Origin of the sequence: Vibrio sp. 03-59-1 (assembly GCF_013114135.1) — a bacterium.
Classification (GTDB): domain Bacteria; phylum Pseudomonadota; class Gammaproteobacteria; order Enterobacterales; family Vibrionaceae; genus Vibrio; species Vibrio cortegadensis.
The window spans coordinates 115,343-173,013 of sequence record NZ_VTYA01000005.1 but is presented as its reverse complement, the minus strand read 5'-3'; the positions used below and the strand labels follow the sequence as shown (position 1 = coordinate 173,013).

53 protein-coding genes and 1 other RNA gene (2 of these 54 running past the window's edge) are annotated in these 57,671 nt (G+C 43.8%); 37 read left to right on the top strand and 17 right to left on the bottom strand.

Annotated elements, in window-relative coordinates; all coding sequences use genetic code 11:
* From dnaG to rpsU, 3 genes are all read right to left on the bottom strand, one after another.
* Nucleotides 1-1,275: the 5' portion of a DNA primase gene (gene dnaG / locus F0249_RS07090; protein WP_171756226.1), read on the bottom strand. 471 nt of this gene lie to the left of the window's left edge; the window shows 1,275 of its 1,746 coding nt (coding positions 1-1,275); its start codon is at nucleotides 1,273-1,275; its stop codon lies off the left edge, out of view.
* Between the two features lie 154 nt (nucleotides 1,276-1,429).
* The gene (locus tag F0249_RS07085; RefSeq protein ID WP_017051121.1) at nucleotides 1,430-1,873 is read right to left on the bottom strand and encodes a GatB/YqeY domain-containing protein; all 444 of its coding nucleotides are present in this window, start codon (nucleotides 1,871-1,873) and stop codon (nucleotides 1,430-1,432) included.
* A 25-nt stretch (nucleotides 1,874-1,898) separates the two neighbouring features.
* A complete protein-coding gene (rpsU, locus tag F0249_RS07080; RefSeq protein WP_004396009.1) occupies nucleotides 1,899-2,114 on the bottom strand; it encodes a 30S ribosomal protein S21 in 216 nt (71 codons plus the stop codon).
* A 256-nt stretch (nucleotides 2,115-2,370) separates the two neighbouring features.
* Here rpsU and tsaD point away from each other — a divergent pair, with 256 nt between their 5' ends.
* Together tsaD and F0249_RS07070 are read left to right on the top strand one after the other, a co-directional pair.
* Nucleotides 2,371-3,387: a tRNA (adenosine(37)-N6)-threonylcarbamoyltransferase complex transferase subunit TsaD gene (gene tsaD, locus F0249_RS07075; protein ID WP_136994185.1), complete on the top strand. Its 1,017-nt coding sequence runs from the start codon at nucleotides 2,371-2,373 to the stop codon at nucleotides 3,385-3,387.
* Nucleotides 3,388-3,578: 191 nt separating this feature from the next.
* Entirely contained in the window at nucleotides 3,579-4,394 is an 816-nt protein-coding gene (locus F0249_RS07070; protein ID WP_171756261.1) for an alpha/beta fold hydrolase, read from the top strand.
* A gap of 130 nt (nucleotides 4,395-4,524) precedes the next feature.
* Here F0249_RS07070 and plsY read toward each other — a convergent pair whose 3' ends face one another.
* Entirely contained in the window at nucleotides 4,525-5,130 is a 606-nt protein-coding gene (gene plsY, locus F0249_RS07065) for a glycerol-3-phosphate 1-O-acyltransferase PlsY (protein ID WP_113799506.1), read from the bottom strand.
* 122 nt (nucleotides 5,131-5,252) lie between these two features.
* On the opposite strand from plsY, the gene folB reads away from it, so the two are divergent.
* From folB to F0249_RS07050, 3 genes are read left to right on the top strand one after another with little or no spacing between them, the layout of a single operon-like run.
* On the top strand, nucleotides 5,253-5,612 hold the full coding sequence (gene folB / locus F0249_RS07060) for a bifunctional dihydroneopterin aldolase/7,8-dihydroneopterin epimerase (protein ID WP_017051117.1): 360 nt from the start codon (nucleotides 5,253-5,255) through the stop codon (nucleotides 5,610-5,612).
* Nucleotides 5,609-6,106, top strand: coding sequence for a 2-amino-4-hydroxy-6-hydroxymethyldihydropteridine diphosphokinase (gene folK, locus F0249_RS07055; RefSeq protein ID WP_171756225.1), 498 nt, complete (start codon nucleotides 5,609-5,611; stop codon nucleotides 6,104-6,106). Before folB ends, folK begins: the two co-directional genes overlap by 4 nt.
* A gap of 36 nt (nucleotides 6,107-6,142) precedes the next feature.
* Nucleotides 6,143-6,946, top strand: coding sequence for an undecaprenyl-diphosphate phosphatase (locus tag F0249_RS07050; RefSeq protein ID WP_017051115.1), 804 nt, complete (start codon nucleotides 6,143-6,145; stop codon nucleotides 6,944-6,946).
* Between the two features lie 56 nt (nucleotides 6,947-7,002).
* Here the strand turns inward: F0249_RS07050 and F0249_RS07045 are convergent, their stop codons facing one another.
* Entirely contained in the window at nucleotides 7,003-8,217 is a 1,215-nt protein-coding gene (locus F0249_RS07045; protein WP_171756224.1) for a multifunctional CCA addition/repair protein, read from the bottom strand.
* Between the two features lie 86 nt (nucleotides 8,218-8,303).
* Between F0249_RS07045 and F0249_RS07040 the strand changes: the two genes are divergently transcribed.
* Together F0249_RS07040 and F0249_RS07035 are read left to right on the top strand one after the other, a co-directional pair.
* Entirely contained in the window at nucleotides 8,304-10,004 is a 1,701-nt protein-coding gene (locus F0249_RS07040) for an AAA family ATPase (protein WP_171756223.1), read from the top strand.
* The gene (locus F0249_RS07035) at nucleotides 10,005-10,955 is read left to right on the top strand and encodes a general secretion pathway protein GspB (RefSeq protein WP_171756222.1); all 951 of its coding nucleotides are present in this window, start codon (nucleotides 10,005-10,007) and stop codon (nucleotides 10,953-10,955) included.
* A gap of 130 nt (nucleotides 10,956-11,085) precedes the next feature.
* On the opposite strand, the gene F0249_RS07030 is transcribed toward F0249_RS07035, so the two are convergent.
* The 3 genes from F0249_RS07030 to F0249_RS07020 all read right to left on the bottom strand — a co-directional run bounded on the left by F0249_RS07030 (nucleotide 11,086) and on the right by F0249_RS07020 (nucleotide 13,967).
* Complete coding sequence (locus F0249_RS07030; RefSeq protein WP_017051111.1) at nucleotides 11,086-11,697, bottom strand: TIGR04211 family SH3 domain-containing protein; 612 nt, start codon at nucleotides 11,695-11,697, stop codon at nucleotides 11,086-11,088.
* A gap of 196 nt (nucleotides 11,698-11,893) precedes the next feature.
* Nucleotides 11,894-13,156, bottom strand: a complete 1,263-nt coding sequence (locus tag F0249_RS07025; protein ID WP_113799494.1) for an inorganic phosphate transporter — start codon at nucleotides 13,154-13,156, stop codon at nucleotides 11,894-11,896.
* A gap of 130 nt (nucleotides 13,157-13,286) precedes the next feature.
* Nucleotides 13,287-13,967, bottom strand: coding sequence for a TIGR00153 family protein (locus F0249_RS07020; protein WP_017051109.1), 681 nt, complete (start codon nucleotides 13,965-13,967; stop codon nucleotides 13,287-13,289).
* A gap of 206 nt (nucleotides 13,968-14,173) precedes the next feature.
* Here F0249_RS07020 and F0249_RS07015 point away from each other — a divergent pair, with 206 nt between their 5' ends.
* Entirely contained in the window at nucleotides 14,174-15,691 is a 1,518-nt protein-coding gene (locus F0249_RS07015) for an inorganic triphosphatase (protein WP_171756221.1), read from the top strand.
* A 58-nt stretch (nucleotides 15,692-15,749) separates the two neighbouring features.
* On the opposite strand, the gene F0249_RS07010 is transcribed toward F0249_RS07015, so the two are convergent.
* The gene (locus F0249_RS07010; protein WP_171756220.1) at nucleotides 15,750-16,511 is read right to left on the bottom strand and encodes a potassium channel family protein; all 762 of its coding nucleotides are present in this window, start codon (nucleotides 16,509-16,511) and stop codon (nucleotides 15,750-15,752) included.
* A gap of 96 nt (nucleotides 16,512-16,607) precedes the next feature.
* On the opposite strand from F0249_RS07010, the gene F0249_RS07005 reads away from it, so the two are divergent.
* The 3 genes from F0249_RS07005 (at nucleotide 16,608) to hldE (ending at nucleotide 22,477) form a co-directional block, all read left to right on the top strand.
* Nucleotides 16,608-17,864, top strand: coding sequence for a methyl-accepting chemotaxis protein (locus tag F0249_RS07005; protein ID WP_171756219.1), 1,257 nt, complete (start codon nucleotides 16,608-16,610; stop codon nucleotides 17,862-17,864).
* A 222-nt stretch (nucleotides 17,865-18,086) separates the two neighbouring features.
* A complete protein-coding gene (gene glnE / locus F0249_RS07000; protein WP_171756218.1) occupies nucleotides 18,087-20,933 on the top strand; it encodes a bifunctional [glutamate--ammonia ligase]-adenylyl-L-tyrosine phosphorylase/[glutamate--ammonia-ligase] adenylyltransferase in 2,847 nt (948 codons plus the stop codon).
* Between the two features lie 113 nt (nucleotides 20,934-21,046).
* The gene (gene hldE, locus F0249_RS06995) at nucleotides 21,047-22,477 is read left to right on the top strand and encodes a bifunctional D-glycero-beta-D-manno-heptose-7-phosphate kinase/D-glycero-beta-D-manno-heptose 1-phosphate adenylyltransferase HldE (RefSeq protein ID WP_017051104.1); all 1,431 of its coding nucleotides are present in this window, start codon (nucleotides 21,047-21,049) and stop codon (nucleotides 22,475-22,477) included.
* Between the two features lie 169 nt (nucleotides 22,478-22,646).
* Here hldE and tolC read toward each other — a convergent pair whose 3' ends face one another.
* A complete protein-coding gene (gene tolC / locus F0249_RS06990; RefSeq protein WP_171756217.1) occupies nucleotides 22,647-23,957 on the bottom strand; it encodes an outer membrane channel protein TolC in 1,311 nt (436 codons plus the stop codon).
* A gap of 227 nt (nucleotides 23,958-24,184) precedes the next feature.
* Here tolC and nudF point away from each other — a divergent pair, with 227 nt between their 5' ends.
* From nudF to parC, 6 genes are all read left to right on the top strand, one after another.
* Nucleotides 24,185-24,817, top strand: a complete 633-nt coding sequence (gene nudF, locus F0249_RS06985) for an ADP-ribose diphosphatase (RefSeq protein WP_136994174.1) — start codon at nucleotides 24,185-24,187, stop codon at nucleotides 24,815-24,817.
* Nucleotides 24,818-25,261 carry a DUF1249 family protein gene (locus tag F0249_RS06980; protein WP_113799476.1) on the top strand — a complete coding sequence of 148 codons (444 nt, stop codon included), beginning with the start codon at nucleotides 24,818-24,820 and terminating at the stop codon, nucleotides 25,259-25,261. It begins immediately after the preceding gene.
* A gap of 42 nt (nucleotides 25,262-25,303) precedes the next feature.
* A complete protein-coding gene (cpdA, locus tag F0249_RS06975; protein ID WP_171756216.1) occupies nucleotides 25,304-26,128 on the top strand; it encodes a 3',5'-cyclic-AMP phosphodiesterase in 825 nt (274 codons plus the stop codon).
* A 2-nt stretch (nucleotides 26,129-26,130) separates the two neighbouring features.
* Entirely contained in the window at nucleotides 26,131-26,718 is a 588-nt protein-coding gene (yqiA, locus tag F0249_RS06970; protein ID WP_113799474.1) for an esterase YqiA, read from the top strand.
* A 206-nt stretch (nucleotides 26,719-26,924) separates the two neighbouring features.
* On the top strand, nucleotides 26,925-28,805 hold the full coding sequence (parE, locus tag F0249_RS06965) for a DNA topoisomerase IV subunit B (protein ID WP_017051098.1): 1,881 nt from the start codon (nucleotides 26,925-26,927) through the stop codon (nucleotides 28,803-28,805).
* Nucleotides 28,806-28,808: 3 nt separating this feature from the next.
* The gene (parC, locus tag F0249_RS06960) at nucleotides 28,809-31,088 is read left to right on the top strand and encodes a DNA topoisomerase IV subunit A (RefSeq protein ID WP_171756215.1); all 2,280 of its coding nucleotides are present in this window, start codon (nucleotides 28,809-28,811) and stop codon (nucleotides 31,086-31,088) included.
* A gap of 104 nt (nucleotides 31,089-31,192) precedes the next feature.
* On the opposite strand, the gene degS is transcribed toward parC, so the two are convergent.
* From degS to zapG, 3 genes are all read right to left on the bottom strand, one after another.
* Nucleotides 31,193-32,257: an outer membrane-stress sensor serine endopeptidase DegS gene (degS, locus tag F0249_RS06955; protein ID WP_017051096.1), complete on the bottom strand. Its 1,065-nt coding sequence runs from the start codon at nucleotides 32,255-32,257 to the stop codon at nucleotides 31,193-31,195.
* Nucleotides 32,258-32,493: 236 nt separating this feature from the next.
* Nucleotides 32,494-33,861 carry a DegQ family serine endoprotease gene (locus F0249_RS06950; protein ID WP_171756260.1) on the bottom strand — a complete coding sequence of 456 codons (1,368 nt, stop codon included), beginning with the start codon at nucleotides 33,859-33,861 and terminating at the stop codon, nucleotides 32,494-32,496.
* A gap of 89 nt (nucleotides 33,862-33,950) precedes the next feature.
* Nucleotides 33,951-34,385, bottom strand: a complete 435-nt coding sequence (gene zapG, locus F0249_RS06945) for a Z-ring associated protein ZapG (protein ID WP_113799470.1) — start codon at nucleotides 34,383-34,385, stop codon at nucleotides 33,951-33,953.
* Between the two features lie 153 nt (nucleotides 34,386-34,538).
* On the opposite strand from zapG, the gene zapE reads away from it, so the two are divergent.
* From zapE to sspB, 8 genes are all read left to right on the top strand, one after another.
* On the top strand, nucleotides 34,539-35,642 hold the full coding sequence (zapE, locus tag F0249_RS06940) for a cell division protein ZapE (RefSeq protein WP_171756214.1): 1,104 nt from the start codon (nucleotides 34,539-34,541) through the stop codon (nucleotides 35,640-35,642).
* 261 nt (nucleotides 35,643-35,903) lie between these two features.
* Complete coding sequence (gene rplM / locus F0249_RS06935) at nucleotides 35,904-36,332, top strand: 50S ribosomal protein L13 (RefSeq protein ID WP_017051092.1); 429 nt, start codon at nucleotides 35,904-35,906, stop codon at nucleotides 36,330-36,332.
* A 15-nt stretch (nucleotides 36,333-36,347) separates the two neighbouring features.
* Nucleotides 36,348-36,740: a 30S ribosomal protein S9 gene (gene rpsI, locus F0249_RS06930; protein ID WP_004740758.1), complete on the top strand. Its 393-nt coding sequence runs from the start codon at nucleotides 36,348-36,350 to the stop codon at nucleotides 36,738-36,740.
* Between the two features lie 332 nt (nucleotides 36,741-37,072).
* On the top strand, nucleotides 37,073-37,663 hold the full coding sequence (gene petA / locus F0249_RS06925; protein WP_113799466.1) for a ubiquinol-cytochrome c reductase iron-sulfur subunit: 591 nt from the start codon (nucleotides 37,073-37,075) through the stop codon (nucleotides 37,661-37,663).
* Nucleotides 37,663-38,928 carry a cytochrome bc complex cytochrome b subunit gene (locus F0249_RS06920; protein WP_017051090.1) on the top strand — a complete coding sequence of 422 codons (1,266 nt, stop codon included), beginning with the start codon at nucleotides 37,663-37,665 and terminating at the stop codon, nucleotides 38,926-38,928. The genes petA and F0249_RS06920 overlap by 1 nt, the downstream gene beginning before the upstream one ends.
* Nucleotides 38,925-39,662, top strand: coding sequence for a cytochrome c1 (locus F0249_RS06915; RefSeq protein WP_017051089.1), 738 nt, complete (start codon nucleotides 38,925-38,927; stop codon nucleotides 39,660-39,662). The genes F0249_RS06920 and F0249_RS06915 overlap by 4 nt, the downstream gene beginning before the upstream one ends.
* An 86-nt stretch (nucleotides 39,663-39,748) precedes the next feature.
* The gene (gene sspA, locus F0249_RS06910; protein ID WP_017051088.1) at nucleotides 39,749-40,384 is read left to right on the top strand and encodes a stringent starvation protein SspA; all 636 of its coding nucleotides are present in this window, start codon (nucleotides 39,749-39,751) and stop codon (nucleotides 40,382-40,384) included.
* 11 nt (nucleotides 40,385-40,395) lie between these two features.
* Nucleotides 40,396-40,887 carry a ClpXP protease specificity-enhancing factor gene (gene sspB / locus F0249_RS06905; RefSeq protein ID WP_136994169.1) on the top strand — a complete coding sequence of 164 codons (492 nt, stop codon included), beginning with the start codon at nucleotides 40,396-40,398 and terminating at the stop codon, nucleotides 40,885-40,887.
* A 109-nt stretch (nucleotides 40,888-40,996) separates the two neighbouring features.
* Here the strand turns inward: sspB and F0249_RS06900 are convergent, their stop codons facing one another.
* The 4 genes from F0249_RS06900 to F0249_RS06885 are packed head-to-tail and all read right to left on the bottom strand — an operon-like array spanning nucleotide 40,997 to nucleotide 44,359.
* The gene (locus F0249_RS06900) at nucleotides 40,997-41,587 is read right to left on the bottom strand and encodes a BON domain-containing protein (RefSeq protein ID WP_171756213.1); all 591 of its coding nucleotides are present in this window, start codon (nucleotides 41,585-41,587) and stop codon (nucleotides 40,997-40,999) included.
* Nucleotides 41,588-41,598: 11 nt separating this feature from the next.
* On the bottom strand, nucleotides 41,599-42,189 hold the full coding sequence (locus F0249_RS06895; protein ID WP_017051085.1) for a phosphoheptose isomerase: 591 nt from the start codon (nucleotides 42,187-42,189) through the stop codon (nucleotides 41,599-41,601).
* Nucleotides 42,190-42,192: 3 nt separating this feature from the next.
* A complete protein-coding gene (locus tag F0249_RS06890; RefSeq protein WP_017051084.1) occupies nucleotides 42,193-42,561 on the bottom strand; it encodes a YraN family protein in 369 nt (122 codons plus the stop codon).
* Nucleotides 42,548-44,359, bottom strand: coding sequence for a penicillin-binding protein activator (locus F0249_RS06885; protein ID WP_171756212.1), 1,812 nt, complete (start codon nucleotides 44,357-44,359; stop codon nucleotides 42,548-42,550). The genes F0249_RS06890 and F0249_RS06885 overlap by 14 nt, the downstream gene beginning before the upstream one ends.
* Nucleotides 44,360-44,421: 62 nt before the next feature.
* Here F0249_RS06885 and rsmI point away from each other — a divergent pair, with 62 nt between their 5' ends.
* From rsmI to murC, 12 genes are all read left to right on the top strand, one after another.
* Entirely contained in the window at nucleotides 44,422-45,288 is an 867-nt protein-coding gene (gene rsmI, locus F0249_RS06880; protein ID WP_171756211.1) for a 16S rRNA (cytidine(1402)-2'-O)-methyltransferase, read from the top strand.
* Nucleotides 45,289-45,402: 114 nt separating this feature from the next.
* Nucleotides 45,403-45,812: RNase P RNA component class A (gene rnpB / locus F0249_RS06875), an RNA gene on the top strand.
* 207 nt (nucleotides 45,813-46,019) lie between these two features.
* Nucleotides 46,020-46,970 carry a 16S rRNA (cytosine(1402)-N(4))-methyltransferase RsmH gene (gene rsmH, locus F0249_RS06870; RefSeq protein ID WP_171756210.1) on the top strand — a complete coding sequence of 317 codons (951 nt, stop codon included), beginning with the start codon at nucleotides 46,020-46,022 and terminating at the stop codon, nucleotides 46,968-46,970.
* 23 nt (nucleotides 46,971-46,993) lie between these two features.
* Nucleotides 46,994-47,311 (top strand): cell division protein FtsL, encoded by a 318-nt coding sequence (gene ftsL, locus F0249_RS06865; RefSeq protein ID WP_113799454.1) that lies wholly within the window; start codon nucleotides 46,994-46,996, stop codon nucleotides 47,309-47,311.
* On the top strand, nucleotides 47,308-49,053 hold the full coding sequence (locus F0249_RS06860; RefSeq protein ID WP_017051079.1) for a peptidoglycan glycosyltransferase FtsI: 1,746 nt from the start codon (nucleotides 47,308-47,310) through the stop codon (nucleotides 49,051-49,053). The genes ftsL and F0249_RS06860 overlap by 4 nt, the downstream gene beginning before the upstream one ends.
* A gap of 46 nt (nucleotides 49,054-49,099) precedes the next feature.
* Nucleotides 49,100-50,587, top strand: coding sequence for a UDP-N-acetylmuramoyl-L-alanyl-D-glutamate--2,6-diaminopimelate ligase (murE, locus tag F0249_RS06855; RefSeq protein WP_171756209.1), 1,488 nt, complete (start codon nucleotides 49,100-49,102; stop codon nucleotides 50,585-50,587).
* Nucleotides 50,584-51,978 carry a UDP-N-acetylmuramoyl-tripeptide--D-alanyl-D-alanine ligase gene (murF, locus tag F0249_RS06850; RefSeq protein WP_171756208.1) on the top strand — a complete coding sequence of 465 codons (1,395 nt, stop codon included), beginning with the start codon at nucleotides 50,584-50,586 and terminating at the stop codon, nucleotides 51,976-51,978. The genes murE and murF overlap by 4 nt, the downstream gene beginning before the upstream one ends.
* Entirely contained in the window at nucleotides 51,975-53,057 is a 1,083-nt protein-coding gene (mraY, locus tag F0249_RS06845) for a phospho-N-acetylmuramoyl-pentapeptide-transferase (protein WP_017051076.1), read from the top strand. The genes murF and mraY overlap by 4 nt, the downstream gene beginning before the upstream one ends.
* Nucleotides 53,058-53,119: 62 nt before the next feature.
* On the top strand, nucleotides 53,120-54,436 hold the full coding sequence (gene murD, locus F0249_RS06840) for a UDP-N-acetylmuramoyl-L-alanine--D-glutamate ligase (protein WP_171756207.1): 1,317 nt from the start codon (nucleotides 53,120-53,122) through the stop codon (nucleotides 54,434-54,436).
* Between the two features lie 65 nt (nucleotides 54,437-54,501).
* Nucleotides 54,502-55,683, top strand: coding sequence for a cell division protein FtsW (gene ftsW / locus F0249_RS06835; protein WP_253825285.1), 1,182 nt, complete (start codon nucleotides 54,502-54,504; stop codon nucleotides 55,681-55,683).
* Nucleotides 55,670-56,731, top strand: a complete 1,062-nt coding sequence (gene murG / locus F0249_RS06830) for an undecaprenyldiphospho-muramoylpentapeptide beta-N-acetylglucosaminyltransferase (RefSeq protein ID WP_171756205.1) — start codon at nucleotides 55,670-55,672, stop codon at nucleotides 56,729-56,731. Before ftsW ends, murG begins: the two co-directional genes overlap by 14 nt.
* A 12-nt stretch (nucleotides 56,732-56,743) precedes the next feature.
* A protein-coding gene (gene murC / locus F0249_RS06825) for a UDP-N-acetylmuramate--L-alanine ligase (protein ID WP_171756204.1) crosses the window boundary here: on the top strand, nucleotides 56,744-57,671 show its 5' portion. 536 nt of this gene lie beyond the right edge of the window; the window shows 928 of its 1,464 coding nt (coding positions 1-928); its start codon is at nucleotides 56,744-56,746; the stop codon falls past the right edge of the window.

The following is a 57,671-nucleotide window of genomic DNA, read 5'->3' as shown; positions in this document are numbered from 1 at the left end:
AACGCCGGTGCGTTCGCCTAGAATTTTAAACAACTGAGCTTGAAGAAAATTATCAGGAACTTTTTCTATCAATGGGGTTGCTAGTGCCGCTAATGCCGCTTTTCCTTCATTATTCCCAACTTTTACCTGGCTGGTTAAGTTAGTAAATAGATATTCAGAAAGCGGCGTCGCATTTTGTACTTCTTTTTCAAATGCTTCTTTACCAAATTGACGAATATAGCTATCTGGGTCTTCACCATCTGGTAAAAACAGGAACTTTAAAACATTGCCACTTTTAAGATAGCTTAGCGCATTCTCTAGTGCTCGCCATGCGGCTTCTCGGCCTGCTCTGTCACCATCGTAGCAACATACCACAGTGCTCGTTTGTCTAAACAGCATTTGGAGATGATCACCTGTGGTCGATGTGCCAAGCGATGCGACGGAATAATCAACCCCGTATTGCGCTAAGGCGACCACATCCATGTAACCTTCCACAACAAGAACTTGTGGTGGTTCTCGGTAGGCTTGAAGCACTTCATAAAGGCCATAGAGCTCTTTACCTTTATGGAATATAGGTGTTTCTGGTGAGTTAAGGTATTTCGGTGTTCCATCTCCAATGACTCTGCCACCAAATCCAATTACGCGCCCACGGCGATCTCTAATTGGAAACATCACGCGGCCTCGGAAGCGGTCGTAGCGATTACCGTTGTCATTTTCGATTAACATGCCACCAGTCACGAGCATCTCTTGTGCGTCTTTCTGCTGGCCGAAGTTTTTCCTTACTGCATCCCATTCATCAGCGACAAATCCGATACCAAACTTTTGTACAATCTCACCGGATAGACCGCGATCTTTAAGATACTCAATCGCATGTTTGTTTGCTGATTGTTTTAATTGAGAGCGATAAAATTGGCTAATACTGCCCATTAAATCGTATAAATTGCGCTTTTGCTCTGTGTTGGCTCTTGGCCCCGATGAAACACTGCCATTACGCTCTTCCCTTGGAACATCAAGGCTCAAGTAAGAGGCTAGCTCTTCAATCGCTTCAACAAACTCTAAGCGTTCGAACTCCATAATGAAATCAATGGCGTTGCCATGAACACCGCAACCAAAGCAGTGATAGAACTGTTTTTCTTGGCTAACACTAAAAGAGGGGGTCTTTTCATTATGGAAAGGGCAACATGCCCCGTAGTTCTTGCCTTTTTTCTTAAGTTTTACGCGTGCATCGACGATATCGACAATATCGAGGCGAGCGAGGAGGTCATCAATGAAACTACGCGGGATGTGTCCTGACATAAAACCTAAAATAAATAAGTGATGAAAGAAGAATTAAATCATTATTTGTAAACGAAAGATGAGAGCTTGCTCGGTTTAAAAATAAAGACTTCAGATACAAACAAGCCGTGCCTTCCAATGGATAGCACGGCTTGTTGCAATATAGCGCTGGATATTAAGCGAGTTTAGAACGAACTAAACCACTTACTTTACCCATGTCTGCACGCCCTTGAATTTGTGGTTTCAAGATAGCCATCACTTTACCCATGTCTTGCATGCCCGCAGGTGTAGATTCTGCAATTGCGCTTTCAACAAGAGCAACAACTTCATCTTCAGTTAGCGGTTGAGGCATAAAGCCTTCAAGTACAGTAATTTCTACTTGTTCCACGTCAGCAAGATCTTGACGACCCGCTGATTCATATTGAGCAACAGAATCGCGACGTTGTTTAACCATTTTTACCAGCACAGCAAGAATGTCTTCGTCGGTCAGAGTGATCTGCTCGTCGACTTCACGTTGCTTAATTGCTGAAAGGGCTAAACGAATAGTGCCAAGGCGCGGTTTGTCCTTGGCTTTCATCGCTAAAATTTGCTCTTTTTTGAGTTGTTCAATCAGAGCCATAACTCAGTCCTTATGGATTAAGTTATTAGTACAGGCGAACGCGACGTGCGTTTTCGCGAGCTAGCTTCTTAGCGTGACGCTTTTGAGCTGCTGCTTTAGCGCGTTTGCGAACTGTAGTTGGTTTTTCGTAATGCTCACGACGACGCACTTCAGAAAGGATACCTGCTTTTTCACAAGAGCGCTTGAAACGACGTAGTGCAACGTCGAACGGTTCGTTTTCACGTACTTTAACTATTGGCATATGCCTTTCACCTCAGGGGTTATTCATTATCGCTGGTTACTCATTTCCAAATCAGAGAAGTTGCCCATTAAGCTAACTCTCTATGTTGTTTGGTCTCTAACCAGCTTGATCAAAAATGGTGCGGAATTTTAATCCGATCACAGTGGCTTTGTAAAGCACTTTGTCGATTATAGTCTGTGCAAAATTTGTTTGAGAAGCCTCAACAAGGTAATATTGCGCTAATTTCCGATTTAAGACAAAGCGTGCTGAGAAAAATATGCGAATTATTGGTATCGAAACCTCTTGTGATGAAACAGGTATCGCTATTTATGACGATGAGAAAGGGCTGCTTTCTCACCAATTATATAGCCAAGTAAAGCTGCATGCTGATTATGGCGGTGTCGTACCTGAGCTAGCTTCTAGAGACCATGTAAAGAAGACCATCCCACTGATTAAAGCGGCGCTTGCTGAAGCTAATTTGACTAAAGATGATATCGATGGCGTTGCGTATACCGCAGGGCCTGGTTTAGTTGGTGCTTTATTGGTTGGTGCGACAATCGGTCGTAGCATGGCGTATGCGTGGGATGTTCCGGCTATTCCTGTTCATCATATGGAAGGGCACCTGCTTGCACCAATGCTAGAAGATACTCCACCACCGTTTCCTTTTGTTGCGTTGCTCGTTTCAGGCGGTCACACAATGATTGTTGAAGTTAAAGGGATTGGTGAATATAAAATTCTTGGTGAATCGATTGATGATGCGGCGGGTGAAGCGTTTGATAAAACCGCGAAACTCATGGGATTAGATTACCCAGGCGGTCCTCTGCTTTCTCGATTAGCTGAGAAAGGGACGCCGGGTCGTTTTAAATTCCCACGTCCAATGACAGATCGCCCTGGTTTAGACATGAGCTTTTCTGGTCTTAAAACATTTGCGGCAAACACGATTCGAGCAAATGACGACGATGACCAAACCCGCGCTGATATTGCATACGCCTTTCAGGAAGCGGTATGTGCGACCTTAGCAATAAAATGCAAGCGAGCTTTGATTGAAACGGGTATGAAGCGCATTGTCATTGCCGGTGGCGTGAGTGCGAATAAACAGCTAAGAGCAGAGTTAGAAGCACTGGCGAAAAAAATGGGCGGGGCGGTGTACTATCCTCGTACGGAATTTTGTACCGATAATGGTGCCATGATTGCTTACGCAGGTATGCAGCGTTTGAAAAATGGCGAAGTGGCGGATTTAGCTGTTCAGGCAACTCCTCGCTGGCCAATTGATCAACTTGAACCTGTAAAATAAGAGTCACTCTACTCATGAGTCATTACACGGTCGCTTTATCGCGGCCGTTTTATTTAGTGCTCAGGACTGTTTTATTTGGTGCTCAGAGAGGTTTCCGTAAAATATGAACGGGTTCCTTTAATACATGAGCTGATTCTCGTCAAACAGATGATAGTATTAACGTTTATAAAATAATAACAATGGATGAAATGATGAAAACATTTGCTGTAGATGGCCGCACCATGACCTATCAAGACGAAGGGCAAGGACCAGTGCTTCTTATGGGACATAGTTACCTATGGGATAGCAAAATGTGGGCACCTCAAGTTGAGGCATTGAGCCAATATTATCGTTGTATTGTGCCGGATCTTTGGGCGCATGGTGGGTCTGAATTTGCCCCTCAATCTACACGTAACTTAACGGATTACGCGAAGCAAATGTTAGCGCTAATGGATCACCTCGAAATAGATGAGTTCTCTGTTGTTGGGTTATCCGTAGGCGGAATGTGGGGCGCTGAATTAACGGCTCTGGCCCCATCGCGAGTAAAATCGCTAGTGATGATGGATACCTTTGTCGGGTTAGAGCCTGAGGTGACGCATAAAAAATATTTCACAATGTTAGATGCGATTACTCAGTTGAAACTGGTTCCTCAGCCAGTATTAGACTTAGTGGTACCGATGTTCTTCTCTAAGAACGTAAAACAGACCTCTCCAGCTTTAGTTGAAAATTTTTCGACTTATCTGCAATCTTTAAAAGGTGAGCAGGCAGAAGAAGTATCACGAATGGGGCGAATGATTTTTGGTCGCAGGGATTTGATTGAAGAGGTGGAAACTTTTGCTCTACCAACACTGATTGCGGTTGGTGCGGAAGATTCCCCAAGAACGCCTTTGGAATCTTACTTGATGAATGATGTGATTACTGGCAGTGAATTGGTCGTGATCCCCGCCGCTGGGCATATCAGTAATTTGGAACAACCTGGCTTTGTGACCGATATGCTGAAAACATTTTTGGCGAAAGTTCACCAATAGTAAGGTTTACCTACAGTAAATTTATTGCCGATTGAATTGATATTGCCGATTGAGTCAATATCAATTCAAGGTGCTTAAAGGTCTCAGTGAACTTAATGGTGATTGCACTATTGAGCGACAGAGGCCTTTTCTATTGATTAGACGATATTTTTTTCTCGCCAAATTTAGGTTCATTACCTTCAAGTAAACGACGAATGTTTTGATGGTGTCGTAACACAATCAAGCAGCAGAGCATGGCAACGGGTAGGGTGTAGTGAGGCTTTACGAGCCAAGTATAAAAAGGCGCTAACAGAACGGTAATGATGGCAGCTAAAGAAGAGTAGCGAAATAGAAAAGCGATCACTAACCATGTCAGCATGATCATGCCAGTAAGATCCAGTCCTATTGGCGCAATGGCACCTAATGCGGTCGCGACCCCTTTACCACCTTGAAAGTGAAAAAAGATGGGATACATGTGACCTAAACAGGCGGCAATCGCGACGACCCCTAATAATATAGGGTCAATGTTTAAGAAATACCCACCCCATACCGGGATCGTTCCTTTAAGCATATCGCAAATTAATACGGCAAATGCCGCGCCTTTGCCTCCAATTCTTAAAACATTGGTCGCCCCAGGGTTATTTGAGCCGACTCCCCTTGGATCCGGTAATCGTAAAAGACGGCAGATCAGCACGGCACTCGATATCGAGCCTAACAGATAGGCGGCAATAATCATGATGAGAGCCAAAGAAGTCATAGTGGTCCTTAAGGAGGGGAAATTAATGCTCAATCAAAGAGTAATTGATATCATATCCTGAATGGCAATAATAATACGATTTTTTACCCGCTTAGGGTATCCGACCTCTAAAGGGACAGTAAATGACATTGGATAAAGTTTTTATCGAGCAATTAGAAGTAATCACAACCATCGGTGTTTATGATTGGGAACAAGAAATAAAACAGAAGCTAGTTCTTGATATTGAAATGGCTCACGACAACCGCCCTGCGGGTAAAAGTGATGATGTAGTTGATGCTCTGGATTATTCAAAAGTGAGTACCGCAGTGTTGGAGCATATAGAAGGTGGGCGTTTTCTACTGGTTGAACGCGTTGCAGAAGAGATTGCGGAATTAATTATGTCTCGCTTTTCAGTGCCTTGGGTTAAAATCCGTTTAGCGAAACCTGGAGCTGTACCACAAGCAAAATCTGTTGGTGTTGTGATAGAGCGAGGCGCGGCATGAACACCGTGTATGTTGGTGTCGGAACCAACATAGAACGAGATAAGCATGCCCAAGCGGCATGGGATGAGCTTGCTCTTCTAGGGGAACAACTACGCTCATCGCCAGTATATGAGTGCGAACCTGTTGGTTTTGATAGCCACGCTTTTTACAACTTTGTCATTGAGCTAAAAACGGATCGCTCTTTAACTGAATTCTCACTTTTGCTTCGTCAAATCGAGCTAAAATGGGGGCGTTTAGAGAATGCTCATAAATATCAAGATCGTAATTTAGATCTTGATATCGTGTTGTTTGGTGATGTGATTTCTCAATCTTCACCAGAGTTGCCGCGCAGTGATATTTTTAAATATCCATTCGTTACTCAGCCGCTTTATGATTTATGCCCAGAGAAGATCATCCCTTCTGACGGGCGAAGCGTGGCACAAATCTATCAACAGATGGATAACCTCGATTCATTGCAAGCTGTAAGTCTATGTTTTAACCAAGACTTCAAATAAAACCAAAGGTCTAAGGCCTAATAATAAGAGTAAAAAATGAGTTATATAGAAGCGTTTATTTTGGCACTCATTCAGGGCTTAACTGAATTCTTACCGATCTCTAGTTCAGCCCACTTGATTTTACCATCGGCCATTTTGGGTTGGGAAGATCAAGGTTTAGCGTTCGATGTTGCTGTTCATGTGGGAACTCTAGCGGCCGTAGTGATCTACTTTAGAAAAGAGGTCGTGACACTGTTTGGTGCACTATTTGGATCCATCTTCAAAGGCGATCGCAGTAAAGAGGCGAAACTGGCTTGGATGATCGTACTTGCGACGATCCCTGCTTGTGTCTTTGGTTTATTGATGAAAGACATTGTTGAACTTTACTTACGCAGTGCGTGGGTAATTGCGACTACCACGATTATTTTTGGCTTATTATTGTGGTGGGTTGATAAGAACTCATCGCTGGCTGATGATGAATACCAAGCTGGTTGGAAAAAAGCCTTGTTTATTGGTATTGCTCAAGCAATGGCGATTATTCCTGGAACGTCTCGCTCAGGTGCGACCATCACCGCCGCGCTGTATTTAGGTTTTACTCGTGAGGCTGCCGCGCGTTTCTCATTCTTAATGTCGATTCCAATCATCGCTCTTGCTGGTGGCTATCTAGGGCTTAAGCTTGTCATTAGTGGCGATCCGGTTCATGTCGGTTTCTTGTTGACGGGGATTGTCACGTCATTCATTAGTGCCTATATCTGTATTCATTTCTTCCTAAAGCTCATTTCACGCATGGGTATGATGCCGTTCGTTATCTACCGCTTACTACTTGGTGGTGGTTTGATAGCATTTTTGCTGATGAACTAGAGAGATACTCAAGCATCTAGAAAAGGCTCACGATTAATCGTGAGCCTTTTTTATAGTCAGACGATTGAGGCGATGGTTTCTACTCTTCTTTTTTCCATCTCATCTCTGATCTGTTTACCTTGAAAGCCGTCAGCGATGATTGATTGCACTTGAACGGTGAGGGCTTGGCGATAAGCCTTTTCAAAACGATCTCGTTGAGGGTATGGATTCTCTTCACACCCTTTCCGACCTGCGTGATCCGCTTGGCAACAGATGAGAATATCATTGAATCTTTCAGGTTTGCGCCAGACATCAAACTTATTAAGGATCTTCAATATCGTTGCTGGCTTAAGCTCCATCGCGCGGTGAATATTGGTATGTTGTTCGCATACTAAAAGGGCAAGATCTTTAAATTCATTAGGAATTCGAACCCGATCTGACAGCGATTGGATGAGCTTGATACCCGTATGACAATGCATTTTGTGGCTCGGCCATTCGCTTTTAGGCGTCACGCCTTTGCCTAAATCGTGCAGTTGAGCGGCGAGGCGTACGGGTAACGACGGGCTGAGTATAGCGGCCTGTTGTGCGACCATTAAAGTATGAATGCCAGTGTCTATTTCTGGGTGCCACTTCTCAGGCTGGGGAACGCCAAATAAAGCGTCAATTTCAGGCAATACCGCTGCCAATGCACCGCATTCTCTTAGAGTCGAAAGAAAGACTTCAGGGTTCTGAGTGCTGAGTGATTTATGCCACTCTTGCCAAACTCTTTCTGGTGTCAAGTGTGCAAGCTCACCAGAACGGACAATATCTCTCATTAAGTTGAGAGTCTCATCGGCAACTCGAAAACCAAGGTGAGCCAGTTTTGCCGCAAAGCGTGCGACTCTTAATACTCTGAGAGGATCTTCAACGAAAGCGTGAGAAACATGGCGAAGAATGCGGTTGTTGAGATCATCCTTACCGCCGTAAGGATCGATAAGATCACCATTTTGGGCTTGAGCTATCGCATTGATTGTCAGATCGCGGCGTTGTAGATCGTCCTCTAAAGAGACATCTGGTGAAAAGTGGCATTCGAATCCAGTATATCCAGCTGATGTTTTTCTTTCCGTTCGAGCAAGAGCATGTTCCTGCTTAGTTTTGGGATGCAAAAAGACAGGGAAATCTTTACCTACGGGTGTATAACCTTGTTTGATCATCTCTTCTGGGCTCGAACCAACAACCACCCAATCTTGATCATAAACGTCAATATTCAACAATCGATCGCGAACTGCGCCGCCAACTAAGTAAACTTGCACGTATTACCTCTAATTTTTTCAGATGCTGTTGGACATTGTAGCAAGCAATGGTACTTTCCTTTAACCATGATTGTAGAGACGAGAGTATGTATAAGGATTTTTTTGGATTTAATGAGGCACCATTTTCGATTGTGCCAAACTCTCGTTATCTTTTCTTAAGCCAACGTCACCAAGAAGCGATGCAGCATTTACAAGCCGGACTGGGTGATGGCGGTGGTTTTGCCATGCTTACTGGTGAAGTGGGGACGGGGAAAACAACGGTTGCTCGTGCAATGCTGGCTAATTTAGATAGCAGTACGAAAGCGGGTTTGATTTTAAATCCCACCTTCTCAAGCTCTGACTTGCTTGAAGCCATTTGTGATGAATTTTCACTAAAGTATCCAGAGCAAGCGAGCCTTAAACAACTTAGTCAAACGATCAGTCATTACTTGATTGAAAACCATGGTAAAAATATCCAAACCCTGCTGGTGATTGATGAAGCCCAACACCTAGCAGCTGAAGTGCTAGAACAACTACGTTTATTAACCAACCTTGAGACAGACCAACGTAAGCTGTTAAAAGTACTGTTGGTTGGCCAACCTGAGTTACAACAACAACTGCAAACGACTCAGCTTCGTCAACTTGCCCAGCGCATCACAGGGCGTTATCACTTGCTTCCTTTAAACGTAAGTGAGACCGGGCAATATATCGATTTTAGAATCAAAATGGCGGGTGGTTCTCGTGACATCTTCCAAGCGAGTTCAATAAAGGTTATCGCGCAAGCAACGCAGGGCATTCCAAGGTTAATTAACTTAGTGTGTGATAAATCTTTGCAATACGCCCATCATCATGGGGAGCCTAACTTGAGTGTGCAGACGGTGAAGCGAGCATGTCATGATGTCATGCAGTATCAAGTTTCTCCGCATGGCAGTGATATCAATCATTCGAAAAAGTCATCTCGCCAAGCACTCAGCACTCAGCCTGTATGGAAATATTTAAGTGCACTCTCGCTTGGGTCTGTATTAGCGGTTGCAAGCTATAACGTGGTTTTGCCATACATTGATGTCATAGGGAAAGAAGCTCAACAAGGTACAATTTCAACCGTTCAGATGACGGCTCAACAACAAAATATTGACTCAAAAGACGATGGCGATGCTGGTTTAAATGCTACGACTGCTGATGATAATGAGATTGCCATCCCCGCTGAACTTGTGAATGTCTTGCAAAAAGGCGCAAGCCAAGTAGAAGCAATACAAGAGCTGTATAAGTTATGGGGCTATCAGGCATCCGTACGAGACGGATTATGTACTGAAAACCTACAAAGCCTGTTTATCTGTGATACGAAGAAAGGGCGCTTAGTGGACTTAATCAAACAACAAACCCCAGTTGTTTTACTGTTGAGTTATAACCATGAAGAGTTGTATGCCGTGCTTTATGCCGCATCAAAGGATCAGGTTGAAATTTTGATTGGGCAGCAACGAGTACAGATGTCATCATCTATGCTTCAAAGCTTATGGAGTGGTGGATATTACGCCATTTGGAAGAGTGAATTGCGCGAAACGTTAAAAAAATCTCAACGCAGTGAGAAGGTTCGAATTCTCGAACGCAAGCTTTCTATCGTACTTGGAGAGCCATCACTCGATAGTCCATACTTTGATAGTAATGTTGAACAGAAAGTGAAAACGTTCCAACGTTGGCAAAATATGTCGGTCGATGGCATTGCGGGCAAGCAGACGTTGCAACGTTTAGAGCTGTTAGCTCAACCCGATGCGCCTAAACTACGCACGATTGAACCGGAGGTGGCGTAAATGTCACAAGTCATGAGTGCATTACAGGATTCAGAGCAAAGCAGACAGGCAATGTTGACTCCTTATCAAAATCTTTCTAACGAGCGAAATGAAGAGCATGGGCCTCAGCTCAAATTGTCTTATATGCTGATGCTTGGGGTACTTCCTATCGTTGCGGTGGCTAGTTATTTAGGGCTCGAAGCTTATCGTGCTAACGGGGTGCGCCTGATTAGCGAGCAGCACCCGATAGTCAATGCCGCTGCTATTCAAGCGGATACTCCAATTCGGATTCAGGCTCAAAGCCAAGCTCAAGAGCAAGGCCAAAATGCAGTCAAAACGGTGAACGCCTCAGTAAAGGAAAAATCGGAGTTCAAATTACTGAGCTATCCAACTTATTCTCAACTTGAGCCTACCCCTCAGTTAGTTGATATTGAGAGTCTCGATGATACTTCGCTCTCTTCCGCAATAGTGCCTGTAGCCGATTCTAAGAGTGTTGAACCATCTGATGAGGCATTAACGAAGTTAGACCGACTAACAGCACCAGAGCTCACGTCCCCACCTCTTAAGGAGAATCCGGACGCGCCTCTTTCAATGGATCAAAATATGGGATTAGAGGAGCTAGACTTAAGTTCTCTATCACCGGAGTTAGCCTTGAAGTTTCAGTCGGCTTTACAGGCAACGGCAGACTCAGACTCATTCAGCGCCAGTGAGAAGCTATTTAATCGTGAAACCATCGATATAGACAAGACTGGCGATCAATATCGTGGTCGCTTGCCTGCGCTGAACTTGCAGACTCATATGTACTCGAGTGACAGCCAGAGACGCTGGGTAAAAATTAATGATCATGAATATAGCGAAGGGGATTGGATCGAGAATCAAATTCAGCTATTGAAAATCAAACCACAATCGGTGATCGTTGAATTTGAAGAGCAACTACTTGAACTTCCTGCTTTGTATGAATGGCAAGGTTAAGCGCTGATATCGGTGTTTGTGTCTACGCTTGAAGTGATGCATAACAAATGTTTAAGCGATTAAAAAAGGTCACTCCAGTTAGGGTGACCTTTTATCTTTTTACTACCGCAATACGATTAGAGTATTGTTATTATGCCCAGCCGTTTGGTGCTTTTTTACGGCGAGGGATAATGTGAGGAAGTAGTAAACCAAGAAGCAAACCAATACCTGCAACACCACCACCGTAAGTGAAGTATTTCAGTAGCAAATCATCTTTCTGAGTATCAAGCTTGGCACGTAACTCTCGATTCTCTGTTTGAGAAGAGGTGAGCTTTTGGCTGATATCGCTGTAGCTCTGTTCTAAATCTGAAATCTGTTTATTACGAGTCGCAAGTGAGTCCGCAAGACCCGCTTTTTCATTGTCCGCATTTTTACGTGCGTTAGCTAAAAGTGCCTTAACATCGGTGAGCTCTTTTTCTAACTTAGGCAAACGGATCGCCATGCTTTCTTTGCGAGTGATGAACTTGCTTTCAACCCAGCCTTTGCGACCTTTAGCATCAACGATTTCGCTAAAGCCAGTCTGTTTGTTTGTTTTGATGAACTTTACTTTATCACCAGCGTCAACACTTCCGATAATGCGGAAAGTGTTATTTGGGCCAGAATGTAGGTAAGTAAAGAGCTTGTCAGCAATATAACGGTCTTGAGCAAAGGCTGCAGGGGCAGCGAGAACAGCAAACAAAACCATACAGATCAGTTTTTTCACAGTAAATCCCTTAACAATTCAAATTGGGAGGCCATTGTCTTAATTCTAGCCTTCATATTTTCTTAGCGAATAGTATGAACTTTCTTATTCTCGTGCAACAAAGAAGGGAGGCAAAGCCTCCCTTTCTGTGCGATTGAGTCAATAATGACATAGTATTTACATAGAAATACTATATTGGACTCATTTCTAATATGGCTTAAGCGGCGAAAGCGGCTTGGATAGCATAGAAGAAGATAACCGCAAGCAAAGCCCCTGCTGGTAGCGTCACAATCCAAGATGCCACGATATTTCGTACCACACCTAAGTTAAGTGCTGCAATACCACGAGCAAAGCCTACACCCAACACCGCACCAACAAGTGTCTGTGTGGTTGAGATTGGAAGGCCAGTACCAGATGCCAAAACAACAGTACATGCAGTTGCTAGTTGAGCAGCAAAGCCACGGCTAGGTGTTAGTTCTGTAATACCAGTACCAACAGTCGCCATTACTTTATGACCCATGGTTGCAAGACCAACTACAATACCGATACCACCTAGAGGTAGAATCCACCAAGCAATGTTACTTTTAGCAGTAAGCTCGCCCATGTTTTCAACCGTAGAAACGACAGCAGATAGAGGACCGATTGCGTTTGCCACATCGTTAGAACCGTGAGCAAATGCCATAGCACATGCCGTGATAACCATTAACACGCTGAAAATACCTTCAACGCCCGAAAACCCGTGGTCTTCTTCGCGGTTAGCAAATTTGTGTTTGATGTATAAGAAACCACCAACCATGACTAGAGTGGAGAAAGCCGCAGCCCAAACCCACGCTTCAGTATTGCTTAGGTGAAGACCAACGTGTTTAAGACCTTTCTTAATCGTCACTAATGCAATCACCATCGTCGTGATGAACATGTATACAGGGACGAATCGTTTAGCATTAAACAGAGGGTTTTCAGTATCAAATATCAGTCGCTGGGCGCTGACAAAGATGACATAAGCGAAGAAACCGGAAATAACAGGAGTAATAATCCAACTTCCGACAATACCTTGAACTGAATCCCAGTCAACCGCTTCAGTACCCACTGAAACACATGCAAAACCGATGATTGCACCGATAATAGAGTGAGTTGTTGAAACAGGCCAGCCCATGTAAGAAGCGAGTAATAGCCATGTACCTGCAGCTAAAAGCGCAGACATCATGCCATAGACAAGCACATCAGGCTGATCAGCAAATAGAGATGTTTCGATAACACCTTTACGGATTGTGTCTGTAACTTCACCACCGGCAAGATAAGCGCCAGCAAATTCAAAGATCATTGCAATAATGATCGCTTGTTTAACGGTTAATGCTTTAGAGCCAACAGATGTACCCATCGCATTGGCAACATCGTTTGCACCAATACCAATAGCCATCAAGAAACCGAAAGCGGCTGCAACAATAATCAGGACAGTGCCGTAATTCGCAAGGATATCCATCGCGTAATACCTAGTTGTTTGATAACAAGCGGAACAAATTTAGACGCAAAAAAACACTCAGCGAGGAAATGACCATCGCATAAGTAAATTGGGTTAAAAAATGCTCTTCGTTATATGGTTAACTTATGATTTAAGATCGAGAAAGCATAACTTCAAGACGAGCGCCTACGCGCTGAGCTTGATCTGCAATGCCGCCGACCCATTCAAGAATTTTATACAGGAACATGATGTCGATAGGATTGTGGTCTGCTTCTATTGCCATTAATTGTTGGCGAAGAACAATCTGTATCGCGTCCGTATCATCTTCAATCACATCCAGTTGATTGATCATTTCAGCTACAAGTGTGACTTCGCGGCCTTTGAATCCTGTTTCCAATAACTCATCGAGCTCATTAATTACTTTCTGAGCTTGATTTGCTGCGTCTAAGCAACGCTTGACGTAAGCAATGAAGTTTTCTTGCATCACTTCAGGAATGACAAGTTGACGGCCATATACACGACCAGAAATGTCTTTCGCGAGGTTGGCGAGTTTATCTTGCTGAGTTAATAGCTCCAACATATCGGTGCGATCAACGGGCATGAATAAACCACGAGGAAGTTTAAGACGAATTTCGCGCTTGAGTACGTCAGCTTCTTTCTCTAGGTGAGAAATTTGAGCGCGAATTTCTGCTGCTTTTTCCCAGTCACCTTTTGAACTGACTTCAAAAAAATTGACTAGGTGAGAGCAACATTCATTTACGCACACAACGTGGCGCTGCAAAGGCTTAAGAGGGGACTTTGCAAATAACCCCATAATTGTATTTACTGGCATGGTCATCCAACCTAATAAATAATAACCTTAAAAAAACATACACCATATTCAGGTGAAATGTTGAGCGATGGCTACAAAGTCGCGCATGTTAACCCAATCAATCACGCATTAAAACTGTTTTAGATCATCAATCGGTCGAAATTTCTGACTTGCCCACATTTCAAATAGGCAATATCCTATTCTTATCTTCATTGAAAGGCATCACTATGGAAACCGAGATAGAACTGAAGTTTTTTGTTTCTCCAGATTTTTCAGAGACTTTACAGCGTAAAATCTCTGATACCAAAGTACTTCAGCAAAGTTGTCGTAATTTAGGCAACACTTATTTTGATACTCCAGATAACTGGTTACGTAAGCATGATACGGGTTTGCGTATTCGACGTTTTGATGACGTTTTTGTGCAAACCGTAAAAACTGCGGGTCGCGTTGTTGCGGGTTTGCATCAGAGACCAGAGTATAATGCTGAGCACGATAGCAATACTCCGAAGCTCTCTCTTCACCCTCAAGATATCTGGCCAAAAGATAAAGATATCGACACATTACAATCTGAACTTTTCCCTCTCTTTTCGACCAACTTCACTCGTGAACAGTGGTTGGTGAGCATGCCTGATGGTAGCCAAGTGGAAGTGGCTTTTGATCAAGGGGAAGTCGTCGCAAACGAGAAGCAAGATCCCATTTGCGAAGTTGAACTAGAACTTAAATCGGGGCAAACCGATGCACTCTTTACTTTAGCTCGCCTGTTTAGTGATGAAGGTGGCATGCGTCTGGGGAACTTGAGTAAAGCAGCCAAAGGCTACCGACTTGCACAAGGTTATGCAGGTGATGAAGTGAAAGCATTAACTTTGGTGAATACCGATCAAAATGACACGGTTGAATCCTGCTTTATTCAATCATTGGAACATGCCCTTTCACATTGGCATTATCACGAGCAGATTTACACTGAGCGTGAGTCTATAAAAGCACTGCATGAAATCAGCCATTCCATTAGCTTTATTCGTCAAACACTGACGATTTATGGTGGTATTGTTCCACGTAGAGCGAGTGCGATTATTCGTCAAGAGCTCAAGTGGCTTGAAGAAGAGCTGTCTTGGCTAAAAATGTACGATTATTTAGATGACTTGCTTGAAGATAAAGGGCATGTCTTACGGAAACTTGATGCTCGTAAATTTTTAGTCGCTGAACTGCAAGAGCAACAAGTTCAACTACCAGATAGAGAGAGCATACTGACGTTACTCAGCTCCGCTCGTTATACTGGTTTGTTGCTTGATCTTAGCCGTTGGATCTTAACTCGTGGCTGGCAGCCGTTTTTAGATGATAAAGCTCGTGAACAGATGTCGGGAAATATCAAGCCTTTCTCTGTACAGCAGCTTGATCGCACATGGGCTGAACTGATGGAAGCCTTTCCGCCAGAATGTACCTTAACCAGTCAAGACTATGTAGAGCAGCAATATCGTTTGATGCGTAATTTATACACAGGTGTCGGTTTTGCTAGCTTATATGATGTAGAAGAGCGCAATACCTTCCGATTACCGTGGGCTGATTTGATCCAAGGGATCGATGACCTGTTAATGCTTAAACCATTAGAGCAGTGTATTAACTTATTGCAAGGTGATGAGAAAGAGCAGTTAGAGCGTTGGTTGGCAAGGCAAGAGGTTTCAATCTTGCATGCCATGGAACAAACTCGCCAAATTAGTGTTGAAGTTGAGCCGTATTGGCAAGACTGATAAAGACCAGCGTACTGCTTTGCCATTCATTAAAATAGAAATAAGGAACTTCGGTTCCTTATTTTTTTTCGTCTGAATTCATCTGCTCTATCTTTTCAAGCCGTTGCAAAATTTGTTGCTGTTGGGCAACTATCTGCTCAAGTAGCTTCTCTTTATTTTCAGAACGTTGATTTTGAGTATGGCTTGGAGAGGTGATAAGCGAAGTAATCAAACCAGAAATCATACCAAAAATCCCCACACCACAGATGATGATCCCAGAGGCTAATAACTTTCCTTCTAGCGTGATCGGGTAGTGATCGCCATATCCAACGGTTGAGATGGTAACAAAAGCCCACCACAAGGCATCACTTGCCGTTTGAATGTTTGAGTCTGGATTTTGTCCCTCTATCGCTAGCATCATTCCAGAGCCAACGGTGAGTAGAATCACAAGCAAAAGAATAATTGAGGCGAGAGTGGTTTCTCTTTTATTCGCTAATAGCTGTTTTAGAACGGTTCTTCCGGACCGAATCACTAAAATTACGCGCAAAATATGGAATAAGCGGCCAAATCGTAAAGGTTCAATCATCGGAATGCTGGCGATAAAATCGATCCAGTGATGCTTAAGATATTGCTTCCGATCATCTGAACGGATGAGATCAATGGTGAGCTGTAAAATAAAAATACTGCAAATGATAAAATCTAAACCGATAAATATTCCCTTAGCTTTACTCTCCGGTGGCATAAACAATAAGGCTGAGATCACAAATAACGCTAAGAAAGATAAAATTAGTGACAATAAGCTCATAGGCTTGGTGTCGTCTTTGGTACTATATGTTTTCATACGAAGCTCGAAATAAATCGTAAATAGATGATTAAAAATCTTTTTAACGAAAATAAATATTCAGCACATAACATTAAACTTAGCGGAGAACTGATAATGGAAAAACCGACATTCAAGCCTTGGGAAAGGTTAATTTCAGATGTTCGCTTAGTTCCTAAAATGATGATGCTAATGGTATTTAGTACTATTTTAATCATCACCAAACAGTTATGGGATGCTTCTAGTTTCTATAATGCTCTTATTGCGGCGACCAACGACATTCAAGTTGCCCAGAAACATTATGATGCCTACTTAATTGAGGTAGTGTGGCAGACAGGGATCATGATTGCTGTTTTTGTGGCTCTGCTTATGGCGGCTGCACGAGTCATGTTACGCCAAACTGAATATTTAAGCGAATCGATTAAACTGATGGCAAGTAAAGACCTGTCGGTGCCTATCGTCATGGATTGTAAAGATGAATATGGTGATGTTGCGCGAGAATTAGAGAAAACTCGTAGGCAGCTTCATGATGTGATTAAAACTCAAATCAATGCTTCAGATGAACTATTCACTTTGACCGAAGTGATGACAATTAGTATGTCTGAAACGAAAGAGTCCTCACAAGAAGAGTTTGCTGAAATTGATTTACTGGCAACCGCAATGAGTGAAATGACATCAACGGTACAAACCGTAGCAGACCACGCTCAAAACGCATCAGCATTAACGGAAGAGACGTCTGGCCAGGCTCAAACCGGGCGAGATTTTGTTCGAGATACCGTGGCTAAAATGAGTGAACTCTCTTCAGATATTGCTGCGTCTGCGGGAGCCGTTAATCAGGTAGAAGAACGAGTTGGTTCGATTGGTAGCGTAGTAGGAACCATTCAAGGCATTTCAGAGCAAACCAACCTATTGGCACTGAACGCAGCAATTGAAGCGGCGCGAGCGGGTGAAGCTGGGCGCGGATTCGCCGTTGTTGCTGATGAAGTTCGTAACCTTGCACAACGCACTCAACAAGCAACGGTTGAAATTCAAGAGATGATTTCACAACTACAAAGCAGTGCTAACTCTGCCGTTGAATTGATGGAGAAAAGTGTTGTTGAAGCGGCGGATGGCGTTGAACTGGTTGCCAATGCGGGTTCTGAGCTTGACGGCATTGTTGAGCAGGTGAATCAGATTAACGACATGAACTTCCAAATCGCAACCGCTGCGGGTCAACAAAGTAGCGTTGCGGATGAGATGAATCAGAACTTAACGAATGTGAGAGAGCTTGTTGAAGCTTCCGTTGTGGTGGTGAGTGAATTGCTAGAGACCTCTGAAATGATGGAGAGCAATGCTCAAGATTTAGATTCGAAGATTAAGTCATTTAAAGTGTAAATGAATCGCTCGTCATTAGACGAAATCAAACGCCTATTTACCTGTCTTAACAAAACAGAGTATGTAGGCGTTTTTTATTGCGTTAAGTTTGATATAAATAGAGAACAGTTCTCGAATTGAATGAGTGCCGAGTGGATTTATACCAATGAAACTCAGCTTAAAACGGACTTTACTCGTTCGCTATATGCCGCCAAATACCATTAAATATCGCAAGGAAGATCTATGCTACTGCCTGATAGCCTTACCTCTGATTCATTATCAGCCTATTCACAATTATTAGAACAGCAAGCGGATGGATTAAGCCATTGGAGTGATGAGTCTATTGAGTCATTGAAATATGTCTTAGGCTTGAGTCAATTTGTAGCGGAAAACTTTCAACGGGATACTCAACTTTGTACTGATTTTCCTAGCATGTTGCAGTGTTCATCTCGTTCTGATTCTTATCGTCAGCGTCTCGCTGAAATGTTAGCGACATGCGATAGCGAAATGAGTGGTCATCGAATCCTACGTCAATTCCGCAATCGTGAAATGACCTATATCGCTTGGCGAGATTTTACCTCTTCTTGGCGTTTGGAAGAGAGTTTAGCCCACCTGTCAGAACTTGCCGAAGCGATGATCTTTGAAACCTACCAATGGCAATACGATCTCTGTTGTCAGGAGTGGGGCACGCCATGCGATGAGTCTGGGGCTGCACAGCCGATGTTGATCATTGGAATGGGTAAACTCGGTGGGGGAGAACTGAACTTTTCATCAGATATCGATCTCATCTTTACCTATCCTGAAAACGGTGAAACCCAAGGAGCTAGGCGCAGTATCGCGAATGCGCAGTTCTTTACTCGTCTTGGGCAAAGGATCATTAAGGCGCTTGATCAACAAACTTTCGATGGTTTCTGTTATCGCGTCGATATGCGGCTACGTCCGTTTGGAGAGAGTGGCCCATTAGTGATGAGTTACGCCGCATTGGAAGATTACTATCAAGAGCAAGGGCGAGACTGGGAACGCTATGCCATGATCAAAGCGAGAGTCATGGGGAGTGAAATGTATCCACAATACCAAGAGCTTCGCCAAATGCTCCGCCCATTTGTGTTCCGTCGTTACATTGATTTCAGTGCCATTCAATCATTGCGCCGAATGAAATCAATGATCAGCAGTGAAGTTCGACGCCGAGGATTGAGCAATAACATTAAATTAGGCGCGGGTGGCATTCGTGAAATTGAGTTTATCGCTCAGGTTTTCCAACTGGTTAGAGGTGGCCGAGAGCCGAGCTTACGAGGTCGCGGTTTACTTGAAACATTGACAGCCGTTCAAGAGTTGGGGTTATTAGAAATTCGTGAAGTAGAAGACTTACGTAGTGCATACCTTTACTTAAGGCGTTTAGAGAACCTACTGCAAGCAATGGCAGACAAGCAGACTCAAACGCTACCTGAAAAAGAGAGCGATCAGTTAAAATTGGCGGTTGCTATGCAGCATGCTGGTTGGGACGAATTGATGGAGCAAACTCAGCAACATATGCAAAGTGTTCATGCGGTATTCGAGAACTTGATTGGGGGGGAAGAGGAAGAAACCCTCAGCGTCGACAAGCATTTTCATGAGCTATGGGATATGGCACATAAGCCGGATGTGATTGAACATATCTTAGTGAATGATGTTGCGGTGGCTGAACCATCTGAAATGGCATCGACTATCATTCAATTTAAAGCGGACTTAGCGAAAAAAACGCTCGGCCCGCGTGGACGAGAAGTGCTCAACCGCTTGATGCCGAAAATATTTCAAGCGATTTACCATCATAAAGATGCGCAGTTTGGCTTACCACGAGTGCTACACCTGCTGCACAAAATTGTCACTAGAACCACCTATTTAGAATTGTTGGATGAGCACCCTGCAGCACTGACTCAGTTAGTTCGCCTATGTACGGCGAGCCCTATGATTTCGGAGCAGTTAGGTCGCTATCCGATCTTATTGGATGAATTGATAGACCCACAACAGCTATATAACCCGATCCCTTTGTCTGCTTATAAGACAGAGCTGCGGGACTTTCTTGCCAGAATTCCAGAAGATGATATGGAGCAACAGCTAGAGGGATTACGCCAATTTAAGCAGATTTGTATTTTACGGATTGCAGCGGCTGATATTACAGAAGTGCTGCCAGTCATGAAAGTGAGTGATCACTTAACTTATTTGGCTGAAGCGATTGTAGAAGCAGGAGTTAATCAAGCCTGGTTACAAGTGGTGGCTAAATTTGGTGAGCCGACCCACCTTAAAGATCGAGAAGGGAAGGGGTTTGGTGTTGTGGGGTATGGCAAGGTCGGAGGGTGGGAACTTGGTTATAACTCCGATCTCGATATGGTGTTCATGCATGATTGCCCTGTAAATGTGTATACCGATGGTAAAAAAGAGATTGATGGTCGTCAGTTCTACTTGCGGTTAGCGCAGCGAATCATTCATATTTTCTCAATTAGAACGGCATCGGGGATCCTCTATGAAGTGGACATGCGATTGAGACCGTCGGGCGCATCAGGGCTATTAGTGTCACCGACCGATGCTTTTGAAGAGTACCAGTTAAAAGATGCGTGGACATGGGAGCATCAAGCATTAGTACGCGCACGTATGATTTATGGCGATGATGCCCTACAAGAAGCATTTGTTCGAACTCGACACAAAGTGCTTTGTCTTGAGCGTAATGAGGACGATTTGAAAAAATCAGTCTCCGAGATGCGAGTGAAAATGCGTGATCACTTAGGCGGAAAGAAATCGGGTCGATTTATGCTTAAACAAGATCCCGGAGGGATCACTGATGTCGAGTTTTTAGCGCAGTACTTGGTGCTACGCTTTAGCCACGAAAAGCCTAAGCTAACGCGCTGGTGCGATAATGTACGCGTGTTTGAATCTATGTTGCAGCAAGGCATTATGAGCGAAGAGCAGGCTCAAACGCTAACACACGCCTACACGAGGATCCGTAATGAGGTGCATCACCGTAATCTGTTAAACCTTGATGCGGATGTTGACGAGGGTAAATTTGCAGCGGACAGGGCACAAGTTGTCAAATTATGGGATCTGTGGCTTGACTAAGGTGGTGGCTGAATCATATTTTTGTAGACGACTGTTGTAGAAGCGTTTTGGTAGTTTAGTCGCCATAAGTGCTGTGCTAAACTCCGCTTAGATAAGAATTTTGGAGATCCATAATGAAACCTATTCTACCTGACTACAGCCAATCTGGCGTGTTGATCATTGGTGATGTGATGCTTGACCGCTACTGGTATGGGCCAACGGGGCGAATCTCACCAGAAGCGCCAGTTCCAGTAGTAAAAGTAGAAAAGAATGAAGAGCGCCCAGGTGGAGCGGCTAACGTTGCAATGAATATTGCGTCACTTGGCGGTCATGCTCATATTATTGGTTTAACAGGTAAAGATGAACCTGCTCAAGTGCTTACTGATACCTTAAATTCGTTGAAAGTGAAATGTGATTTCGTTGAATTAGCGGATTATCCGACAATTACAAAACTGCGTGTCATGAGCCGTGGCCAGCAGCTTATTCGTTTAGATTTTGAAGAAAAATTTGAAAATACGGATCCTGAACCTGTGCTCTTACGCATGGAGAAAGTGCTACCAACAGTAAAAACCGTTATTTTATCGGATTATGCGAAGGGCGCTTTAGAGCACGTACAGCAATTTATTCAAAAGGCACGCGCAGCCAATGTGTCAGTTTTTATTGATCCAAAAGGGGCGGATTTTGAACGCTACCGTGGAGCAACATTGTTAACCCCTAATATGGCTGAATTTGAACTGGTTGCAGGCAAAGTCAAATCAGAAGAAGACCTGATTGAGAAAGGTTTATCATTGATCGAAGAGTTCGACTTTGAAGCATTACTTGTGACTCGTAGTGAGCACGGAATGACACTACTACGTAAAGGCCAAGAGCCGCTTCAATTGCCAACGCTTGCAAAAGAAGTGTATGACGTGACAGGGGCCGGCGATACGGTAATTTCTGTACTTGCAGCATCTGTGGCTGCAGGAAAACCACTTGATGAAGCTTGTGCATTAGCCAATGCTGCCGCTGGTGTGGTCGTGGGTAAACTGGGTACATCAACGCTATCTATTATTGAGTTAGCGGAAGCTATTCATGGTAGCCAAGATACAGACTATGGTGTGATCACTGAATCTGCACTTGTCGAAGCGGTAAAACGCGCGCGTGCAAAAGGTGAGAAGGTTGTCATGACGAATGGCTGCTTTGATATTCTTCATGCAGGACATGTTTCTTACATGAATCATGCCGCAGAGCTTGGTGATCGTTTGATCGTTGCCGTGAATACTGATGAATCCGTGAAACGCTTAAAAGGCCCAAGTCGCCCTATCAACCCAACGGATCGCCGCATGGCGGTTTTAGCTGGGTTAGGTGCCGTTGATTGGGTGGTTCCATTCTCTGAAGATACCCCGCAACGTCTTATCTCTGAAGTGCTACCAAGTATTTTAGTGAAAGGTGGTGACTACAAACCAGAAGATATTGCTGGTGGTGAAGAGGTGATTGCCGCTGGTGGCGAAGTTAAAGTACTTAACTTTGAAGACGGCTGTTCCACCACTGAAATTATCAATGCGATTCAAGGCGGAAAAGCTTAACTCCTTTAGGCTCAAGCACTGTTTGAACAAAAGCCGATAGCGATGAATAGCTATCGGCTTTTTAGCAATTGTCATTGTGATTTTTTGGCAATTACTTTTTTAAATATAGGCTTTCTAACAATAAAAAAGCCGACATTATTATGTCGGCTTCATTTTTTACACTCTATTTTTAGCCCTGTACTGTTTTCAGTCCAGCGTTCACATCGATAATATCTTGTTCACTCAATGTACCAACAGCTTGACGAAGTTGCAGAACACTGATGATGTAATCATAGCGAGCATTAGCGAGGTTACGGTTCGCATCATACAGACGGCGAGTCGAATCTAGTACATCAACAATCGTACGAGTACCTACATCGAAACCGGCTTCAGTTGCTTCTAAAGCGGATTGAGCTGAGACAACAGACTGTTCGTAGGCGCGTAAAGCACCAATAGAAGCGCTGATGTTATTGTTAAAGGCACGAACATCTTTAACAACGCTGCGGTAAGTCGCTTCTAAATCTTCACTTGCTGCAACGTAATTGTATTCAGCTTGTTTCGTTTTAGAAGTAATGTTGCCACCAGTGTAAAGAGGCACCACTAGGTTTAGACCAACATTAAAATCGTTGTAATCACCTTTAGACGTACTATTGCTATTGCTTTCATCACCGTAGTTATACCCACCATCCAAAGTCAGTGAAGGTAGGTGCCCAGAACTCTCTAAAGAGATGTTGTCTTTTGCGATGTCTTGAGAAATGCGAGATGCAAGTAAGCTAAGGTTTTTCTGTTGGGCTTCTTCAATAAGAGCGACGGCAGAAGCCTGAGTTTTGCTTGCTGAGAAAGTTTCGGTATCTAGAATGCTAAGGTTAGTATGCTCGTTACCTGTGATTTCACGCAGCGCTTCATAGCTATTTACTAAGCTATTTTCTGCTAATACTTCATTCGCTAGTACCGTATCGTATTGAGCTTGAGCATCATGTACATCGGTAATTGCAGATAGACCCACTTCGAAACGTTGGTTCGTTTGCTCAAGTTGACGAGCTACCGCTGCTTTTTCTGCACGAACGAATTCAAGTTTATCTTGTGCGCGAAGCACTTCGAAGTAGGCTTGAGCAACGCGTAAAATAAGACCTTGTTGAACGGCCGCGAAAGAAGAGTCCGCTTGTCGTGCAGTTTTTTCTGCCGTATCTAAGGTGATCCAGCTAGAGCGTTTGTATAGCTCTTGAGATACGCTCACACCAGCCGTCAATTTATCACTTTCACGTTGGTCAATGTCACTACGGTTGATGTTGTAACCCGCTGTAAGGTTGATTTGTGGCAGTAATGCACTTCTGCTCGATGTAATCGCTTCAAATGCTGCATCGCGTTGAGCCGCTGAACGTAGCAATTGAGGATCATTTTGCTTTGCTTGATCGTATATTTCAGTCAGGGTATCGGCCCATGCTGTGGTACTCAGGCTACCTATTGCAGCACTGATAAAAAGAGGAAGCAGTTTTTTCATTTTTCCATTCCGCCTAAATCGAAAGAGGGTACTTATCAAGAGTTTAACTTAAATTGGTGGTAATTCACTCGAAACTTTGCACTTTTTTACACTTAATTGTCCGACTGTGCAATATAAATATTGTTTTATGTAAATATAAATGCAATTTTTATAATAAAAGTTGAGCCATGCCTTGGCAGTTGTTGTCTACAATGAGTAGACTATAAGATTCACATGCGAGGTGACTAATGCAAGAGTCTGACAATCAACCACATGATTTTACTCCCCAGGATGTAAAAATTATTTCAAAAGAGCCTCTTTTTAGCGGTTTTTTTAAAATGGTGAAATACCGTTTTACTCACCGATTGTTTGAAGGTGGGTGGAGCGAACCTGTCGAACGGGAAATGTTTGAACGAGGTCATGCTGCGGCATTATTACCTTACGATCCTGTTCGTGATGAAGTGGTCATTATTGAACAGATTCGTGTCGGGGCATTGGAACATCCTAATCCATGGCAACTTGAAATCGTTGCTGGGATCATTGATACCGATGAAAGTGCAGAGGATGTCGTTCGTCGAGAGGCAATGGAAGAGGCTGGGATTGAAGTTAATCGAGTCTCGCCAATTACCTCATTTTACCCATCATCAGGTGGCTGTTCAGAAAAATTAGACGTGTTCGTCGGTGAGGTGGATGCTTCTACCGCTCAAGGTGTGCATGGTTTAGAGTATGAAAATGAGGACATTCGGGTTCAAGTAATGAGTCGAAAACAGGCTTATCAGCTTGTTAAAAGTGGAAAAATCGAGAATGGTGCCTCAATTTTAGCGTTGCAATGGCTAGAGCTAAACCACTTAGAGTTAAAGTCACAATGGTTGAAAAGCTAGATGACACATGTAGCCATTGGTAAGCCGTACCATGTTGATCTTGCAGAACTTATGCGAGTGTATGAGACTAATTACGCAAAATTAAATGCTCTACTTCCATTTCAAGCAGAAGTGGGGGATGTTCGCTGCTATCAAGTGATTAATATGACCTACCAATTGAAGGTGCATGAGGTCACAAAATACACCACTTTAATCGACATATGTCAGAGTGATGAACAACCAGTATTTCCTTTGCCTAAAATGTCTGTCAGGCTATATCACGATGCTCGAGTAGCAGAAGTATGTGCGAGCGAACAGATATCACGCGTGAAAGCTCGTTATGATTACCCAAACAAAAAAATGATGCAGAAAGATGAAAAATCCCAGTTGAATAAATTTCTTGGTGATTGGCTCACTTTTTGTTTAAAAAATGGCATTAGCCGAACGCCAATGGCATTTGAATAACAATATTGAATTATTAAAGAGAAAGTATTTAGGTTTTCCATTTTGAAATTATCATCCAGTTCAGAATCTGCTTTAGGCAGCATTAAGCTTTTACAGATCACAGATACGCATCTGTTTGCTCCGGCAGATGGAAGTTTGCTGAGCGTGAATACTTTTGATAGCTTCCAAGCGGTAGTCCGTGACATTCAAGCAAAAGCATTTAAATTTGATGCAATTTTGGCGACAGGTGATATCTCACAAGACCACAGCCAAGAGTCTTATCAGAAGTTTGAATCCGGCATTGAGTGCTTACAGAAACCTTGTTTTTGGCTGCCAGGTAATCATGACTACAAGCCTAATATGAGTAGCGTACTACCTTCGCCTCAAATTCAGTGTGTTGAGCATGTTTTGCTAGGAGATAGATGGCAAATGATCATGCTTGATTCACAAGTTGTCGGTGTACCACACGGACGACTGAGCGATCAACAACTTGCCCTGCTTGATGAGCAATTAACACTTCATTCCGACCGCCATACATTGGTTTTACTGCATCATCATCCAATATTGGTGGGCAGTGAATGGCTTGATCAACACACCTTGAAAGACGCTGAACAGTTTTGGAATGTGGTTGACCAACACCAAAACGTACGTGGCGTATTATGCGGGCATGTGCATCAAGATATGAATCGTGATCATCATGGCGTCCAAGTGATGGCAACCCCTTCTACCTGTGTTCAATTTAAACCAAACTCAAATGATTTTGCTTTAGATTCCCAATCCCCAGGTTGGCGTGAGTTGGAGCTTCACCTCGACGGTAGCATCGAGACGCAAGTGAACCGCTTATCTGATGGTCGCTTTCTTCCAGATTTTAATTCAGATGGGTACTAAAAATGGCAGATAAACCATCGTTACTGCTTTACATTCACGGCTTCAATAGTTCACCTTTGTCTCATAAAGCGAATGTAATGCAGAGCTATTGTGAGCAGTTTCGTCCGGATATCAAAGTAGTCACTCCTCAATTACCATGTTTTCCAAAAGCAGCAAGCGAATGTTTGTTAGCCATTGTTGAGCAGTATAAAGATAGCCATCATATTGGTTTAGTCGGTAGCTCTCTTGGAGGGTATTTATCAACATGGTTAAACGATCATTATGGTTTTCGCGCGGTGCTGATTAACCCTGCTGTTAAGCCGTATGAGCTATTAGCGGACTTCTTAGGTGTTCAAATTAACCCCTATACGAACGAAACATACACACTTGAAAGTGTACATATTGACGAACTGAAAGCGCTTGAGGTAAAACCTCTCCGAAATGCTAAAGATTTTTGGTTATTGCAACAAACAGAAGATGAAGTGTTGGATTATCGACAAGCCGTAGAAAAGTACTCGGGTTCAAAACAAAATGTTGAACTTGGTGGGGATCATAGTTTCGTCGATTTTGAACGTTACCCTGAACTCATTATCTCCTTTCTTGAGCTTTAACCTCTTTCATTGAGGGAAGAGTCAAAATTTGACGCGCCACTTGATGATGTAACTTGACATCAAGTGACGGGTTCCAGACTATATTCCACCAATACTTTCGTGATTTTGATGAATCGACTTTAGTTTGTCTATTCTTGAGCTGAGCCATATTGCTCATCGCCATATCACGTTAAAGTACCCCAAATTATTTGAGTAAATTCCGTATTATGACAGAACAATATAATGCTGGAGCCATTGAGGTTCTTAATGGTTTAGAGCCAGTACGTCGCCGACCAGGGATGTATACGGATACAGCGCGCCCGAACCACTTGGGCCAAGAAGTTATCGATAACAGTGTCGATGAAGCGCTTGCCGGACATGCCTCAAAAGTACAAGTTATCCTGCACGCCGATCAATCTCTTGAAGTGATTGATGATGGCCGTGGTATGCCTGTTGATATCCACCCAGAAGAGAAAGTTTCTGGCGTAGAGCTGATCTTCTGCAAACTGCATGCAGGTGGTAAGTTCTCCAACAAAAATTACCAATTCTCAGGTGGTTTGCATGGGGTAGGCATCTCGGTAGTGAATGCACTATCGAAGCGAGTGGAAGTCAACGTTCGCCGTGATGGTCAAGTGTATGAAATGGCATTTGAGCATGGTAATAAGGTTGAAGAGCTGACGGTAACAGGCACTTGTGGTCGTCGTAATAAAGGCACCAGTGTTCATTTCTGGCCTGATACAAGCTACTTTGATTCGCCAAATTTCTCTGTTACTCGTTTGATTAATAATCTGCGAGCAAAAGCGGTACTTTGCCCTGGTTTAGAAATCACCTTCACCGATAAAGTTAACGGTAACGATCACCGTTGGTATTATGAAGATGGTCTAAAAGATTACCTAGCGGAAGGCGTAAAGGGGTACACCGTACTTCCTGAAGAACCGTTTACTGGCGAGTTTTCAGCTGAAACAGAAGCGGCGAATTGGGCGTTAATCTGGCAGCCTGAAGGTGGTGAGATGATCACCGAAAGCTACGTGAACCTGATCCCGACAGCGCAAGGTGGTACTCACGTTAACGGGTTACGCCAAGGTTTGCTTGATGCGATGCGTGAGTTTTGTGAATTCCGTAACCTGCTTCCTCGCGGTGTAAAACTCACTGGCGACGATGTCTTCGACCGTTGTTCTTATGTTCTGTCAATTAAGATGCAAGACCCTCAGTTTGCTGGCCAAACTAAAGAGCGCTTGTCATCACGTCAATGCGCGGCATTTGTCTCTGGCGTAGTAAAAGACTCATTTAGCTTATGGTTAAACGAAAAGCCGCAATTGGCCGAGCTATTAGCTGAAACTTGTATTGCCAATGCTCACCGCCGTATGCGTGCCAGCAAAAAAGTGGTTCGTAAGAAGATTGCTTCAGGCCCCGCATTACCAGGTAAATTAACCGATTGTTCGGTTCAAGATTTAAGTCGCACCGAAATTTTCTTCGTGGAAGGGGATTCGGCGGGCGGTTCTGCTAAACAAGCTCGTGATCGTGAATTCCAAGCGGTGATGCCACTGCGCGGTAAAATTTTGAATACGTGGGAAGTCTCGGCAGACCAAGTATTAGCGTCTCAAGAAGTGCACGATATTTCTGTCGCTCTAGGTATTGACCCTGATAACGACAACTTAGACAGTTTGCGTTACGGTAAAATTTGTATTCTTGCCGATGCGGACTCGGATGGACTGCACATCGCCACACTATTATGTGCGTTGTTTGTTCGTCACTTTAAAGCGTTAGTTCGAGAAGGGCACGTTTATGTTGCGATGCCTCCTTTATTTAGAATCGATTGCGGCAAGGAAGTTTTTTATGCCTTGGACGAATCTGAAAAAGATGGCGTACTTGAGCGTTTGAGTAAGAAAAAAGCCAAAATCAACGTACAACGATTCAAAGGTCTGGGTGAGATGAACCCATTACAACTGCGTGAAACGACAATGGATCCAAACACTCGTCGTCTTGTTCAGTTAACCATTGATGACGATGATGCGACCAATGAAATGATGGATATGCTGCTAGGTAAGAAACGTGCGGATGATCGCCGTACATGGTTGCAAAGTAACGGCGATATGGCTGAGGTATAATTGATGTCTACTGAAATAACGTTTGATGGCGTTGAACAAATGCCAATGCGCAAGTTCACCGAAGATGCCTATCTAAATTACTCGATGTACGTAATTATGGACCGTGCATTGCCTTATATTGGCGATGGTTTAAAACCGGTTCAACGACGTATCATCTATGCAATGTCGGAGCTTGGGCTTTCGGCTGCATCTAAATATAAGAAATCTGCACGTACCGTTGGTGACGTTCTGGGTAAGTACCATCCGCATGGTGATTCTGCTTGTTATGAAGCGATGGTGTTGATGGCTCAACCCTTCTCTTACCGCTACCCTCTGGTGGATGGTCAAGGTAACTGGGGTGCACCGGATGACCCGAAATCATTCGCGGCAATGCGTTATACCGAAGCTAAATTATCTAAATTCGCCGAAGTATTGCTTGGTGAATTAGGCCAAGGCACGGTGGAATGGCAACCTAACTTTGATGGCACAATGAAAGAGCCTCAAATGTTACCTGCTCGTCTGCCGCACATTTTGCTTAATGGCATTACTGGTATTGCTGTTGGTATGGCGACCGATATTCCGCCACACAATGTACGTGAAGTTGCTGATGCTGCGATTCATCTTTTGGATAACCCGAAAGCTGAGTTAAGTGATGTGATGGGCTTTGTTCAAGGGCCTGATTACCCGACAGAAGCGGAAATTATTTCACCAAAAAGCGATATCGAAAAGATATATCGTACAGGTCGTGGCAGCATCAAAATGCGTGCGGTTTGGCATAAAGAAGGCAATGACATTGTCGTTAGTGCTTTGCCACATCAAGTTTCGGGCGCAAAATTACTTGAGCAGATTGCTGCTCAGATGCGTGCGAAAAAGCTACCGATGGTGGATGATCTACGTGATGAGTCGGATCATGAGAATCCAACGCGTATCTTGATTGTTCCGAAATCCAATCGAATTGATTGTGATCTTCTGATGAATCACCTATTCGCATCAACGGATTTAGAGAAGAGCTTCCGTGTTAACTTGAATATGATTGGCCTAGATAGTCGACCTCAAGTGAAAGGGTTAGTCAAAATTCTATCGGAATGGATTGAATTCCGCCGTTCTACCGTTCGACGTCGTTTGCAATACCGTTTAGATAAAGTGTTAGCACGGTTACACATATTAGAAGGTTTACTGGCTGCTTATCTCAATATTGATGAAGTGATTGAAATCATCCGTACTGAAGATGAACCAAAACCAGTATTGATGAGCCGCTTTAATATTTCAGATATCCAGGCCGATGCAATTCTGGATATTAAACTGCGTAACTTAGCGAAACTTGAAGAGTTTAAGATTCGAGCAGAGCAAGATGAACTGGCCGCAGAGCGTGATAAGTTAGAGAAGTTACTAGGTTCTGAGCGTCGTTTAAATACGCTGATTAAAAAAGAGATCCAAGCGGACGCCGATAAATATGGCGACGATCGTCGTTCTCCTATTGTCGAGCGTGCGGAAGCGAAAGCGTTAACAGAGCGTGATTTGGTTCCAAGTGAAGCGATTACGGTCGTGCTTTCTGATAAAGGTTGGATTCGTCATGCGAAAGGTCATGACGTTGATGCTGAAGGCTTGAACTATAAATCAGGTGATAAATACCTTGCTTGTGCACGAGGCAAGAGTAACCAACCAGCCGTATTCTTAGGCAGTGATGGTCGTAGCTATTCCCTTGAATCTCACTCATTACCTTCGGCTCGTAGCCAAGGTGAGCCAATTACTGGGCGTTTGAATGTGAGCGCGGGTACATCAATACGCCAAGTTATCATGGGTGAAGATAGCCAGTTGTGGCTTGTCGGCTCTGATGCGGGTTATGGGTTTGTGTGTAAAGGCAGTGATTTACTGTCGAAAAACCGTAGTGGTAAAGCTCTGGTTAATCTGCCTCAAGCTTCTGAAGTGATGTTACCAAGTGCAATTGGCGATCTAGAGTCTGATGAGATTCTGGCGATCACCAATCAAGGTCGAATGCTATTGTTCCCAATAAAAGATTTACCTCAATTAAGTAAAGGTAAAGGGAATAAGATCATTAATATTCCAGCGGCAAAAGCGAAAGAGCGTGAAGAGTTTGTTTCACACTTAATGGCTCTGCCTCAAGGTGTGACGATTACCTTGTACGCAGGTAAACGCAAGTTAGGTTTGAAGCCTGCTGATCTAGATAACTTCCGTGGTGAGCGAGGACGTCGTGGGGGCTTATTACCACGAGGCTTACAGCGTGTTACTCGAATCGAAGTTGAGCTACCAAACGGCACAGAAAAGAAGGATGTTGAAGAGTAAGCGACGCCTGATATAGCGCTTACCTACAACAGATAATAAAAATCCCAGCTAAGGCTGGGATTTTTATATTTACTGAATATTCAGTGGAAAAGGTGGCGGTCGTTTTAACGCCTAGTATCTTCCGATATGGTCACTTTCAGGGTGATTTCCTCACCTTTTCTTAATACCAATACATCTACAGTCGTTCCTGGTCTAAGATCGGTCACGATATCCATGACACTCTGACGGCCGTTAATTTTGTGATTATCGATGCTCAATATGATGTCTTGCTTTTCAAATCCAGCATCTGCCGCTGGGCCATTTGGGTCCATGCCTAGAACCACAATACCACCGACATTATCATTACCAAGAAGGCGAGAGGTCACTGCGGTAATATCTTGTCCATCAATACCAATGTAGCCACGAATCACTCGTCCATCTGCAATGATTTTTTCCATGATTTTATTGGCTAACTTGAAGGGAATGGCAAATGAAATACCATATGTTTCTAACTCTGTTGCCTGCTGGAATGAGGCGGTATTAATCCCGACGAGTTCGCCTTGAGTGTTGACTAATGCGCCACCAGAATTACCTTCATTGATGGCTGCATCCGTTTGAATAAATGCTTGTCGTCCGTCAGCACTGATCGATGAGCGGCCAGTAGCCGAAATAATACCAAAAGTCGTCGTTTGACCTAAGTTATATGGGTTACCAATGGCAAGAACAATATCACCGACTTTGGCATTGTAGTTTGGATTTTGTGGAATGACGGGAAGATTGGTGCCTTCCACTCGTAAAATAGCAATGTCAGTTCGTCTGTCTTTACCGACTAATTGGGCAGCAGCGACTCGTCCGTCTTGCAGTGCGACAATGATTTGATCCGCTTTTGCGACTACATGATAGTTGGTAATAATGTAGCCTTTTTCACTGACTATTACTCCAGAACCTAAGCCCTGAGTTGATAATTTACTGCGGTCATTTTCCACATACTGGCGGCTGTATATATTGACAACGGCAGGGCTTGCCTTGCGAACCGCTTGGTTGAAAGAGACTTGCAAAGTGCTGATGTCCGTTGCTGGTAGCACAATATCTTTAGGCACAATGTTTGAGCGTAATGATGGCACTGCAGCTAAAATAATGGCCGCGGCAATTAGGCCAAGAGCTATTGAACGTAAGAAAAAATTCAGCATAGACTTCTCAAGAGGTTGAATGCTTTACATTAGAAAGCGGCAAAATATCACAATTTAAAACATAAAATGGATATATATGTTTGAGAAGCATAGCACTTTAGCCAATCCCAAGAAACCTCAAGATAGTGAGCAAGTAGGAAAGGTTTTGAGTGAGCAAATAGAAAACGGAAGTGACATTTAAATCACCTCCGTTTGACTACTTATTACAACAGTTGAAAGCTATTTGAGGACTTAAATCATCTAACGACTAAGTAGATTGTTCGATCTCCTCGCTGAATGTTTAAAGCTAATACACTCGGTTTCTGTTCCAAAATAGCTCTTAGTTGGGCTATGTTTTCGACTCGTTGGCGGTTAACACCAATAATGATGTCATCTTTTTGCAATTGGTAACCTGCTGCTGGTGACCCCTCTACTACTTGAGAGACAAGCACGCCGGATATTGCGCTGCCTTCATTGGTATTGGTTAGCTCTGCACCTTTGAGGCCTTGATGCAATGTTTCAGCCTGAGTTTTGTTATTCGCGGCTTCACCTAGAGTGACATCAAAGCTACGTTGCTCTCCGTCTCGAATAATACCGAGTGAAATAGTTTTTCCTGCGCCAAGGGTGGCTACTTTTGCTCGCAATTCGCTGAAAGTATCTATTTTTTTGTCGTTTACCGATACGATAATATCACCAGCAACGAGTCCAGCCTTATCTGCAGCACTATCAGGTAGCACTTGGCTGACAAAAGCACCTTTGCTCGATTCATAACCGAGAGCTTGTGCAAGCTCAGATGTGATTTCTCCCCCTTGAACACCCAGCATGCCACGTTTCACCTCGCCAAACTCTAGGATTTGGTCTGTGAGGTTTTTCATCATATTAGAAGGGATGGCAAATCCAATCCCAATATTGCCACCATTCGGGCCTAAGATGGCGGTGTTAATGCCGATGAGTTCACCATTAAGGTTAATTAACGCGCCTCCCGAGTTTCCGCTATTGATCGCCGCATCGGTCTGAATGAAGTTTTCGAAATTTTCTAGATTCAAGCCGCTACGACCCAACGCGGACACAATTCCGGATGTGACCGTTTGACCTAAGCCAAATGGGTTACCAATCGCGACAGTAAAGTCACCGACTCGAAGTTTGTCTGAGTCAGAGATTTTTATCTGAGTAAGGTTTTTTGCGCTCTCTAATTTGAGTAACGCAACGTCGGACATTTCATCGCCACCAATCAGTTCTGCATCGTATTCGCGGCCATCAAACAGCTTAACTCGAATTTTCTCAGCACCGTTGATGACGTGATAGTTGGTGACAATATGGCCTTGTTTCGCGTCAATAATGACACCAGAGCCTAACCCTCGAAAAGGGCGCTCTTTTAACTGCTCTGTTGGGAATTCAGGGCCGAAAAAGAATTTGAATTGTTCAGGAATACGCTGGCGTGAGACTTGTTTACCCTCCACAGCAATACTAACAACCGCAGGGGTAACAGATTCCAGCATAGGAGCAAGGCTAGGGGTTTGCACACCATCTACGACTAGAGGTAGGGCTGCGGTAACGGGCAAAGCCGTGATGATTGAACTGAGACTTAACGTCAGTGTTGATAATACAAGCAAAGGTTTTTTCATCATATAACTCCTCTTTATTCTCGTGAGAGTTATGACTTAAAAACCTTTGCAAAGTTCACCATTGCGATGAATTAATCAACGCTCAAATGTTACGAGGCTTTAGCAGTAACCGCTTCAGGTGCTTCAATAATCTCTTTTTCAGCATCTTTAAATAACCCTGTCGCCCCTTGAGCATAATCTTTTGGTTGCTGCTCTTGTGAGTTCTCTTTTTCATCAGAGTGCTGAGCGATGGTTTTTACAAAGGGGTTCTCTTGCTCAGGAGTATTGGGAAGTAACTCAGAAGATGTTTTCGCCATATGTTGATATAGCTTAGTGTAATCTTTTCCGAGTGTATCAAGCATCTCTGCTGATTGCGCAAAGTGATCAGCAAGTTCCTGACGTTGTTGTTCTAAAGCAAATTTTGCAGAATCGAGTTCTTTCTGCATCACTTTCTGCTTCTTATATTGAGGGGTAGTTAGTCGAGAAATCACAATTCCTAAAATTGCACCAACTAGCAAGCCAACAATGGCGTAAATCCAAGGCATAGTCGCTCCTTATTGTTGTTTTTTAACATGTATTTTACCGTTTGGTTACACATGTCCCGTTCACATGGTACTATGAGTGCTCAAGCCAATAAAGAAAAATACATGTACGCTGTGATAGCTGTTTGACCTCGACCTTATTCTGGTAGTGCTCCTATGACCCCAATACAAAAATATGAACAAGACATTCTGCAATTAGGTTTCCTGCGGGATCCTGCTCAAGAGAAAGCCGTTGAAAGCTTAGATGTGTTGTTTCATGACTTTCAGACGTATTTAAATACACCAGTGATCCAACCTAGTCGGTTTAAAAAATTACTGGGGAAATCGGCGACTGAGCCAATGCCTCCGCAAGGATTATATTTTTGGGGTGGCGTTGGGCGTGGTAAAACGTACTTAATGGATACTTTTTTTGATGCTCTGCCTACTGAGCGGAAAATGAGAGTGCACTTTCATCGATTTATGTATCGAGTTCATGATGAGTTAAAAGCATTAAATGAGGTAGAAAACCCTTTAGATAAGGTGGCTGATGCATTTAAAAAAGAGGCTGAAATCATCTGCTTTGATGAGTTCTTTGTGAAAGATATTACTGATGCAATGATTCTGGGCACTTTGTTAAAAGCACTGTTCGAGCGTAAAGTTATATTGGTCGCAACCTCTAACATCCCACCTGAAGATCTTTATCGTAATGGTTTACAGCGTGCTCGTTTCCTCCCTGCGATTGAGTTGATTCAAATGCACTGCCAGACATTAAATGTGGATAGTGGCGTTGATTACCGTTTAAGAACATTAGAACAAGCTGAAATATATCACTACCCTTTGGATGAACAGGCGAATAGTAATTTGTTCCATTACTATCAGCAATTTGTGGGAGAGGGTAAAGCGAAGTTACAGCAAGTTGAAATCAATCATAGAACCATTGATGTTATCGAAGCGAGCGATGGCGTATTGCATGCTACCTTTAAGCAATTATGCCAATCGGCGCGTAGCCAAAATGATTACATTGAGTTGTCGAAAATCTATCATACTGTGCTTCTTGCGGATGTTCTTCAGATGAGTACAACGATTGATGATGCAGCAAGGCGATTTATTGCGTTAGTGGATGAATTCTATGAACGTAACGTGAAACTCATTATTTCAGCCGAAGTGTCGATGGAAGCGCTTTATACCCATGGGATTTTGGAGTTTGAATTTAAACGTTGTCAGTCGCGATTAATCGAAATGCAGAGTCATGATTACTTAGCAAAAGAGCATTTAGCGTAAGATAAAGAGAAGAACTCGATCACGCTTACCTTATAAGAAGAAAATAATTCGTGATTATGTTCAAAAAGAGATGATTTTTTCTTCGCTCTTCTCTATAATCCTGCGACCTACCGTTACTGCGGGCCTCTAGTTATGAGTCAAATCTGACTAAGCCAAGAGTCTCCAACACTCGAAGGGGTGATGACTGGGTACTCTTAGACAGTGGGGACAAATTTATTTTGTTCCTTTAAGTGTAAATTTTTTTAATAGGTAATTATTAGCATGAAAACTTTCGTTGCTAAACCAGAAACTGTAAAACGCGACTGGTATGTAGTAGACGCTGAAGGTAAAACTCTTGGCCGTCTAGCAAGTGAAATTGCATCTCGCCTTCGTGGCAAACATAAAGCTGAATACACTCCTCACGTAGACACTGGTGATTACATCATCGTTGTTAACGCTGAGAAAGTTGCTGTAACTGGTAACAAAGCTAAAGGTAAAGTGTATTACCGTCACTCTGAGTTCCCTGGTGGTCTTAAATCTATCACTTTTGAAAAGCTGATCGATAAGAAACCAGAGATGGTTCTTGAACTTGCAGTTAAAGGTATGTTACCACGTGGCCCTCTAGGCCGTGCTATGTACCGTAAGCTTAAAGTTTACGCTGGTACTGAGCATAACCATACTGCTCAACAACCAACAGTATTAGACATCTAATCGGGGATCTTGAAAATGGCAGAGAATCAATACTACGGCACTGGTCGTCGCAAAAGCTCAGCAGCTCGTGTTTTCATCAAACCGGGCAGCGGTGAGATCGTAATCAACAAGCGTAGCCTTGATGTTTACTTCGGTCGTCCAACTTCTCGTATGGTTGTTAAACAACCTCTTGAGCTAGTTGAACTAACTGAAAAACTTGACCTTTACATCACTGTTTCTGGTGGTGGTATTTCTGGTCAAGCTGGCGCAATCCGCCACGGTATCACTCGCGCTCTTATGGAGTACGATGAAACTCTACGTCCTGCTCTACGTGCAGCTGGCTATGTTACGCGTGACGCTCGTTGCGTTGAACGTAAGAAAGTTGGTCTACGTAAAGCACGTCGTAAACCTCAATTCTCTAAGCGTTAATTTTTCTTTTACAGAAAAGTTCACGCTCCAGTTTTATTACTGGAATTGTGGTTCGAAGCTCGGCTATATGCCGAGCTTTTTGTCGTTTAAGCATCTGCTAAATCCTTTTCCCCGTTCAACTTCATTTCTTATTCTTAGAATTTTGCCTCTTTTGTGACCTCATAGGCGATTTACCTTACGATTGTTACAAAAAGGTAGCTTTATCTTGTCAAAAAGTAGGGTTTTATTTATCATTTCGCATTAATAAATAGAACTAAATTTATACTTTTGTTAGCCATGCTCTGTAAGCGGAATAATAATAATCCAAAAGGAGCAAATGGGAGAATGTTTGGATGAGCAACGCGCCTTTAAATAACGGTCGTAGACGTTTCTTAACCGCAACAACAGCAGTTGTTGGTGGTTTGGGAGCTGCAGCGGTAGCCGTTCCTTTTATTAAATCATGGAACCCGAGTGCTAAAGCGAAAGCGGCAGGTGCTCCGGTGGAAGTTGATGTTAGTAAACTTGAAGCAGGTCAGATGGTTCGTGTTGAATGGCAAGGTAAGCCTGTCTGGGTGGTTCGCCGCGCAGAATCAGTGCTAAAAAACCTTGATTCAATTAATGAACAGTTACGAGACCCTTCATCAACGGAAGAACAACAGCCTGAATATGCTCAAAATGCTTACCGCTCAATTAAGCCAGAGTTTTTCATTGCCGTTGGCTTTTGTACACACCTAGGTTGTTCGCCTACTTATTTACCTGATTCTTTTGCGGAACAAGTTCAAGGTGTCAAATCTGGATTCTTCTGTCCATGCCATGGTTCTAAGTTCGATATGGCTGGCCGAGTTTTCCAAGGAGTACCAGCACCGTTGAACCTCGTTGTGCCTAAGCATATGTATTTAAGTGATACGACGATCATGATCGGTATTGATGAGGGAGATGCGTAATGCAAGGACTACTTGATTGGGTCGAAAAACGATTACCAATGATGGATGCTTATAAAAAGCATCTATCAGAATATCCAATGCCAAAAACGTTCAACTTTTGGTACTTTTTTGGTTCATTAGCAATGCTTGTTTTGGTTAACCAAATCTTAACTGGTGTATGGCTAACAATGAACTACGTACCATCTGGTGAAGGGGCGTTTGCATCGGTTGAATATATCATGCGTGATGTTGAGTATGGTTGGTTGTTGCGTTATATGCACTCCACCGGGGCTTCAGCATTCTTTGTTGTGATTTATCTACACATGTTCCGTGGTCTTATCTATGGTTCATACCAGAAGCCTCGTGAACTCTTGTGGCTATTTGGTATGTTGATCTTCTTAGTGCTGATGGCTGAAGCTTTCATGGGTTACCTATTGCCATGGGGACAAATGTCTTACTGGGGAGCTCAAGTTATTATCTCGCTATTTGGTGCAATTCCAGTGATTGGCGACGATTTAACGCTTTGGATCCGTGGTGACTACATTATCTCTGGTGCGACACTAAACCGTTTCTTCGCCTTGCATGTAATTGCGCTGCCAATCGTTCTGTTGCTACTTATTGTATTGCATATCCTTGCGCTGCATGAGGTGGGTTCAAACAATCCAGACGGAATTGAAACCAAACTTCCTAAAGGTAGTATGGGCGACGATTACAAAACGCAATTCAAGTTCCACGAAAACTACACTAAGAAGTACGACATTATCGACTCTATTCCATTCCATCCTTATGGAACGGTTAAAGATATGGTCGGCATTGCTGGGTTCTTGTTCTTCTTCTGTTACGTTCTGTTCTTCAACCCTGAAATGGGCGGTTACTTCTTAGAAGGACCAAACTTTGAAGCTGCAAACCCGCTGAAGACTCCTGAACACATTGCTCCTGTGTGGTACTTCACGCCGTTCTACGCAATTTTGCGTGCGGTTCCAGATAAACTCATTGGTGTTATAGCAATGGGCGCATCGATTGTTGTGCTATTCCTACTACCATGGCTTGATCGTTGTAAAGTACGTTCATACCGTTACCGTAGCAAACTGCATCTAATTAACATTATTCAATTCACCATCAGCTTTATTGCGCTGGGTATTTTAGGTGCACTGCCTGCAACGCCGACATATACACTACTGGCTCAAATATTTAGCTTAGGTTATTTCATGTTCTTCGTTCTGCTTTTCGTTTACAGCAAAAATGAAGCGACGAAACCATTACCAAAGAGGGTGAAATTCAAATGAAAAAATGGATTGTAATACTATTTGCAATGCTGCCATCTTTAGCATTAGCTGCTGGTGCAGGCGTTCACTTAGATAGTGCGAATAATGATATGAGTGATAAAGCATCACTACAAAATGGTGCGAAGCTTTTTGCTAACTACTGTCTTGGTTGTCACTCAACTCAATACCAACGCTATGAACGTGTTGCGACGGACTTGGGCATTCCTGCTGATTTAATGAAAGAGAATCTGATTTTTGACCCTGAGACAAAAATCGGTAGCTTGATGGTTAATTCAATGCCACCAAAACAGGCCGCTAACTGGTTCGGTGCTCCGCCACCAGACTTGACTCTGGTTGCTCGTGTTCGTGGTACGGATTGGCTATACACTTATCTACGCTCTTTTTATGCAGATCCTTCGCGTCCATTTGGCGTGAATAACACTGTATTCCCAAGCGTTGGTATGCCACACGTTCTTGAAGAGCTTCAAGGTATCCCAAGTGCCGTGTTTGAAACGCATATGGTTGATGGTGAAGAAGTTCAGGTTATTGTCGATATCGAGACAGACGGTACTGGTGAGCTAAGTTCAGGCGAGTATGACAATGCGGTTCGTGATTTAGTGAACTTCCTTGAGTACTCGGGTGACCCTGTTCAATTAGAGCGTCATGCGTTAGGTTGGTGGGTAATGGCTTTCTTAGTATTGTTCACTATCGTAGTGGTATTGCTGAAGAAAGAGTATTGGCGTGATGTGCACTAATTGTGCTATCATTTCGTGCTAATTATTAAATGTGCAATGGAGGCTTAGCCTCCATTGTTTTTTTATCTGTAACTGCCGGAGGCTCCATGGCTGTAGCTGCCAATAAACGTTCTGTGATGACTCTATTCTCAAGTGCATCTGATATGTATAGCCATCAGGTTCGTATTGTTCTAGCTGAAAAAGGCGTAAGTGTTGAAGTTGAACTTGTTGATGAAGCAAATTTACCAGCAGAGTTAATTGAACTTAACCCTTACAAATCAGTACCGACTCTGGTTGATCGCGAACTAGCGTTATACGATTCAAAGATCATCATGGAATATCTAGATGAGCGTTTCCCTCATCCACCATTGATGCCTGTATATCCAGTAGCTCGCGGCAATAGCCGTCTAATGATGTACCGAATTGAACGTAACTGGTACTCAGTTGCTGAAAAAATCGTAAAAGGCAATGCTGAAGAGTCTGAAGCGGCACGCGTTAAGCTTCGTAATGACCTTCTAACTCTTGGTCCTGTTTTCGCTGAATATGCGTACTTCATGAGTGAAGAATTTAGCTTGATCGATTGCTACCTAGCTCCTCTATTATGGCGTTTGCCTGAACTAGGTATTGAACTTATTGGTCCTGGTTCTAAAGAACTTAAGATTTACATGAACCGCGTATTTGAACGTGATTCATTCTTAGCATCTTTAACTGAAGCTGAACGTGAGATGCGTTTAACTCACTAACGGTCGAGTTCATGGATATCGCAAAAATGACACCACGTCGTCCTTATATGCTTCGAGCATTTTATGACTGGCTGGTTGATAATGAATTAACACCGCATGTTGTGGTTGAAGCCACTCTTCCTGGGGTTCGTGTTCCAGAAGAGTTTATTCAAGATGGTCAGATCATTTTGAATATTGCGCCTCGCGCGGTGGGGCAGTTAGAGCTAGGTGATGACGCTATCACCTTTAATGCTCGTTTTAGTGGTCGCCCACACGTAGTGATTGTACCTTTGTATGCTGTTCAAGCTATTTATGCTCGTGAAAATGGAGCAGGAACGATGTTTGAACCAGAAGAAGCGTACATGGAGGCATTGGAAGAAGGGATCGAAGAGTCACCTTTTGAAAATGATGAGGCTCCAACACTAAGTGTCGCAAGTTCTGAAATCGAAGAAGGTGAAGCACCTGAACCTGATTCAGAGCCACCAAGACCGAAAGGCAAGCCAAGCTTAAGAGTCATTAAGTAAATTCAGGTGAGAGTATTTACCTGGATATAAAAAAGCAGCGATAAGCTGCTTTTTTTTTGTCTGAAAAACACTGATGAATCATTATTCTGTCAGTATTATTCTATCAGCATTAGTCTGCGGTGGATGCCGTGTCTTCTGCGTACTGAAAAGCTCTAATAACTTGTTTGACGCCAGAAATGTTACGTGCGATTTTTGTCGCAATATCAGCTTGTTGGTGAGAGACGTAACCTAACAAGAATACCTCTTTATCTTCAGTAATGACTTTTATTTTGACTCCATTGAGTTCTGAATCGGTTAACAGAGCAGATTTAACTTTAGTGGTGATCCAGCTGTCCGTACTCATTTCGGTGACGCTTAATGGCGTTTTCACTCTGACTTGGTTATGGATAACGTTCACGCCATCGATAGCTCGGGCCTTATTTTCAAAGTTATTTAGGTACTCTGCAGTGCTTGCTTGCCCCATTAAAACAACAGTACCGTTATATGAACTTGCGGTGATACGAACTTGCCCTTTAAATGGCGCTTTATTGCCAATTGCTGCGATTTCAAATTCAAGATTATTATCTTGCCAAATCTCTTGGGTGCTTCGTGTGTCGGTCACTAAATTTGCAGTTGTGGCGGCTCCTGCAATGAATAATCCCGCACAGCCTGTTAAGTTGAAGGCAATCAGGATGAGGCTAAATGTTTTTAGTAAGCGCATGATTTTTCTCTCTACTCTTCATGAGCGGGAAAAAGAACTTGATCGACAAGATCGCATAAGCAATGCAATGTGACCATATGAACTTCGTGAATTCGAGCGGTACGATGAGATGGTATTCTGATTTCAACATCGTGTTCGCCAAGTAGGCCGGCCATTTCTCCCCCATCTTTGCCTGTAAAAGCAATGATAGTCATATCTCTAGTTACAGCCGCTTCCATTGCTTTGATGATATTTTTGCTGTTACCGCTAGTTGAAATAGCGAGTAGCAAATCACCCGGTTGCCCAAAAGCTCTCACTTGCTTCGAGAAAATTTCTTCATAGTGGTAGTCATTAGCGACAGCGGTAAGCGTGGTTGTGTCAGCTGTAAGCGCCATCGCAGGTAGGCTTGGACGCTCTGTTTCAAAGCGATTCAGTAGGCATGAAACGAACTGTTGTGCGTTTGAGGCTGAACCACCGTTACCACAGCAAAGCACTTTGTTACCATTGAGCAGACTTGCGACCATCGCTTGTGCTGCGTGAGTAATGGCATCGGGTAGCGCTTCTGCTGCTGCAATTTGAATTTGAATACTTTCTGTAAAGCTTTCTTTAATGCTGTCTAGCATCGATTATCCTTGGGTAATAGCGTTTTTTATCCAATCAATATTGTGGCTATTATTTTCAATAGCAACAACATCAAAACGAAAGTTAGTTGAATGAACTGAAAGGTTCTGTTGTAGCAACCATAAATGTGCTGTTTTTATCAGCTTGTGCATTTTTTTTTGTGTCACCATTTCAGCCGCATGACCATAGTGAGTGTTTTTACGAAACTTTACTTCGACAAATATGATCGTTTGCTGATCTCGCATTATAAGATCGATTTCGCCACATTTCGCTGTGAAATTTTGTTCGACAAAAGTTAAGCCCTGGCTGCATAAATGCTTTTTTGCCAGAGCTTCATATTGGTTTCCTATCTGACGGCGGCTAAAGAGCCCCATGTTCTGCCCAGCTAATTTCGCTTTGCACAACACATTGCTCGTTAATACTCAGAACGCCTGTCTTACCTTGAATGCTGTAGTTATCGACCACTTTCATTTGTGGGAGTTCCCCCATCAATTGATACGCGTCCATTCCTAGGGCTTGAAGACGTTTTTCAGGGTTCAAATGTTTAGGCCATAATGTGTCTAATTGAGCTTCAAGTTTGCTGTCATCACTGATTAGCATTGGAATATCGCTATAAATCACGCCAGTAAGATCTTCATACTGCTTTTTGCCACTGTGACTGCTTGAGTTAGAAAATAGCTTAGGTTGTTTTGTGTCAGGGTTAACCGCAACTTCAATGAAAGGCTTAATCAAGGTTAGCTCAGAACCCTTTGCCACAATATAAACAGAGTCGATATCACGACGACTGCGGGCTTGAGTCTCCATATCTAAATTCAACAAAGCATCCATTTGAGCGATGCGCTGCTGGCTCTCTTGTAGACCGAAAACCGAATTGATATTTCGTTGCAGTTGGCGCTTATCACCGAAAAAACTCACTGCGACCTTGTTTTTGCTGTATTTTTTCCACTCAGTCTCGAATGCATTAAGTACTCGATTTCCTAGCTTACCTTTAGGCGCTAAGATTAATGGATACTGATAGCCTTGAGTAAACAGGTGTTTTGCCGCTTGGGCAACCTCTTGTTCCGGTGACAAGGTTAGGTAGCAAATGTCAGTTCCATTCTCAATTTGTGAAGGAATATTTAACGCTAAAGCAGGGATCGGTTTGTCGACGTGTGATTGCGCTTCCTGCAATCGTTCGATATTACTTTTAATCAGCGGACCAACTATAAAGTCGACGTTGTTATTGACGAGAGTCGCTTTGATCTCTTGAGCTGTTTGAGTATTGGTATCAAGAACGGTCAGTGTCGCATTAGGATCTCGATTCGAATCTTCCATCATCGCCATGATAAATCCATCACGAACCAGTTGAGCTTGTTTCGCGTATTTACCTGACAATGGCAATAGCAGTGCGGTGCTAACGGGTTGTACGATCTCTAACTCTAAAATTTCTTGAATGGCTTGCGGAGTGTAGATCGCTGAAGGGTGATCGCTATTTTCGGCTAACCAGTGTTCCAGAGTGTTTTTAAGCTGAGGAATATTTTCATTGAGTGTTTTCATGTAGATAGCAAGCTGTAGCCAGCCATCAAATACGAACTCATTTGGCTCAGCAATGAGCGATGTGATCTCATATTGCGAGTACTGGTTGAGATTACGCCAAACTTGATCTGCAATCGCCGCTTGCTGCTCTTGTGGCATAAGTTCAGAAGCCAACACTAATTCACGGCTTGCTTCAAAGTATTGAGCCATCTCTTCTAATAGCTCTGCTCTTAATTGGTGATAGTCTTTCCACTGCTCATCAGGCAGTTGCCACCACTCTTGAAAATTCAGTAGCGCATAAGCTTGAGTTGGCTGAGCATTGTCCCGCAGAAGAGTTGAACGAGAAAGTTGCCATTCCGCTTGCTGTACTTGAGAAAGATTCTGTTTGGCAAGGCGTTTTACTAAGTGCGATGCCTGTTCACTGTTTTGAGCTCGAATAGCGGCCTTTAAACCCATGATGAGCCAATCATTTTGCAAGCTGCCTTGAGTGCTATCTGCTTGCATAATGTAAGATTGTGCCGATTGCGTCGGATCTAAGGTAATATCCACGTAAGTCGGAGCAGCAGGCTTAGAAGAACAAGCTGCTAATGTAATTGCTAATGCAATTGGCGTCAGTAAGCGTGGTACACTAATTCTCTTATGGTTCATCATTGCCATGAGTTCTTTATAATTCCGTGTAAAATTGTCTCTATATTAATCGTTGAAGTGATGGTAAACAAATGACAGATAACAAAACCTTGCCAACTGAGATCCCAACTCTCTATATTGTACCCACCCCAATTGGTAACTTGGGTGATATAACCCAACGCGCCATCGAGGTGCTATCGAGTGTTGATATCATTGCTGCGGAAGATACTCGCCACACAGGTAAGCTACTTGCACACTTCAATATTCCAACTCGAACGTTTGCTTTACATGATCACAATGAGCAGCAAAAAGCTCAATTACTCGTCAATAAGTTGCTTGAAGGACAGTCTATCGCATTAGTTTCCGATGCGGGAACCCCTTTAATCAGTGATCCAGGTTATCACTTGGTAACAAAATGTCGTCAAGCGGGTGTTAAAGTTGTGCCCTTACCCGGCGCTTGTGCAGTGATCACCGCGTTGAGTGCTTCTGGTCTACCTTCTGATCGCTTCAGCTTCGAAGGTTTTTTACCTGCGAAGAGTAAAGGGCGTCGCGATAAATTTTTAGAAATTGCAGAAGCTGAGCGCACTTGTATTTTCTACGAATCCCCACATCGTATCACGGATTCACTGCAGGATATGCTTGCGGTTTTAGGCTCAGAGCGTGAAGTCGTTCTCGCAAGAGAAATTACTAAGACCTTTGAAACCATCCATGGCGCACCATTGGGTGAATTAATTGATTGGATTGCAGAGGATGATAATCGAAAACGTGGAGAAATGGTGCTACTTATCCATGGTTTCCGCAGTACATCAGATGACACCATTCCGACAGAAGTCACTCGCACATTAACAATTTTGACCAAAGAGCTACCATTGAAAAAGGCCGCAGCGATGACAGCTGAGATATATAGCCTGAAAAAAAATGCGCTGTATAAATGGGGATTGGAGAATATAACCGATTGATCTGAGTGCCACGCTAAGTAAGGGTGGTTATGAATTGAGCGTTTGAGTTCTCCTGAGCGTCTTAGATCACATTTGTACTGGTAACTGTTATCTGAACCCGTTACAATCCGCCGCGGAGTTGACTGGATAGTCGCTGCTTCATTGATGTCCTTCGGGAGACTGATGGAGGGGAGGAAAGTCCGGGCTCCATAGAGCAGGGTGCCAGGTAACGCCTGGGGGGCGCGAGCCCACGACAAGTGCAGCAGAGAGAAAACCGCCGATGGCTTAATCTTCTTTTATTCTTCGGAGTAGGGAAGTAAGCACAGGTAAGGGTGAAAGGGTGCGGTAAGAGCGCACCGGACGTCTGGTAACAGTGCGTTGCAAGGTAAACTCCACCCGGAGCAAGACCAAATAGGCTTCCACATTGCGCTGCTCGCGTAAGGAAGCGGGTAGGTTGCTTGAGCCAGTGAGCGATTGCTGGCCTAGACGAATGGCTATCACCGTGCAAGCGGTACAGAACCCGGCTTATGATGTCAACTCCACCTATTCCGAGACCCATCATTACTTCATTAGTAATGATGGGTTTTTTGCGTTTTATTGACGTAAGAAATTTTTATTGCCTTAAACTGGCGTAATGTCACCACATATCAGGCACTAGTAGTAGCGCTTAAGCGTGAAATCAGTACACTAAAGCTTTTTCTGATAAGAAATCTGCGCCTGAAAAGTGGCTTAATCCGTTCAATGAGAAGACTATGACTGAATCATTCCAACATATTTCTGTACTACTAAACGAGTCAATTGATGGTTTGGCGATTAAGCCAGACGGAACTTACATCGATGGAACTTTCGGACGTGGTGGTCACAGTCGTACAATCTTATCTAAGCTGGGTGAGAATGGTCGATTATTCAGTATCGACCGCGATCCACAAGCGATCGCAGAAGCGCAGAAAATTGATGATCCTCGCTTTACCATTATTCACGGCCCGTTCTCTGGAATGACAGAATATGCAGAACGTTACGACTTAGTTGGAAAAGTGGATGGCGTTTTGCTTGACCTTGGTGTCTCTTCTCCACAGTTAGATGATGCTGAGCGCGGATTTAGCTTTATGAAAGATGGTCCACTCGATATGCGTATGGATCCAACATCTGGAATGCCAGTATCTGAATGGATTGCACAGGCAGATCTTGATGACATTACTTGGGTGATCCGTGAGTTTGGTGAAGACAAACATGCTCGCCGCATCGCTAAGGCAATTGTTGCGCACCGTGATGATGAAGAGAAAGAGCCACTGACTCGTACAGGTCAACTTGCTAAATTGATTTCAGATGCAGCGCCGAAAAACTTTAAAGAGAAAAAACACCCGGCGACTCGTAGTTTCCAAGCGTTTCGAATCTATATTAATAGTGAATTAGAAGAGATTGATACTGCACTAAAAGGCGCAGCGAGCATTCTTGCTCCTGAAGGCCGTCTATCAGTAATCAGTTTCCACTCTCTTGAAGACCGTATGGTGAAACGCTTTATTCGTAAAGAGAGCAAAGGACCGCAAGTGCCTCATGGTATTCCAATGACAGAAGCACAAATTAAAGCGTTGGGTAGCCCAGATCTAAAACCGGTAGGCAAAGCGATCAAACCATCAGCGGATGAAGTGGATGGGAATACTCGTTCACGTAGTTCAGTGCTTCGTCTTGCTGAAAAGCTGTAACCTGATTCCGATATCACAGTGTTATGAAGCAAACTTCTCCTAACTTGGCCAAAATTATCGTTCTTGACCTATTTACCGTAGGTCGAGTTCCTTTGCTGTTGTTGATGCTTATTTTTGCCAGTGCGATGGGCGTGGTGTTTGCTACTCATACTTCACGCCAAGCTATCTCAGCAAAAGATCAAGCGCTTGTTGAACGTGAGCATTTAGACAATGAATGGCGAAACCTCATGCTTGAAGAAAATGCCCTTGCTGAGCATAGCCGAGTTCAAAGAATGGCTAAGTCTGAGTTGCTGATGAAGCGGCCAGATGCGGATAAGGAAGTGGTCATTTCTCTCCAATGATATCTCCTAAAAAACCATCAGCACCTACCAAATCCAAAGCAAGCGCAAAAACCAAGCCTGAGGACTCGCCGATCCTTATTCGTTGGCGTTTTAATATTGTTCTCGCGTTTATATTCCTTATCTTTTCTGCATTGATAGGTCGTCTTGCTTTCATCCAAGTGGTTGAACCTGACAATCTTATTCGTCAAGGCGATCTTCGTTCTGTACGTGTAAAAGCCTTGCCTTCCGCTCGTGGGATCATTTCGGATCGCAACGGTGAACCTTTAGCGGTAAGTGTACCTGTCGAAGCGGTATGGGCTGATCCTGTTACTATTTATAAAGAAGACGGGTTAGCGAATAAAGATCGTTGGTTTGCTCTTGCTGATGTACTCGGCTTAGACCGCCAAGGTTTACTCAATAAAGTCGCCTCTAATAAATCACGCCGTTTCATTTACCTGCAACGCCAAGTTAGTCCTGCGATGGCGAAGTATATTCGTGAGCTAAAGATTCCTGGTATTGGGCTGAAAGCGGAATCCCGCCGTTATTACCCAGCTGGTGAAGTGAGTGCTCACCTAATTGGTGTAACCGGAATTGATGGGCATGGACTCGAAGGTGTCGAGCGCAGTTATGATAAATGGTTAACTGGAGAAGCGGGTAAGAGAACAATCCGGAAAGATCGCTATGGTCGAGTGGTTGAGAATATCGCACTTGAAGAGCGAGAAGAGGGTAAACCACTGCAACTGACCATTGATCAGCGCCTTCAAGCGATTGCTTACCGAGCGGTCAAGCAGGGAGTTGCGGATTACCGTGCCACTTCTGCTTCGGCCATTTTATTAGATGTTAAAACCGGTGCGGTACTGGCGATGGTGAATGCGCCGTCATACAACCCGAATAATCGCTCTAATTTACAAAGCTACAAAATGCGTAACCGAGTGATCACCGATGCTTTTGAGCCCGGCTCCACGGTCAAGCCTTTTGTTGTGCTAGCGGCATTAGAAAATGGCACTGCAGACATGAATACCGTTATTGATACGGGTGAAGGGATCATGCGCATTGGTGGTAGCCGAGTCAGAGATACGTCCAAAGTGGGCAAAGCAGATCTTGCTACGATACTGAAAAAATCCAGTAACATTGGTGTGACGAAGCTGGCTCTGGATATGCCTCTTGAAGCTTTGTTAGGCATGTATGCTTCTGTCGGTTTAGGAGAAGAGTCGGGTTTAAACCTTGTGGGTGAAACGTCGGGTATTTTTCCAAGCCGTCGTCGTTGGTCTAAGTTTGAAATCGCCACCCTTGCGTTCGGTTACGGTTTGTCTATTACTCCGATTCAGTTAGCGCATGCTTACGCTACGCTAGGAAATTACGGTGAGTACCAACCGATCCACATTATTGATAGTAACCAGCAAGATTTAGTACACCAAGTCGCGGATCGTGAAAACGCAAAACGGGTTTTAGAGATGCTCGAAGGGGTGACCCAGCCCGGAGGCACAGCGACCAAAGCGGCAGTGCCGGGTTATCGAGTAGCCGCAAAAACAGGGACATCACGTAAAGCAATTTCAGGCGGTTATGGTGATGAATACTTTGCTTACACTGCAGGCGTGGCTCCGGTAAGTAACCCAAGGGTTTCGCTGGTGGTTATGGTGAATGAACCCCAGGGTGATCAATATTATGGTGGTTCCGTCGCTGCTCCGATATTTTCAGAAATAATGAAAAGCGCGCTACAGATTTTAAATGTAGCTCCGGATGAGAATCAATTTCAAAACTAGTCATAGTGTGACTGGTTTTACACAACATCGATATATGGAAATGGTTATGAGCGATAGCATGAGTTTGACTTCACTGATTTCACCTTGGGTTGATGTCAGCAAAACCACCGCTAATGAGGTTATCGTAACGCACTTAGAGTTAGACAGCCGTAAAGTGCAATCGGGAGATACGTTTGTTGCGATCATCGGTCACGCCGTTGATGGGCGTCAATATATAGAAAAAGCGATCGCTCAAGGTGCTAATCTTGTGCTTGCCCAAGCCGATGAACAACATCCTCACGCTAGCATTGAGACTCAATTAGAGGTGATGGTTGTCTATATTGATTCACTTAATGCTCATCTCTCTCAGTTGGCTGGCCGCTTATATAGCGCGTCAACATCATCATTGATTGGTGTGACGGGGACGAATGGTAAAACGACCATTACTCAGTTAATTACCCAGTGGCTTGAGCTTTTAAGTGTTAAATCTGCGGTGATGGGGACAACGGGGAATGGCTTCCTTGATGATTTGCAACCTGCCGCGAATACCACCGGAAATGCCATTGAGATCCAGCATACCTTAAGTCAACTTGCTGCGCAGGGGGCGAAATATACGTCTCTAGAAATATCCTCTCATGGGTTAGTTCAAGGTCGAGTGAAAGCATTAGGTTTTTCGGCTGGGGTCTTTACTAATCTCAGCCGTGATCATCTGGATTACCATGGCACCATGCAAGAGTACGCGAAGGCTAAGTTAAGCCTCTTTACTCATCATCAGTGTCAGAACGCCATTATCAATGTCGATGATAGTGTTGGTGCTGAATGGATCGAATCGGTGCCAAATGCGATTGCAGTGTCATTAAAATCACCTTGTTCATCGCGCCCTTCTATTTGGGCGACGCACATTGAATACGCGGAGTCAGGCATTACGATCGACTTCGATGGGCATTGGGGTGAAGGGCGTTTGCATGCGCCATTGATTGGAGAATTCAATGCTTGCAACGTGATGCTAGCGCTGGCGACATTACTGTCATTGCGCTTTGATAAGCAGCACCTATTACAAACTGCTGCGGATCTAAAACCTGTACTTGGTCGTATGGAGTTATTTCAAACTCAAAACCGCGCTAAGTTAGTTGTGGATTATGCTCATACTCCTGATGCTTTAGAGAAAGCGTTATCGGCACTGCGTGTACATTGTAATGGTCAGTTGTGGGCTATTTTTGGTTGCGGAGGCGATCGTGATACAGGTAAGCGCCCAATGATGGCTGCTATTGCTGAGAAGCTCGCAGATAAAGTGATATTAACCGATGATAATCCACGCAGTGAAGACCCTGGGTTAATAGTACAAGATATGTTGGGCGGATTAGAAAAACCGGATCTGGCGATAGTGGAACATGATCGATTCAAAGCCGCTGAGTATGCCTTTACTCACGCAGGAGAGAACGACATCATTCTGCTCGCGGGTAAAGGCCACGAGGATTACCAAGTGCTAGCCCATGATACGGTTCATTATTCAGATCGTGAGACCGCTCAGTCTCTTTTAGGATTAGCGTTATGATTTCATTCTCTTTAAGCCAGCTTGTTGCCGAGTTCAACGATCAATCGCTAGCCGCAACTCTAGTCGGAAGTGATATCACCATCTCTTCAGTATCGACGGATACACGAAACATTGAACAAAATGCTCTGTTTGTCGCATTAGTTGGTGAACGATTTGATGCGCACGATTTTTGTCAGTCAGCGGTTAAATCAGGGGCTAAGGCCCTTTTAGTAGAGCGTGAAATCATTATTAATGATCCCGCCGTTGCCGCTCCCGCTCAAATTGTAGTGAAAGATACAAAATTGGCGCTGGGTCTACTTGGGGCTTGGATCCATCAACAAAGCAAAACGCCGACGGTTGCCATTACAGGAAGTTGCGGTAAAACCACCGTGAAAGAGATGGTTGCGAGCATTTTAATGCCTAAGGGCAATGTTCTTTTCACGGCGGGAAACTTCAATAATGATATTGGTGTTCCTCTCACCTTGCTACGCGCACAAAAAACCGATGATTACGCTGTGATTGAACTGGGTGCTAACCACATTGGTGAAATTGAATATACCACCGCTTTAGTTAACCCTGATGTCGCATTGGTGAACAATGTGGCTGAGGCGCATCTCGAAGGATTTGGTTCACTTGATGGTGTTAAGCAGGCCAAAGGTGAAATTTATCAAGGCCTAAATGCTTCGCAAACCGCGATTGTAAATTTAGACAGCAATGGTGGCGAAATCTGGGATGAGGTACTCGCAAATAAACAGGTCGTGACTTTCTCAGTAAACAATGACCAAGCGGATTTTTACGCAACGGATATCAACTTAAATGATAATGGAGAAGCGAGTTTTACTCTTCACTCTCCGTTAGGACATGCTGCCATTCAGCTCGGAATTATTGGATCTCACAATGTTTCTAATGCATTGGCTGCGGCTTGTTTGAGCGTAGAGCTTGGCGCTAACCTTGAAGAGATCCAATCAGGACTCGCCAATTTATTGAAAGTAAAAGGCCGTGTTGAAGCCGAATCACTATCGAAGAGTATTCGTCTGATTGATGATAGCTACAATGCGAGTGTGCCTGCGATGAAAGCCGCGGTTGAATTACTGGCAAGTTTCAGTGGTGAACGCTGGCTCGTTTTGGGCAATATGGCGGAATTAGGCGATGAAAGCCTTGCACTTCACCACCAAGTCGGTGAATATGCTGCCCCATTTGAATTCGAACATGTACTCACTTATGGTGAGGATACAAAGGTTATCAGTCAGGTGTGTCATGGCCTTCATTTTGATAATCATGTCAGCATGATCACATATATTAAGCAGTATCTCAGCGAACATCAGGATTCAACTCATACTCTCTTAGTTAAAGGTGCGAATAGCGCGGGTATGAGCCAAGTTGTTGCTGGACTTAAGGAGAACTTTTCATGATCATTTGGCTAGCTGAGTTACTACAGCCATATTTTTCATTTTTTCGCTTGTTTGAATATCTCTCATTTCGAGCGATTGTCAGCGTTATCACCGCCCTTAGTTTATCTTTGTGGATGGGACCAAGGCTGATCAAACGTTTACAAATGATGCAAATTGGTCAAGTGGTTCGTCACGATGGACCAGAATCTCATTTTAGTAAACGCGGAACCCCAACAATGGGGGGCGTGATGATCTTAGCTGCTATTGTGATTACGGTTCTTCTTTGGGCTGATCTTTCTAACCCATATGTGTGGGCCGTCTTGGCGGTGTTACTGGGTTATGGCGCCGTTGGGTTTGTCGATGATTACCGTAAAGTCGTACGCAAAAATACCGATGGCTTAGTGGCTCGTTGGAAGTATTTTTGGCAGTCAGCGATAGCACTCGTCGTGGCGTTTGCGCTTTATGCTCACGGTCACGATACGGCAGCGACACAATTGGTTGTCCCATTCTTTAAAGATGTGATGCCGCAACTTGGCCTGCTGTATATCGTACTGACTTACTTTGTGATTGTCGGAACCAGTAATGCGGTGAACCTGACTGATGGGCTAGATGGCCTAGCGATCATGCCTACGGTTTTAGTTGCAGCGGGTTTTGCCTTTATTGCGTGGGCGACAGGCAATGTTAACTTCGCCGAGTATCTGCATATCCCATATATTCCATATACATCAGAGCTTGTTATCGTATGTACGGCAATGGTTGGCGCTGGTTTAGGCTTCTTATGGTTTAACACTTATCCAGCTCAAGTATTCATGGGTGATGTGGGCTCGCTTGCTTTGGGTGGTGCGTTAGGCACAATTGCGGTATTGGTTCGCCAAGAGTTAGTTCTCGTGATCATGGGCGGCGTCTTTGTAATGGAAACGCTGTCGGTGATCCTTCAAGTCGGTTCTTATAAATTGCGTGGTCAGCGTATTTTCCGCATGGCTCCAATTCACCATCATTACGAGCTTAAAGGTTGGCCAGAGCCGCGCGTTATTGTGCGTTTCTGGATCATTTCAATGGTGCTAGTGCTTATTGGTTTAGCGACATTAAAAGTACGTTAATTATATGAGAAGCAATCAAGTCGATTGCTTCTCGTTTTCTTATTGGTAGAAGTGGTATCGACATGGATCATTGGCAAGATATTCATAATGTGGTGGTGGTTGGGCTTGGCATTACCGGGCTTTCAGTGGTTCAACATCTGAAGAAAACGCAGCCGCAATTGTCACTTCGAGTGATTGACACTCGTATGAGTCCGCCAAGTAAAGAGCAACTCCCTCAAGACGTTGAACTTCACTCTGGCAGTTGGAATACCGCTTGGTTAGCAGAAGCCGACCTCGTTGTTGCAAACCCAGGTATTGCACTCGCAACACCAGAAATTCAATCTGTATTACAGCAAGGTATACCTGTTATTGGTGATATTGAGCTGTTTGCATGGGCGGTGAAAAAGCCGGTTATTGCGATCACAGGCTCAAATGGTAAAAGCACAGTAACGGATTTGACGGGTGTTATGGCAAGTGCTTCAGGCCTAAATGTGGGTGTTGGCGGGAATATTGGTGTGCCTGCTCTCGACTTGTTAAATCAAGATGCCGACTTGTATGTCTTAGAGTTATCGAGCTTTCAATTAGAGACAACCAGTAGTCTAAAACTTACCGCGGCAGCCTTCCTCAACTTATCTGAAGATCATATGGATCGCTATGATGGCATGGGGTCGTATCGTCAAGCCAAATTGCGCATTTTCAATAACGCAGAAACTGCGATTATTAATCGTGAAGACGTTCAAACCACCGCCGATCATTTTACTGGGAACATCAAATCATTTGGTTTTGATGATCAAGATTTCGGCTTGATGGTTAAAGATGGAAAAGAGTATTTGGCAGACAACGGACAAGCACTGCTTGCGGTTGATGAGCTTACTCTTGTTGGGCGACATAATGTAGCCAATGCTTTGGTGGCTTTAGCCTTATTGAAACAGGTTGGCACCGACTTATTCAGCACGTTACCAGCATTGAAGGCATACAATGGTCTCACTCATCGTTGCCAAGTGGTGGCCAATCATCGTGGAATTAAGTGGGTCAACGACTCTAAAGCGACCAATGTTGCGAGTACATTAGCAGCCCTTTCTGGTTTGGATTGCCAAGGGACGCTGTATTTGTTGGTGGGCGGAGTGGGTAAAGGCGCTGATTTCTCTGAGTTGTCTCCAGTGTTGAAAACATTACCGGTTCAATTATGTTGTTTTGGTGAAGATGCCGATGAATTTATGCCCCTTCACACATCCGCAAAAAAATATGATTCAATGCACGATATCATTAGATCGATTGAAGGTCAGTTGGTTGAAGGCGACATGGTGATGTTATCGCCTGCTTGTGCTAGCTTCGATCAGTTTAAAAACTTCATGGCGAGAGGTGATGCCTTCACTGCTCTTGCTCAACAATACGCTTAGTCAGTAGTAAGGCGATGAACTTGATCAGTGTGAAGCAGTGTAAAGATAAGTGGCAAGATTGGTTCATGACGCCAACCCCCGATGCGCTGTTTGATCGTCAATTGGTTTGGATTGCTCTTGGCCTAATGCTTACGGGGTTAGTTATGGTGACATCGGCTTCATTCCCTATTAGCTCACGACTGACGGATCAACCCTTTCACTTTATGTTTCGTCATGCTGTTTTCCTCGGTTTAGCGCTCATAACATCAAGTGTGATACTGCAGATTCCATTGAAACGTTGGATGCAGTACAGCTCCTATTTGTTAGCTCTCTCGTTCTTTTTACTGGTCGTGGTATTAGTAGCGGGAAAATCCGTGAACGGAGCCTCACGCTGGATCCCTCTCGGTCTGTTTAATTTACAGCCTGCAGAGGTCGCGAAACTCTCGCTGTTTATTTTTATGGCGGGGTATTTGGTTCGTAAACAGGCAGAAGTAAGGGAAACCTTTTTTGGCGGATTTATGAAGCCGATTCTTGTTTTCGGATTATTAGCCGTGCTTCTACTTGGGCAGCCAGACTTGGGTACTGTAGTCGTTATGCTGGTCACCCTATTTGGAATGTTGTTCATTGCCGGCGCTAAGCTCACTCAATTTATTGGACTCGTGGTGGTAGGGATCATCGCGGTCATTGGACTGATAGCCTTAGAGCCTTATCGAATTCGACGAGTGACATCATTTTTGGACCCGTGGGAAGACCCATTTGGTAGCGGTTATCAGTTGACTCAGTCATTGATGGCTTTTGGTCGAGGAGAGTGGTTTGGTCAAGGGTTAGGTAATTCCATCCAAAAATTGGAGTACTTACCAGAGGCTCATACCGACTTTGTATTTGCCGTGTTGGCGGAAGAGTTAGGCTTTATTGGCGTAACTTTAGTGTTGATCCTTATCTTTAGCCTGGTGTTAAAAGCGGTCTTTATTGGTAAGCGAGCGTTCGAAAGCAAGCAACAATTTGGTGGCTATCTCGCATTTGGTATCGGGATCTGGTTTGCCTTCCAAACATTGGTTAATGTAGGGGCCGCTGCGGGTATTGTTCCGACCAAAGGCTTAACCTTGCCACTAATCAGTTATGGTGGGTCGAGCTTGATTGTTATGTCGACGGCGGTATCCATACTCTTGAGAATAGATCACGAATGTAGGGTGCAGAAAAAAAGCACGCCTTTAGCAGATTCAGCAGAACAAGACTTTAGCAGAACAGAAAACGATGAAAAAAAATAAACGTTTATTAGTTATGGCTGGTGGCACCGGTGGGCATGTTTTCCCTGGCCTTGCTGTTGCCAAAAAGCTTCAGCAACAAGGCTGGGAAATCCGCTGGTTAGGCACGGCGGATCGTATGGAAGCTGAGTTAGTTCCTAAACATGGCATAGACATTGATTTTATTAAGGTAAAAGGTCTACGTGGACAGGGCTTGGCTAAATTAGTTAAAGCGCCTTTCCAGATCATTAATGCCGTTATCCAAGCGCGACGTAATATGAAGAACTGGCAACCTGATGTCGTACTTGGGATGGGTGGATACGTAAGCGGACCGGGTGGCATTGCGGCATGGTTGCTGGGTATTCCCGTTGTCTTGCATGAGCAGAATGCTGTCGCAGGGTTAACCAACCAATGGCTCTCTAAAATTGCCAAAAAAGTATTCCAAGCATTTCCTGGCGCATTTCCACACGCAGAAGTCGTGGGGAACCCAGTTCGTCAAGATGTCGCTGAGTTACCCGACCCAGAAATTCGAATGACGTCACGCGAAGGTGACATTCGTATTTTAGTGATGGGAGGTAGCCAAGGCGCTCAAATTTTAAATAGAACAATGCCTGATGTACTGAAAGCGTTAGGTAATGGCTACACGGTTATCCACCAAGCTGGAAGAAATAACCGCGAGGAAGTCCTTAAGGCATACCCTCAAGAGATGACCGACAATGTTGAGGTGGTAGAATTTATCGATGATGTTGCTCAAGCTTATGCGTGGGCCGATTTATTGGTTTGTCGCTCGGGTGCATTGACGGTTTCTGAGGTCTCTGCGGCAGGTATTGGGGCGGTATTTATCCCATTTATGCATAAAGACCGCCAACAGGCACTTAATGCAGACCATTTAGTTGAGTGTGGTGCGGCTGAAATGATAGAGCAACCTGATCTGAGCGTTGCTAAGTTAACCAGCAATATCCAAGCTTTAACTCGAACAGAATTACTTGCAATGGCAAAACAAGCGCGTAAAGCTGCCAAGCTTGATGCTGACATGACTGTTGCCAAGGCTATTATTGCCTTAACTGAATAATGAGAATTGAAAATGACGATTGAACATACTCAAAACCTTGCTCAAATTCGTGCCATGGTGCCAGAAATGCGTCGTGTTAAGTCTATCCACTTTGTAGGGATTGGCGGGGCTGGAATGAGTGGTATTGCGGAAGTACTGTTAAATGAAGGTTATCAAATTACAGGTTCTGATCTTTCAGAAAACCCAGTCACAGAGCGATTGACTAGCAAAGGTGCAACCGTATTTTTTGGTCATCAAGCCAGTAACGTAGAAAGTGCGAGCGTGGTTGTTGTTTCAACTGCGATTAATGAAGAAAACCCTGAACTCGTTGCCGCACGTGAGTTGAGAATTCCAGTTGTTCGCCGTGCAGAAATGTTGGCTGAATTGATGCGTTTTCGACATGGTATCGCAGTTGCCGGAACTCATGGTAAAACGACAACAACAGCCTTAGTGACTCAGATCTATTCTGAAGCAGGCTTAGATCCAACATTTGTAAATGGCGGTTTAGTAAAAAGTGCAGGCACTAATGCTCGGCTAGGTTCAAGCCGCATTTTAATTGCTGAAGCGGATGAGAGCGACGCTTCGTTCTTACATTTACAGCCTATGGTCAGTATTGTCACCAACATCGAAGCGGATCATATGGAAACGTATGGCGGCGATTTTGAAGTATTGAAACAGACATTTGTCGATTTCTTGCATAACTTACCCTTTTATGGACAAGCGATTGTTTGCGTTGACGATGATGTCGTGCGTGAATTAATTCCTCGTATTAGCCGTCAAGTGATCACTTATGGTTTCTCTGACGATGCTGATGTGCGGATTGAAAATTATCGTCAAGATGGACAACAAGGTAAGTTCACCGTTGTACGCGAAGGCAAAGCGAACTTAGATATCACCTTGAATATCCCGGGTCGTCATAATGCACTCAACGCATCTGCGGCAATCGCAGTGGCAACGGAAG

What these genes read in the sequence shown, in the direction of transcription:
- F0249_RS07085 (WP_017051121.1), bottom strand. Translation starts at nt 1,873, where the DNA reads ATGGCTCTGATTGAACAACTCAAAAAAGAGCAAATTTTAGCGATGAAA.
- rpsU (WP_004396009.1), bottom strand. Translation starts at nt 2,114, where the DNA reads ATGCCAATAGTTAAAGTACGTGAAAACGAACCGTTCGACGTTGCACTA.
- tsaD (WP_136994185.1), top strand. Translation starts at nt 2,371, where the DNA reads ATGCGAATTATTGGTATCGAAACCTCTTGTGATGAAACAGGTATCGCT.
- F0249_RS07070 (WP_171756261.1), top strand. Translation starts at nt 3,579, where the DNA reads ATGAAAACATTTGCTGTAGATGGCCGCACCATGACCTATCAAGACGAA.
- plsY (WP_113799506.1), bottom strand. Translation starts at nt 5,130, where the DNA reads ATGACTTCTTTGGCTCTCATCATGATTATTGCCGCCTATCTGTTAGGC.
- folB (WP_017051117.1), top strand. Translation starts at nt 5,253, where the DNA reads ATGACATTGGATAAAGTTTTTATCGAGCAATTAGAAGTAATCACAACC.
- folK (WP_171756225.1), top strand. Translation starts at nt 5,609, where the DNA reads ATGAACACCGTGTATGTTGGTGTCGGAACCAACATAGAACGAGATAAG.
- F0249_RS07050 (WP_017051115.1), top strand. Translation starts at nt 6,143, where the DNA reads ATGAGTTATATAGAAGCGTTTATTTTGGCACTCATTCAGGGCTTAACT.
- F0249_RS07040 (WP_171756223.1), top strand. Translation starts at nt 8,304, where the DNA reads ATGTATAAGGATTTTTTTGGATTTAATGAGGCACCATTTTCGATTGTG.
- F0249_RS07035 (WP_171756222.1), top strand. Translation starts at nt 10,005, where the DNA reads ATGTCACAAGTCATGAGTGCATTACAGGATTCAGAGCAAAGCAGACAG.
- F0249_RS07025 (WP_113799494.1), bottom strand. Translation starts at nt 13,156, where the DNA reads ATGGATATCCTTGCGAATTACGGCACTGTCCTGATTATTGTTGCAGCC.
- F0249_RS07020 (WP_017051109.1), bottom strand. Translation starts at nt 13,967, where the DNA reads ATGCCAGTAAATACAATTATGGGGTTATTTGCAAAGTCCCCTCTTAAG.
- F0249_RS07015 (WP_171756221.1), top strand. Translation starts at nt 14,174, where the DNA reads ATGGAAACCGAGATAGAACTGAAGTTTTTTGTTTCTCCAGATTTTTCA.
- F0249_RS07010 (WP_171756220.1), bottom strand. Translation starts at nt 16,511, where the DNA reads ATGAAAACATATAGTACCAAAGACGACACCAAGCCTATGAGCTTATTG.
- F0249_RS07005 (WP_171756219.1), top strand. Translation starts at nt 16,608, where the DNA reads ATGGAAAAACCGACATTCAAGCCTTGGGAAAGGTTAATTTCAGATGTT.
- glnE (WP_171756218.1), top strand. Translation starts at nt 18,087, where the DNA reads ATGCTACTGCCTGATAGCCTTACCTCTGATTCATTATCAGCCTATTCA.
- hldE (WP_017051104.1), top strand. Translation starts at nt 21,047, where the DNA reads ATGAAACCTATTCTACCTGACTACAGCCAATCTGGCGTGTTGATCATT.
- tolC (WP_171756217.1), bottom strand. Translation starts at nt 23,957, where the DNA reads ATGAAAAAACTGCTTCCTCTTTTTATCAGTGCTGCAATAGGTAGCCTG.
- nudF (WP_136994174.1), top strand. Translation starts at nt 24,185, where the DNA reads ATGCAAGAGTCTGACAATCAACCACATGATTTTACTCCCCAGGATGTA.
- F0249_RS06980 (WP_113799476.1), top strand. Translation starts at nt 24,818, where the DNA reads ATGACACATGTAGCCATTGGTAAGCCGTACCATGTTGATCTTGCAGAA.
- yqiA (WP_113799474.1), top strand. Translation starts at nt 26,131, where the DNA reads ATGGCAGATAAACCATCGTTACTGCTTTACATTCACGGCTTCAATAGT.
- parE (WP_017051098.1), top strand. Translation starts at nt 26,925, where the DNA reads ATGACAGAACAATATAATGCTGGAGCCATTGAGGTTCTTAATGGTTTA.
- parC (WP_171756215.1), top strand. Translation starts at nt 28,809, where the DNA reads ATGTCTACTGAAATAACGTTTGATGGCGTTGAACAAATGCCAATGCGC.
- degS (WP_017051096.1), bottom strand. Translation starts at nt 32,257, where the DNA reads ATGCTGAATTTTTTCTTACGTTCAATAGCTCTTGGCCTAATTGCCGCG.
- F0249_RS06950 (WP_171756260.1), bottom strand. Translation starts at nt 33,861, where the DNA reads ATGAAAAAACCTTTGCTTGTATTATCAACACTGACGTTAAGTCTCAGT.
- zapG (WP_113799470.1), bottom strand. Translation starts at nt 34,385, where the DNA reads ATGCCTTGGATTTACGCCATTGTTGGCTTGCTAGTTGGTGCAATTTTA.
- zapE (WP_171756214.1), top strand. Translation starts at nt 34,539, where the DNA reads ATGACCCCAATACAAAAATATGAACAAGACATTCTGCAATTAGGTTTC.
- rplM (WP_017051092.1), top strand. Translation starts at nt 35,904, where the DNA reads ATGAAAACTTTCGTTGCTAAACCAGAAACTGTAAAACGCGACTGGTAT.
- rpsI (WP_004740758.1), top strand. Translation starts at nt 36,348, where the DNA reads ATGGCAGAGAATCAATACTACGGCACTGGTCGTCGCAAAAGCTCAGCA.
- petA (WP_113799466.1), top strand. Translation starts at nt 37,073, where the DNA reads ATGAGCAACGCGCCTTTAAATAACGGTCGTAGACGTTTCTTAACCGCA.
- F0249_RS06920 (WP_017051090.1), top strand. Translation starts at nt 37,663, where the DNA reads ATGCAAGGACTACTTGATTGGGTCGAAAAACGATTACCAATGATGGAT.
- F0249_RS06915 (WP_017051089.1), top strand. Translation starts at nt 38,925, where the DNA reads ATGAAAAAATGGATTGTAATACTATTTGCAATGCTGCCATCTTTAGCA.
- sspA (WP_017051088.1), top strand. Translation starts at nt 39,749, where the DNA reads ATGGCTGTAGCTGCCAATAAACGTTCTGTGATGACTCTATTCTCAAGT.
- sspB (WP_136994169.1), top strand. Translation starts at nt 40,396, where the DNA reads ATGGATATCGCAAAAATGACACCACGTCGTCCTTATATGCTTCGAGCA.
- F0249_RS06900 (WP_171756213.1), bottom strand. Translation starts at nt 41,587, where the DNA reads ATGCGCTTACTAAAAACATTTAGCCTCATCCTGATTGCCTTCAACTTA.
- F0249_RS06895 (WP_017051085.1), bottom strand. Translation starts at nt 42,189, where the DNA reads ATGCTAGACAGCATTAAAGAAAGCTTTACAGAAAGTATTCAAATTCAA.
- F0249_RS06890 (WP_017051084.1), bottom strand. Translation starts at nt 42,561, where the DNA reads ATGGGGCTCTTTAGCCGCCGTCAGATAGGAAACCAATATGAAGCTCTG.
- F0249_RS06885 (WP_171756212.1), bottom strand. Translation starts at nt 44,359, where the DNA reads ATGGCAATGATGAACCATAAGAGAATTAGTGTACCACGCTTACTGACG.
- rsmI (WP_171756211.1), top strand. Translation starts at nt 44,422, where the DNA reads ATGACAGATAACAAAACCTTGCCAACTGAGATCCCAACTCTCTATATT.
- rsmH (WP_171756210.1), top strand. Translation starts at nt 46,020, where the DNA reads ATGACTGAATCATTCCAACATATTTCTGTACTACTAAACGAGTCAATT.
- ftsL (WP_113799454.1), top strand. Translation starts at nt 46,994, where the DNA reads ATGAAGCAAACTTCTCCTAACTTGGCCAAAATTATCGTTCTTGACCTA.
- F0249_RS06860 (WP_017051079.1), top strand. Translation starts at nt 47,308, where the DNA reads ATGATATCTCCTAAAAAACCATCAGCACCTACCAAATCCAAAGCAAGC.
- murE (WP_171756209.1), top strand. Translation starts at nt 49,100, where the DNA reads ATGAGCGATAGCATGAGTTTGACTTCACTGATTTCACCTTGGGTTGAT.
- murF (WP_171756208.1), top strand. Translation starts at nt 50,584, where the DNA reads ATGATTTCATTCTCTTTAAGCCAGCTTGTTGCCGAGTTCAACGATCAA.
- mraY (WP_017051076.1), top strand. Translation starts at nt 51,975, where the DNA reads ATGATCATTTGGCTAGCTGAGTTACTACAGCCATATTTTTCATTTTTT.
- murD (WP_171756207.1), top strand. Translation starts at nt 53,120, where the DNA reads ATGGATCATTGGCAAGATATTCATAATGTGGTGGTGGTTGGGCTTGGC.
- ftsW (WP_253825285.1), top strand. Translation starts at nt 54,502, where the DNA reads ATGACGCCAACCCCCGATGCGCTGTTTGATCGTCAATTGGTTTGGATT.
- murG (WP_171756205.1), top strand. Translation starts at nt 55,670, where the DNA reads ATGAAAAAAAATAAACGTTTATTAGTTATGGCTGGTGGCACCGGTGGG.